This window comes from Rhizobium herbae (assembly GCF_017873135.1).
Classification (GTDB): domain Bacteria; phylum Pseudomonadota; class Alphaproteobacteria; order Rhizobiales; family Rhizobiaceae; genus Pararhizobium; species Pararhizobium herbae.
The window spans coordinates 223520-278646 of the sequence record NZ_JAGGJV010000001.1 but is presented as its reverse complement, the minus strand read 5'-3'; the positions used below and the strand labels follow the sequence as shown (position 1 = coordinate 278646).

Below are 55127 nucleotides of genomic sequence, written 5' to 3'. Positions count from 1 at the left end.
ACCTTGCCCATGATGCGCGGCATTTCGGCAAGGCTGCGAACGAGGACCTTTTCCTCGGCTTGCGAAACGGTCCCGCGTGCCCGACCAGCGCCGATTGCAAGCGCTGCCAGCACAGAAAGCTGGCAGGTGAAGGCCTTGGTCGAGGCAACGCCGATTTCAGGACCTGCCATGATCGGGAAGATCGCATCGGATTCCCGCGCGATCGTCGATTCCTTGACGTTGACGACGGCGCCGATCTTCAGGCCGTGTTCCTTGCAATAACGCAGGGATGCCAAGGTGTCGGCGGTCTCGCCGGACTGCGAGATGAACAGGGCTGCCGACTGCGGCGACAGCGGAATGTCGCGGTAGCGGAATTCCGAGGCAACGTCGATCTCGACAGGCAGGCGGGCGTAGCGCTCGAACCAGTACTTGCCGACAAGGCCGGCGAGATAGGCCGTGCCGCAGGCGGAGATCGCAAGGCTCGGAACCTTGGCGAAATCGATCGCGGCGGCGATCGGATTGACTTTGTTTTCGATGAAATCGACGTAGTGGCCAAGCGCGTGCGAAATCACCTCCGGCTGTTCGTAGATTTCCTTTTCCATGAAATGGCGGTGATTGCCCTTGTCGACCATATAGGCCGCAGCCACCGACACCTGGCGCGGGCGTGAGACCGGCTTGCCATCGTGATCGAGGATTTCGATACTGTCGGCGGTCAGCACCGCCCAGTCGCCATCGATCAGATAGGTGATTTCATTGGTGAAGGGCGACAGCGCGATGGCGTCGGAACCGAGGAACATTTCGCCCTTGCCGAAACCGACGGCAAGCGGCGGACCGCTACGGGCAGCCATGATCGTGCCCGGCGCATCCTGGAAGATGACGGCAAGGGCATAGGCACCGGTCACACGCCGCAGCATCGCCTGCATGGCATCCCTCTGGCTCATGCCATCGCGGATCAGCTTGGCAAGCAGTTGAGCCACGACCTCGGTGTCGGTCTGGGTCGCGAAGGTCGCGCCGGCAGCGGCAAGCTCATCCTTCAGCTCGGAAAAATTCTCGATGATGCCATTGTGAACGACAGCAACGCCGTCGGTGAAATGCGGATGAGCATTGTTTTCGGTCGGTGCACCGTGCGTCGCCCAGCGGGTGTGGGCGATGCCGGTCAAGCCTGCCAGCGGCTCGCCGCGCAGCTTGGTTTCGAGGTTGACCAGCTTGCCTTCGGCGCGGCGGCGCTCAAGAATGCCGTCATGGATCGTTGCGACGCCAGCGGAATCATAACCGCGATATTCGAGCCGCTTCAGGGCATCGACAAGGCGCTCGGAGACAGGCTGATTTCCAACGATACCGACGATGCCGCACATGTCTCTCTTCTCCGCAATTTTTTCGTGAGACCAGCGCCGACATGACGCCGATCGATATTCATTCTTCAGATGCCGCTTTGGTATCGAATTTCCAAAAATGCGCAATTAGTCCGAACGTCACTTTCGGTTTCAGGCTTTAACCGTGACACAGCAAGCGGCTATTTTTTTTTGGCTGCCTTTTCGGCCTGATAGCGCTCGCGCAGGATTTTCGCCCTGCCCGGCTTGATCTCCTGGCGTGCACGGCCGAAAGCGACCGCATCCGACGGCACATCTTCGGTAATTACGCTGCCGGAAGCAACCAGCGCGCCATCGCCCACCGATACCGGGGCAACCAGAGAAGAATTCGAACCGATGAAGGCATTCGCGCCGATGCGGGTGATGTGCTTGTTGACGCCATCATAGTTGCAGGTGATCGTCCCTGCGCCGATATTGGTTTTCTCGCCGACGAAGGCATCGCCGATATAGGTGAGGTGATTGACCTTGGCGCCGGCGCCGATTTCCGCCTTCTTTACTTCGCAGAAATTGCCGACCTTCGAATCCGGTCCGAGATTGGCGCCCGGACGCAGGCGCGCATAGGGGCCGACGGTTGCGCCATTGCTCACATGGGCGCCTTCGAGATGCGAGAAGGCGTGGATGATGGCGCCGCTTTCAACGGTAACTCCCGGGCCGAAGACCACGTTCGGCTCGATCAGAACGTCCTGCGCAATCTGCGTATCAAACGACAGGAATACGGTTTCGGGCGCGATCATCGACACACCGGATACCATCATCTCGTGACGGCGGCGTTTCTGCCAGATGGCCTCGATCGCAGCCAGTTCGGCGCGGTTGTTGCAACCGGTCAGTTCCGTTTCCGGCGCCTCGACGGCGATTGCCTTGCCACCTTCGGCGCGGACGATCTCGACGATATCCGTCAGGTAATATTCGCCCTTGGCGTTGGCGTTACCGATCTTGCCGAGCAGTTCCAGCGCCCTGGCACCGTTGATCGCCATCAGGCCGCCGTTGCAATAGGTGATCTTCTTTTCGTCTTCGGTGGCATCCTTTTGCTCACGGATTGCCAGAAGAGCACCGTTCTCGACGATCAGCCTGCCATACCCGGTCGGATCGGCCGTCTGGAAGCCGATGACGACCACATCATTGCCGTCCGCCAAGCCCTGCCGGGCTGCTAGAAGCGGCGCCGCGGTGAGCAGCGGCGTATCACCGAATACGACGAGAATGTCGTCGTAGCCCTTGGCAATCGCGTCCTTCGCCGCAAGAACCGCATGGCCGGTGCCGAGGCGTTCTTTCTGAAGACATGCGGATAGCTCGATGTCGTTGCGGGCGGCGGCGGACTTGACCGCATCGGCGTCGCGCCCAAGGACAAGTGCGGCAGACGAAATCGAAGCGTTGACGAGCGATTCGACCACATGCGCAATCATCGGCCGGCCGGCGACCGGATGCAGCACCTTGGACATGGACGACTTCATCCGGGTGCTTTCCCCCGCTGCCAAAATGATCGCCAGGCATGTGCGCTTCATTCATGTTCTCCCGTCTTTATGGCGTCACGGCGTCGAAGCCGGTTCGATTCTGCCCGTTACATAGCAGGAAGATATTACAAGGAACATAATCCGTGCGAGCAAGGCCATGTTAACCCGGATAAAACCCGATCCTGTCATAAGCGGAGGATGACCGTGTTTGACGGCTTCGATGGCCGGGAATGATACCGACGATGCAGGCTTCATCAACCGACACAGTGCTTTCCAGCAGGCGCGACGGCCTTCGCGCGACGCTCGCCCGCCAGCCGCTGATCGTGCTGGCGCTGGCCATGGCGTGCCTGCCGCTGGCACTGATCGCGACGCTGACGATGCCGATCGGTCCGATGTATTGGGACCACTATATCTATCTCGACGCGGCAAACCGGATTGCCGACGGCCAGATACCGTCGGTCGACTTTTTTGCGCCGGTCGGCGGCCTCGGCTATTATCTTTTTGCCGGATGGCTTTATCTTTTCCCGAACGGCCATCCGCTTCTTCTGTCCAGCTGGTCTCTATTGACCGTTACCGCGCCGCTGATGGCACTGGTCACCCGGGACGTGCAGAAACGCTCGGCCGCCATCGCCTACGGCCTGCTGCTGCCGTTCCTGTTCTTTTCGCTCCTGCCGTTCAACACGGCGGAGTTTTATCCGTACCCCGGCTCGGACGGCTTCGGAATCTACAATCGCCAGATCTGCCAGCTGCTCTATGTACTCGCCGCAGGTCTGGTTTTCGTGCGCGGATGGAAAACGCTGGCAACGGTGACGGCGCTTGCCATGCTTGCCCTGCTGTTCATAAAGGTCACCGGCGTCGCCGCGGGCCTCATCCTCTGCCTGATGGCTTTTATGGCCGGACGATTGCCGCTGCGCGCGGCGCTTGCCGCCGGTGCATTTTTCTTTGCCGCCATCGGTCTTCTGGAAATCATCTCCGGCATGGTTTCAGCCTATGCAAACGACATCCTGGCGCTGCTGTTGATCAACGATACCAGCCTGCTGCCTCGCTTGCTGCAGGCGGCGTCGATCAATTTCGGAGTGATCCTGGCGTGTAGCCTTCTCGGCCTCGTGCTGTTTTTCAACGCGTTTCCCGCGTTTTACCAGGATATCCGGGCCTTCGCCGCAAGACCCGGTTTTTCCGCCCTTGGTAAAATCGCCGACCAGTCGTTTTTCTGGCTGGCGAGTTTTGTCGCCGCAGGTCTCCTGTTCGAAAGCCAGAATACCGGCAGCCAGGCGTTCATCTTCCTGTGGCCGCTGTTGCTGGGCATCATGATCGAAAGCTACCGGCAAAAAGGCCCCTCCTTCGCTTTCGCAACCATTGCTGTCCTGGCACTGTGTGCCACATTGCCACCGGTGGTGGCCGTCGCCCAAAAAACGGCGCGCGCCTGGATCGGCGGCATAAACAATACGCCGCTCGAAAACCGTAATTTGAAGAGCATGGGCGCCGTTGGCGTCCGCGACCTCCTCAGCCTGCGCGCAACCCGTCTGCATGCGAACTACATCGATTACCGCCCAACCTACGAGGCACTGGCTTCGTCCGGCGAGCTGCCGTCATTCCTGCTCTATAGCGATTTCGATTTCCAGGCTCTGTGGCTTGAAAGTGCCGATGATGCCGTCTCAGCGATCCGCGACTACGAGGCGGCGAACAATGTCAGGTTCGAGACGATCATGGCGATCGACTTCACCAATCCCTTTCCCTGGCTGCTGGACCGGCATGCCCCGAAATACATAGCCATCGGCGCCGATCCCTACCGCGCGGTGCCGCCGCCGGATCAGCGCGTCAAGGCGGCCGTCGCCGCCGTCGATCTCGCGCTCTACCCGACATGCCCGCCGACCACGGCCCGTCTGAAGCTCCTGAAAATCTACGAGCCGATCCTTGCTGCCGGTCACCACCGCATGACGCTGACGCCGTGCTTCGACGCCTTCGTGCGCAACGGAATTGCTGCAAAGCCCTGACCTTAGCCGGGCAGCCGCAGACGGCTCTCGGTCAACAGCCCGCTTTCGTCCAGAATCGGATGCGCGACGGAGACGATATGCGCATTGATGCGCTTGAGGTCGCGCAGGATATCGAGGTGCAGAGAACTGGTCTGCAGGCTGTCGGCGCGCCCGTCACGCAGGCGCTCCAGATGACGCTCGGACGAGCGTTTCTCCATGTGGCGGACATCGACCTTCACCTCCATCAGGTGGCGGGCAAGATCGGCATCCCGCGTGACGAAAATGGTCTGGGCTATGCGCAGATTGTCGATTGTGAGGTTGAACAGCGTTTTGAGCTCCTGATAACCGTCCTCGGAAAATTTGAGGCCGTTGTCGATCTTCTTCTTGACCTGTTCCGTCAGGCCCTTCTCGATGATGTCGCCGATGTGCTCAAGGTTGATGGCATAGTCGATAATGACGATGGAGCGCCGGCCATTCTCGTCGCTCAGCCCGGCGCGTCCGAGGCGCGACAGGTAGATTTTGACCTCCTGTTGCAGCAGGTCCACCTGTTTTTCAAGCTTGGCGATATCCTTCAGCTCGGCAAGATTATTGCGATTGAACGCATTCATCGTCCCGATCAGCATCGCTTCGATCAGGTCGCCGACGCGCAAGACCTCCCGGGTCGCGCCAGAAAGGGCGATGACCGGCGTCGTCAGCGCCCTGTCGTCGAGATAGAGCGGGCCTGTCTCCGCCTTCGGCTCATCCGGAATGAGCCGCAGCATGGCGGCCGACAGCAGCGACGAGAACGGCCAGGCAAGAACCGCGAGCGCCACGTTGAACAGCAAGTGGATATCGACCGGCAGTTTTGCCGATGATAATGGCAGCGTCTGAAGAAAGCCCGCCACGGGCACCGCCGCCGACAGTGCGATCAGGCAGCCGATGGCGCGAACGACAAGATTGCCCGCCGTCACCCGCCGGGCGGAGGCCGAGGCGGACAATGTCGCAATGACCGGCGGTACTGCGCCTCCAAGATTGGCACCGAGGACGAGGGCGATCGTCAGCCCTGAAGACAGGATACCGGCCGACGAGAGCGACAGGATGAGGACGACGACGGCAAGGCTGGACGACGAGACGAAGGCGAGCACGGCCGCGAAAATCAGCGCGACAGGCCAGGCGCTGTCGAGCATGGTCAAAAAGGCGCCCAGCGCCGGCGATTGCCGCATCGGCTCCGTTGCAAGCCCAAGCAGATGCAGAGACAGCAGCATCAAGCCGATGCCGACCAGAGCCATGCCCGCACCCTGTTTCGCACTTGACCGCCCCGCCCGGTACAGCATGACCCCGGCAAGGATGAGCAGCGGCGACAGCCAGTCAATGCCGGTCGCGACGATCCAGGCGGTCACCGCCGTTCCGACGTTGGCGCCGAGCAGCACGATCTGCGCCATGCGCGCGCGCACCAGCCCCTTCTCGACGAAAGACGCGATCATCAGCGCGGTCGCGGTGGAGCTCTGGAGCGCTACCGTTGCGACGAAGCCGCCGAGAAACGAGCGCACCGGTCCGCTTGTGCCCTGCGCCAATCCGGTCCGCAGCTTGATGCCGAAGGCACGTGTCGCGCCCTCCTTCACCTGAGACAGGCCGAAAAGCAGCAGCGCGACCGCTCCAAAGAGATTGACCATGACGATGATGGATTCCATGTCGGCACTCCGGCTTTCCCGCCAAGATCGTTCCTCGACAACGCGAGTCGGCATTGGTCTGGCGGGTCAACATTAGCAGTTTCAGAGACGCGATCACGCGCGCGATGGTCACTAGTGACAGATATTTTTTGATTGCCGGCTAACAATTCCGACATGTTTCAGTCTTCAAACGGCAAGCCGTGGAAGAGATGTTGCCCCGCCTTCAAAAGCATTTGAGGCAATATCGGCGGCATATGTTTCCAAGGCGGTTCGTCTTGGCCGGCTGCGCAGCCGGTTTCCCCGATTTTTTGCACGCTTGAACCCTTCAATTCCGCCTCGGATTGCTCTAAGGAACGAAACCGGTTGCCGTCCGGCGGCCATGAAATTGCGACGAGGTATGCAGTCCCATGCTTGAATTCCTGAGAAGAGGCGCCCAGACTTGGGTTGTCAAAGGGCTGATGGCCCTTCTTGTTCTTTCCTTTGGTGTCTGGGGTGTGTCCACGTCGCTTGTACCGGGGTCGGCGGATGCCGTCGTGACGGTCGGCGACGTGAAGGTCTCGCCGAGCGATTTCCGGCTCGCCTATGAGCGGCAGGTGGCCCAGCTTTCCAGGCAGTTCGGTACGCGGCTGAGCCGCGAGCAGGCCAAGGCCTTCGGCGTCGAAGCCCAGGTTTATTCGCAGCTCGTCGCTGGCGCTACGCTCGACCAGCTGTCCGAAGACATGAACCTTGGCCTGTCACAGGACAGGCTTGCCACGCTGATCAGCGAAGATCCGGCTTTCAAGGGTGTCAACGGCCAGTTCGATCGCGCGACATTTTCGAGTGTCTTGCGCAATGCGGGATTGCGCGAGCAGGATTACATCAACAATCGCAGCCAGGTCGCCGTGCGCTCGCAGATCGTCGAGGCGTTGTCGGACGGATATACGCCGCCGAAGGTTCTGGGCGATGCTTTGCGCCAATATCGCAACCAGACGCGCACCGTCGACTATCTGCTGCTTTCCAACGCCAACGTCGACCCGGTCAAGGCGCCATCCGACGAAGTGCTCAAGCCCTGGTTCGAAAGCCACAAGGCTGACTACCGTGCGCCGGAATTCCGCAAGGTCAGCTATGTGAAGCTGGAACCGGCCGATATCGCCGACCCGGCGTCGGTTACCGAAGACGAAGTGCGCGCCGATTACGAAAAGCGCAAGGACAGCTTCCGCACTCCGGAAACGCGCACCGTCGAACAGCTTTCCTTCCCTTCGCGTGCGGAAGCTGACGCTGCGGCAGTCAAGCTTTCCACCGGTACGAGCTTTGACGATCTGGTTGCCGCCGCAGGCAAGACCGCCAGCGACGTACTGCTCGGCGATTTCACCCGCGACCGCATGCCCGACCCCAAGCTTGGCGATGCAGCTTTCGCCGTTGTCGCGGATGGTCAGACGACACCGGTGATCGACGGCGCCTTCGGTGCCGTCATCCTGCGCATCACCAATATCAAACCGGAAACCGTTCGCGCCTACGACGAGGTCAAGGACGAGTTGCGCAAGGAACTGGCGCTGAGCAACGCCGGCAACGAGATCATGGGCATCCATGACAAGTTCGAGGATGCCCGCGTTTCCGGCGCATCGATGCAGGACGCAGCCGGCCAGACGAACCTCAAACTTGTTGTTCTCAATGCCGTCGACGCACGCGGCAACGATGCGAACGGCGAGAAAATTGCCGGCATCCCGGAGGAAAAGACGTTGCTCGAAGAAGCCTTCAAGGCCGAAGTCGGCGGGGAAACCCTGCCGGTCAACCTCGGCCGCGACGGTTACGTCTGGTTCGACGTCGATGAAGTGACGCCGTCGCGTGACCGCACGCTGGATGAAGCCCGCGAAAAGGTCGTCGCCGACTGGACGGCGGAACAGCAGCGTAACGAACTCACAGCAAAGGCCGTCGAGCTGAAGACCCGCGTCGAGAAGGGTGAAACGCTGGCCGCGATTGCCACCGAACTCGGCATCGCCGTCGAAACCAAATCGGGACTTCGCCGCTCGACGGAAGATGCGGCTCTGAGCCCTGCGGCGGTTACCGCAGCGTTCGGCGGCGCGAACGGCCTGGTCGCCAATGCCGCAGGCATTGGCGGCGAAGGCCAGATCCTTTTGAAGGTCACTGAAGTCGACGACGACAACCCAGGCGACGCGCTCGACAACGACGACCGGCAGATCAACGCCATCGCCCAGGCGAGCGGCGACGACATTCTCGACCAGATGGTCAGCGAGTTGCAGAAGGGCTACGGTGTTACGATCAATCAGCAGCTCGCCGAGCTCGCCCTGTCGCAACAGCGGTAACGCAGAGGGATAAGCATGCCGGACTTGAAGCCTTTCGTCGCCAAGGCCGCAGCGGGCGAAGCGCTCAACCGCGAGGATGCACGCGCCGCCTTCGAAATCATCATGTCCGGCGAAGCGACGCCCTCGCAGATCGGCGGCTTCCTGATGGCACTGCGCGTGCGCGGCGAGACGGTCGATGAAATCGTCGGCGCGGTCGGCGCCATGCGGGCGCGCATGCTGACGGTCGAGGCTCCGGCCGATGCCATCGATATCGTAGGCACGGGCGGCGACGGTACCGGAACCTACAATATCTCGACACTCGCGGCGCTGATCGTTGCCGGCGCCGGTGTTCCCGTGGCTAAACACGGCAATCGCGCCCTGAGCTCCAAATCGGGAGCGGCGGATGCCCTCTCCTGCCTCGGTATAAAGCTCGATATCGGACCGGACGCCATTTCGCGCTGCATTTCGGAGGCTGGTCTCGGCTTCATGTTCGCCCAGCAGCATCATTCGGCGATGCGCCATGTCGGCCCGACGCGGGTAGAACTTGGAACGCGGACGATCTTCAATCTACTTGGCCCCCTTTCGAACCCGGCAGGTGTCAAGCAGCAACTCGTCGGCGTCTTTGCCCCACAATGGCTCATGCCGATCGCCGAAGTGCTGCGCGATCTCGGCTCGAAAAGCATCTGGGTCGTCCATGGCGCAGGACTGGACGAAATCACCACCACCGGCGTGACGCAGGTCGCTGCGCTTGAGAACGGCACGATCCGCACGTTTGAGCTGACGCCTGCCGATTTCGGGCTGGAAACGGTTCAGCTTGCAGACCTGAAGGGTGGCGACGGTGCATACAATGCCGCCGCGCTCAAGGGCGTTCTCGAAGGCGACGCGACCCCATATCGCGATATCTCGCTTGCCAATGCCGCCGCATCGCTGGTGATCGCCGGACGTGCCGCGAATCTGGGTGAAGGCATGACGCTCGCCCGCCAGTCGCTGAGCAGTGGTGCTGCCAATGCCACGCTCGAGCGCCTCATTCGCGTCTCGAACGCAGCATAAGGAGACGATCGATGGCCGATATTCTGCAGAAGATCGAGATCTACAAGCGCGAGGAGATCGCTGCCGCAAAGGCAAGCGTCAGCCTTGCAGACCTGAAGGCCAGGAGCACCGATCAGGAAGCGCCGCGCGGCTTTCTCAATGCCCTGAAGGCTAAGCAGACGGCAGGCGGCTTCGGCCTGATCGCCGAAATCAAGAAGGCCAGCCCGTCCAAGGGCCTCATCCGCCCGGATTTCGATCCGCCGCTTCTGGCAAAGGCCTATCAGGCCGGTGGCGCCGCCTGTCTTTCCGTCCTCACGGACAAACCGAGCTTCCAGGGCGCTCCGGAATTCCTGACGGCGGCGCGGGATGCCTGCTCGCTCCCCGCTCTGCGAAAGGACTTCATGTTCGACACCTACCAGGTCCATGAGGCGCGCGCCTGGGGGGCCGACTGCATCCTTTTGATCATGGCATCGCTCAACGACGGCGATGCGCAGCGGCTTGAGGACGAGGCGTTCTTACTCGGCATGGACGTGCTTGTCGAAGTCCACGACGAAGAGGAACTGGAGCGCGCGCTGAAACTCAGCTCGCCGCTCCTCGGCATCAACAATCGCAACCTGAAGACCTTCGAGGTCGATATCGCCCTGTCGGAGAAACTGGCGCCACTGGTGCCTGCCGATCGGCTGCTTGTCGGCGAAAGCGGCATATTCGGCCACGAGGATTGCGTCCGGTTGGCAAAGAGCGGCATTTCCACCTTCCTCGTCGGCGAAAGCCTGATGCGCAAGGACGATGTCACGGCTGCGACGCGCGCCCTTCTCACCGGCTCCGCCGGCATCCTGGCCGCCGAATAATGACCGCGCCCTCACTCACCCATATCGGCGCCGATGGCAAAGCCGATATGGTCGATGTCGGAGACAAGGCCGAAACCGTGCGCGTTGCCGTTGCCGAAGGCTATGTCCGGATGCGGCCGGAAACGCTCGGCCTCATCCTCACGGGCAATGCCAAGAAGGGCGATGTCATCGCCACGGCACGTCTCGCCGGCATCATGGCGGCCAAGCAGACGGCCAATCTCATTCCGTTGTGTCATCCGCTGATGCTCTCCAAAGTGTCCGTTGAAATTACCGCGGACGACGCCCTGCCCGGCCTTCGGGTTAAAACCATGGCCAAGCTTACCGGCCGTACCGGCGTCGAAATGGAAGCCTTGACCGCAGCAAGCGTTGCCTGCCTAACGATCTACGACATGGCCAAGGCGGCCGACCGGGAAATGGAGATCGGCGGCATCCGGCTCGTTCAAAAATCGGGTGGCCGTTCGGGTGACTATGTCCGTGATGAGAGGCAGGGCTGATGGCTTTGCTTCCGGTTTCGGATGCGCTTGGCAGATTGCTCGGCGGCGCAGCGCCCATCACGCGGATTGAAACGATCGGGTTGCACGAAGCAATGGGCCGCATCCTGGCGGAGGATATCAAGGCGAAACTCACACATCCCGCCTTCGACAATTCGGCCATGGATGGTTATGCCGGACGCCACCAGGATTTTGAGACTATCGGGACGGAGCTTGCCGTTATCGGCGAATCGGCGGCGGGACGCGGCTTTCCTGGCCATGTTGGTGCCGGTCAGGTCGTGCGGATCTTCACCGGCGCACCGGTTCCTTCCGGCGCGGATACGGTGCTGATTCAGGAAGACGCGGAAACACTTGCCGACAGCCGCATCCGGACCACCTTTGCCCCCGGAAAAGGCAGGCATATCCGGCCCAAGGGACAGGATTTTACTTTCGGCGACGTCGTGCTGCGCGCGGGAGATCTCCTCGATGCCGGACGACTGACGGTCGCGGCAGGGATGAATTACCCCGAACTGCCTGTTTTCATCCGTCCCAAGGTAGCGATCCTTGCCACCGGCGACGAACTGCTCCCCCCGGGCAGTGTGCCTGGTCCGGATCAGATCATCGCATCGAACACCTATGGTGTCGCGGCGATCGCCCGCGACAACGGCGCCGAGGTCATCGATCTGGGGATCGTGCGCGACGACAAGGCCGCCATTGCCGCGGCCGTGGCCCAGGCGCAAGCCGCAGGCGCGGATGTGCTGGTGACGCTTGGCGGCGCCTCCGTCGGCGATCATGACCTCGTTCAATCGACGCTGGTTGAAAGCGGCATGAAGCTCGACTTCTGGCAGATTGCCATGCGGCCGGGAAAGCCGCTGATGGTCGGCACGCTTGACGGCATGATCGTGCTCGGCCTGCCGGGAAACCCGGTATCGAGCCTCGTCTGCGCCCTGCTCTTCCTCGAACCCCTGCTGCGCCATATCGGCTCGCTGCCCGCGCGCGACCGCAATGCCAAGGCGAAAACAACAACTGCCCTTCCGGCCAACGACAAGCGTCAGGACTATGTCCGCGCCCGGCTGACGCGGGACAGCGACGGAATGCTGCGCGCAGAGACATTCTTGCGCCAGGATTCCTCGATGATGCAGGTCTTTGCCCAGTCCGATTGCCTGATCATCCGGCCACCTCATGCCCCTGCCGCGGATGTGGGCGCAACATGTGATGTCATGATCCTGCGGCAGCCCGCTGCCTGACCACTTCGGTCAGTTTCAGCCCTTCCCAAATATCCGCCTGCGCCTATTTATCATCAGGCATATGACAGCCCTTGATGGAAGGAAACGAAGTGAATCGCAATGCGCTCTATATGGTTATCGGAGGTCTCGTCGTTCTGGTCGTCGTCTTGGGGATTTACGTCTACGACAAGGAATCCAAGCCCGACGGCGTCGAGCTGAAGATCGGTGAGGGCGGCATCTCAATTCAGGAAAAGTAAAGAAATCCGCCGGTTTTCCGTCACAAGACCGACACGGTAACCATTTATTAAGCAGAGCAGCCGAATAATTCGTTCAGTTGATCTGACTACGGATGTACTAGCAGGTCAAACATCAGGCGAATTGAGGAAAGGTCGGGTTTGTCCCGGCCTTTTTGCTTTTTTGGACAATGCCATCGGTTCAGTGAGCGGCGCGAGAAACAAGGATCTTGTCGATGCGGCGGCCATCCATGTCGATGACCTCGAAACGATATCCATAGGCTTCCGTCACGTCGCCCTCCTCCGGGTTCTTGCGCAACTGCTGCACCAGGAAGCCCGAGATGGTTTCGTAATTGCCGTCAGAATCGATTTCGTCGATGCCGATCGTCAGATGGATTTCGTCGATCGGCGTGCGCCCGTCGACCAAATAGGAACCGTCCTCGCGCTGACGAATCAATGCGTGCTCGATGTCGTCATAGTTCGACGGCAGCACACCGACGATCGCTTCGAGAATATCGGCGATGGTGATGATGCCTTCGATGCTGCCGTACTCATCGACGATCATCGCCATGTTGATGCGCGACGACTTGAAGGCTTCGAGCGCCTTCAGGCAGGATGCCGTTTCCGGCAGCGTGTGGATATCCTTGACGAAGTTGCGGACGTGAAAGCCGGACCGGCCCGGTGCGTTCAGTATTTCCTTGACCAGAACAGCGCCCAACACCTCACCCGTGGCATCCATCACCGGATAGCGGGAATGCGCGGATTGCTCGACCTTGGCGCGGATCGCTTCGAGCGTATCATTGACATCGATGAAGCTGACTTCCGTGCGGTGCGTCATGATCGATTTGACGTTGCGGTCGCCCAGCCGGATGATCCGTCGCAGCATCTCATGTTCCGACTTCTCGATCGCGCCGCTTTCGACGCCTTCGGCCATGATCGCCTGCACTTCCTCTTCAGTTACATGATCGCTGTCGCTGGAGACCCCGAAAATGCGCATGAAAAGCGACGCCGACATCTCGAAAAGATAGACGACGGGGGCGGCCAGGCGCGAGAGGAACGACATCGGACCAGCAACGAACATTGCCACGCCTTCGGAATTCTTCAAAGCCAACTGCTTGGGGATGAGTTCGCCGATCACAACCGAAAGGTAGGTGATGAGAGTGACGACCAATGCGACGGCGACGGTGCTGCCGTAGGGATGGATCCAGCTGATGGTATCCAGCGTCGGCGCGAGCTTGTCGGCGATCGTGGCGCCGCCATAGGCGCCGGCCAGCGTGCCGACGAGCGTGATGCCAACCTGGACGGTGGAGAGAAATTTACCGGGATCCTCGGCGAGCCGCAGCGCCAGTTCGGCGCGGCTGTTGCCCTGTTTTGCCATCTGCCGCAGCAGGGGGCGACTTGCCGATACAATTGCCATTTCCGAAAGCGCGAAAAACGCATTGATCAATAAAAGCACGAAAATAACAATCAGTTCGGACATAACCCTCGGACACCGTTGATAGAGATACGCGCATCGGAGGCGACGCACGTCAGTTGTAGTCCTATCAAATAGGCGGAAGATGCAATGGCAGCAAGGCGGCAACTGCCGAATTGCGGCTCTTTTGCCGCAAGACGTGTATTATCAAACCCAAAGCCTTGCCGATTTCAGCCGGGAAGAAGCGACCGGCGCCGATCACTGGCCGAGGTTTTTCGCCTCGGCGAGTTCGCTCAGAGCCACGCGAACGCGCTCGCGCCCGACACGGATGACATTCTCCATAGCCGCCCTGGCGCCGGCTTCGTCCCGCCGGCTGATCTGCTCGACGATGCGGATATGCGAGCGGGCAACGTCGTCGATGCGATCGCGGCCGGAGGTCGGCGAACTCAGCTTGAAGATGCCGACAAGCGCCGCCTCGATCAGGCTGCCGACGGTGCGCATGAACGGATTTCCAGACGCTTCGACAACGGCGAGATGAAATTTCAAGTCGGCTATGGCCAATGTTTCCGCGGTGTGTTCGGGATCGCCCATGGCGACGGCCAGTCGCATCATGCCGCTGATTTCCGCTTCCGTTGCGTTGACCGCCGCAAGAGCCGCACCGTGTGGCTCGAACGCCAGCCGAATTTCGCTCAGATGGTGGAGAAACTCTTCGTCGACACCACCGTGAAAATGCCAGGTCAGCACATCGCTATCGAACAAATTCCAGTTGTTTTTCGGCGTTACCCGCGTGCCGATGCGGGCGCGCGGCACGATCAGTCCCTTTGCCGCAAGCGTCTTCATCGCTTCGCGCAACACAGTGCGGGATACCTTGAACCGCATGGCAAGCTCAGGATCCCCCGGCAGGATGGAGCCTACGGGGAATTCTCCGGCAACAATGGCCTTGCCCAACACATCGACCACCTGCGCATGACTAGTGCGCGTATTCACACCGGTAATGACCGTCTCGAGCATACCCTTACGCAAGCATTTCCCCCCTCAGGAATACTTTCTGTTCTGGCGCGACAAAAACAGGATGGCCTTTTGCATCAGAATGAATGCAAACAGCAAAGCACCGATCAGAATTTTCGTCCACCAACTCGACAACGAACCGTCAAAGGTGATGTACGTCTGGATCAGTCCCTGGATCAAAACGCCGACGAGTGTTCCACCAACAAACCCGGCGCCTCCTGTCAGAAGCGTTCCCCCGATCACCACGGCGGCAATCGCATCCAGCTCGACCCCAACGGTTGCGAGCGAATAACCCGCCGATGTGTAGAGGGAATAAACGATTCCCGAAAGCCCGGCGAGAAAGCCCGAAAGGCCGTAGATCATGATCGTCGTGCGACCGACGGGAACGCCCATCAGGGCTGATGTCTGGGGGCCGCCGCCCAGCGCATAAACATTGGTGCCGAAACGCGTCCGCTGGGCAATCAGGATGCCGGCGGCAAAGACCAGCAGCATCAGTCCGCCGATCAGCGTGATCCTGCCACCACCAGGCAACTTGTAATAAAACGTCTTCATCGTCGCGTAAAACGGATGCTTGATCGGGATGGAATCGATCGACAGCACGAAGGCCATGCCGCGCGCCAGGAACATGCCGGCAAGGGTAACGATGAAGGCCGGCATTTCGAGATAGTGGATGATGGCGCCCATGATGGCGCCGAAAAGCGTGGTGATGATCAACACCAGAACGAAGGCCGCGAGCGGATGAATGCCGGTATTCTGGAGGATGACCGCCAGAAATATGCCGGTGAAGGCGATGACGGAGCCGATTGACAGGTCGATGCCGCCCGACAGGATGACGAATGTCATGCCGACCGCGGCGATGCCGAGAAAGGCATTGTCTGTCAGAAGGTTGCCGATCACCCGCGTCGACAGGATGTTCGGGTACTGCGCGGCGCAGGCCGCATAGGAGACGACGAAGATTATGATGGTGGCGATTAGCGGAAGATATTTCTGGTTCATTGGACGGACTGCTCCGCGGTGTCTCTGCGGACGGATTTTCGGCTGAGGAACGTCATGCCGGCCTGTACGCGCGGTGACTGGATGACAAGGATGATGACGATGATCGCGGCCTTGATGATCAGGTTGAATTCCGGCGGGAACCCGGATGAAAGGATACCGGTGTTGACCGCCTGAATGATCATGGCGCCGATCAGCGAGGCGACGATGCTGAACCGGCCGCCGAGCAGCGACGTGCCGCCGACGACGACGGCCAGAATGGCATCGAGTTCGAGCCAGAGCCCGGCATTGTTGGCGTCCGCACCGCGAATGTCGGCGGTCACGATCAAGCCGGCGATGGCAGCGCACAGCCCCGACAGCATATAGGCGGCCATCAGCAGCAACGGTGTCTGGATGCCCGACAGCGTGCTGGCGCGGCGGTTGATGCCAACGGCCTCGATCAGCATGCCGAGCGCCGTTCGCCGCACCAAAAGCGCGACCGCAATACCGAATACCAGCCATATGACAACCGGCATGGGCAGGCCGAGGAACGAGCCGCTGCCGACGAAGATCAGGCCCGGATCGTTGAAGGTCAGGATCGCGCCTTCGGTCACCAGTTGGGCGATACCGCGTCCAGCAACCATCAGCACGAGCGTGGCAATGATCGGCTGAATATTGAGGACAGAGACGAGGAATCCGTTCCAGACCCCGCAGATGAGGCCGGTACCGACGGCCAGCACCAGCGTCAGGAGTAGCGGATCGCCCCTCACGCTGGATGCCGCGGCAACGGCGCCGCAGATCGCCATGACGGCCCCGACGGAGAGGTCGATACCCTTGGTGGCGATTACCACCGTCATGCCGACGGCAAGGAGGGCGACCGGTGCGCCGCGGTTGAGAATATCAATCAAACTGCCGTACAGTCGCCCGTTCTGGATCTCGATGGAGAAAAAGTCAGGGAAAACGATTCGGATGAGCACCAGGATCATGGCCAATGCCACGAACTGGGGAAGCAGACGGCGGCCGAGGCGTTTTGCGTTGTCGATCATTGGACGCCTCCCAGAGAAGTTGCCCCGGCAATGGCATTGACGATGTGTTCTGTGGTGATTTCGCTGCCCGTCAATTCCGCGACATGCGCACGGTCGCGCAAGACGATGATCCTTGAACTGTAAGCCACAAGTTCCTCAAGCTCGGATGAGATGACAATCAGCGACATGCCCTGCGCGCAGAGTTCGCCGATGAGCCGGATGATCTCCGCGTGGGCACCGACATCGATGCCACGGGTCGGCTCGTCGAGAATGAGAAACTGCGGATTGGTGGCGAGCCAGCGCGCCAGAATGGCTTTCTGCTGGTTGCCGCCCGACAGGAGTCGGATCGGTTTCTCGCGGTCGCTGGTGCGGATATCCAGAGCCTTGATATAGCGATCGGCCAAGGCATTCTGTTCGAAATCAGAAAGCGGCCGGGCCCAGCCGCGTCGGGCCTGCAACGCCAGAACGATATTTTCGCGCACCGACAGTTCGCCGATGATGCCGTCCAGCTTTCGATCCTCGGGGCAGAAACCGAAGCCTTCGGCGATGGCCGCGCGGGGCGATGACAGATTGGCGGGCTTGCCGGCGATGTCAGCACTGCCGCTATCCGCCTTGTGCACGCCAAACATCAATTCCGCGGTTTCCGTACGGCCGGAGCCGAGAAGGCCGGCAATTCCGACCACCTCACCCTTGCGGACGTCCAGATCGAACGGCTTGATCTTGCCCGATTTGCCATAGTTGGAAAAGCGGAAGTGAACCGGCCCGCTTGCGGTCTCTGCTGCCGCGACAGCTTTTTCGACAGACTGAAGTTCGTGGCCAAGCATCATCGTGACAAGTTCCCGGCGCGGCAACGATGCGGTATCGCGTGTGCCGACCAGCTGGCCGTTGCGCAAGACGGTGATACGATCGGAGAGGTCATAGACCTGCTCAAGAAAATGGGTGATGAAGACGATGCCGAGCCCTTTCGCCTTGAGGTCGCGGACGATGCCGAACAGCATCTCGACTTCCTGCGCGTCAAGGCTGGCGGTGGGTTCGTCGAGGATCAGCACCTTGCCGGAAAGATCGACGGCCCGGGCGATCGCCACCACCTGCTGGATCGCCACCGAATAGCTTTCGAGTGCCGACGAAACGTTGATGTCGATCCCGTACTGGGCAAGCAGCGCCGTGGCACGCTTCTTCATTTCGCCAGTCTGAATGAGACCGAACCGGCGCGGCTGGCGGCCCAGAAAAAGGTTTTCGGCGACGCTCAGATTTCCAAGCAGGTTGACCTCCTGGTAAACTGTACCGATCCCAAGCTTCTGGGCGTCGAGCGTGTCGCGCGGATCGATTTCATCGCCATCGAGCGTCAACGTGCCAGCGTCACGGCGATAGGCGCCTGTCATGCATTTGATCAATGTGGATTTGCCGGCGCCGTTTTCGCCCAGAAGGGCATGCACTTCGCCGCGCCGCAGCGAAAAGTCGACCCTGTTAAGGGCGATGGCACCTGGAAAAGTCTTCACAATCCCGGCGGCGACAAGAATATCGTTTGAGGTGTTTTGCATGAAACCGGCTTCTTGAGGAAATAGGTCGCCCGCAGCTTACGGATTCCCACGGATCATGCCAGCGTCGATCGTAACGCGAGCCGATGCCGGGGCGTTGGACACTTGAGGCAATCCGGTGACGCAGGACGATATGCCGGCATCGTGGTCCGATCGCACCTGCAATCCGAAGACCAAGGGTGCGATCATGCAGCGATGCCGGCAATCGATCAGTAGCCGAGGCCCTTCTTTTCTTCGTAGACCTTCTGCGGATCGTCAGCCTGGGTGTAGAGCTTCGATTCGGTCTGGATCCACTTGGCAGGCTTGGTGCCGTCCTTCAGGAAGGCTTCGAGGGCGTCGAGCGCCGGGCCAGCCATGTTCGGTGTCAGCTCGACGGTGGCATTCGCCTCGCCGGCTGCCATCGCCTGGAAGATATCCGGAACCGCGTCGATCGAGACAACCAGAATGTCCTTGCCCGGCTTCAGACCGGCTTCCTTGATCGCCTGGATGGCGCCGACGGCCATGTCATCGTTATGAGCGTAAAGCGCGCAGATATTCTTGCCGCCGTCTTCCGCCTTCAGGAAGCTTTCCATGACTTCCTTGCCCTTGGTGCGGGTAAAGTCGCCGGTCTGGCTGCGAACGATCTTCAGGTTGTCGTGCCCCTTCAGCGCTTCTTCAAAGCCCTTCTTGCGGTCGATGGCCGGCGAAGAGCCCGTCGTACCCTGGAGCTCGACAACATTGCAGGGCTTGCCCGCCGTTGCATCGACCAGCCACTTGCCGGCAACATTGCCTTCGTGGACGAGGTCGGAGGTGACGGCCGTCAGGTAGAGATCGTCCTTCGAATCAACCGTGCGGTCGAGCAGGATCACCGGAATTTCCGCATCCTTGGCTTCCGTCAGAACTTCGTCCCAGCCAGTTGCCACAACCGGGGCGATCAGGATGGCGTCAACGCCCTGGGCGATGAAGGAGCGGAGCGCCTTGATCTGGTTTTCCTGCTTCTGCTGAGCATCGGCGAATTTCAGGTCGATACCGCGCTTTTCGGCCTGCTGCTTGGTCAGTGTGGTTTCAGCGGCGCGCCAGCCGGATTCTGAACCGATCTGCGAAAAGCCAATCGTCAGATCAGCTGCAGAGGCCGAACCGAACATGCAGGCAGCCAGAATCGTGGCACTCGCGAGTGCTGTCTTCAATTTCATGATTTCCTCCCAAAGAAAGCTGCTCCTCGCAGCCACAGTAAAAAATCATACTATATGACTTATGTAAACTCAATTTCGCGCAGTTTGCGCAAATTTTCCCAGCCGGAATCAAAAGAGGGCGACCTCGCAGCCACCCTCCCTGATTGCAGAAAAATCGATGTCGAGATTATTGCGGCAGCTTGTCGTCTACGCCTTCGACATAGAAATTCATGCCGAGCAGCGTGCCGTCATCCGACGACGCACCGGCTGCCAGCCATTCCGATCCGTCCTGCTTCTTCAGCGGGCCGGTGAAGGGCTTGAGTTCGCCGGACTTGATCTTGGCTTCCGTGGCTTCCGCCAGTGCCTTCACATCATCAGGCATGTTGGTGTAGGGCGCCATCGTCAGGATGCCGTCCTTCAGGCCGTCCCAGCTCGATGTCGTTTCCCATTTGCCGTCAAGAAGCGCCTGTGTGCGCTTGATGTAGTAAGGACCCCAGGTATCGACGATCGCCGTCAGCTGGGTTTCCGGGCCGGCCTTGATCATGTCAGAGGCCTGACCGAAAGCCTTTATGCCGCGCTCGGCCGCAACCTGCATCGGCGCGGTGGTGTCGGTGTGCTGCGTCAGCACGTCGACGCCCTGGTCGATCAGCGCCTTGGCGGCATCGGCTTCCTTGCCGGGGTCAAACCAGGTGTTTGCCCATACGACCTTCAGCTTGAATTCCGGGTTGACGGAACGCGCGCCGATCAGGAACGAGTTGATGCCCATCACCACTTCCGGGATGGGGAAGGAAGCGATGTAGCCGGCAACGCCGTTCTTCGAGATCTTGGCAGCGATCTGACCCTGGATATAGCGGCCTTCGTAGAAGCGGCTGTTATAGGTAGCGAGATTGGGACCGGTCTTGTAGCCGGTGGCATGCTCGAACTTCACGTCCGGAAACTTCGCAGCGATCTTGACCGTCGCGTCCATGAAGCCGAACGAGGTGGTGAAGATCAGACCGCAGCCCGAGCGGGCCAGACGCTCGATGGCACGCTCGGCGTCCGGGCCTTCCGGAACGTTTTCGAGGAACTGCGTCTCGATCTTGTCGCCAAGGGCTTTTTCGAGTTCCTGGCGACCGAGGTCATGCGCCTGCGTCCAGCCGCCGTCAGTCTTCGAGCCGACATAGACAAAGCAGATCTTTGCCTTGTCGGCGGCGCTGGCAGCAGCGGAAAAACCGATGACGGCCGCCGTCGTGGCGAGTGCGAGGAGAAGTTTTTTCATTTTGACCCCTGTTGGTTTGAGTATTCTTACGTTGTTTTTGATCACCGGTCGGGCACGAAGGACTTGCCCAGTGCAGCCGGTGTGTTGATCAGCGTCGTGCGCCGATTGTGCGAGATGAGGATTAGTACGACGATTGTCGCCAGATAGGGAAGAGCGGAAAGAAACTGCGAGGGAATTCCGATGCCGAACGCCTGGGCATACAGCTGGCTGATCGACACCGCGCCGAAAAGGTAGCCGCCGGCAACGATCCGCCATGGCCGCCAGGAAGCAAAGACCACCAGCGCCAGCGCAATCCAGCCGCGCCCGGCCGACATGTTTTCCGCCCATTGCGGCGTATAGACCAGCGACAGCTGCGCCCCCGCCAGCCCGGCGCAGGCGCCGCCGAACATGACAGCCAGATAGCGCGTGCGGATGACATTGACGCCGAGCGCATGGGCCGAGGAGTGGCTGTCCCCGACGGCGCGCAGCTTCAATCCGGCGCGGCTTCTGAACAGGAACCAGTGCACACCGGCCACCAGCGCAATCGACAGATAGAAGATCAGGTCCTGCCTGAAGAGAATCGCGCCCAGAAAGGGGATATCCGACAAAACCGGAAAGACGATCTGCGGCAGTTTTATGCCGGATTGCCCGACATAGGCTTCACCGATCATGCCGGAAACGCCGAGCCCGAGGATGGTCAAGGCCAGCCCCGTCGCGACCTGGTTCGTCACCAGCGTCAAGGTCAGGAAACCGAACAGCAGCGAAAATAGCGCGCCCGACGCGATGCCGGCGAGAATGCCGACATAGGGAGAGCCCGTCTGTTGCGTGGCGATGAAGGCGCATGCGGCGCCCATGACCATCATGCCTTCCACACCGAGATTGAGAACGCCGGAGCGTTCTGTGACGAGTTCTCCGATCGCTGCAAGGACCAACGGCGTGGCTGCTGTGATGACTGTCAGCAGGATGGCTTCGAAAATACCCATCAGCGCGCGCCCTCGCCGGTCGTCTTGGTCAAATCGTACCACATCATCCTGATTTTATAGTGGATGAGCGTGTCGCAGGAGAGGACGAAGAACAGCAGAAGCCCTTGGAAAACCCGGATCGGCTTGTCGGAAATTTGCAAAGAAACCTGCACCGCTTCGCCTCCCAGATAGGTCAGCGCCAGGACAAGACCCGCGACGACGATGCCGAGCGGATTGAGCCGTCCGAGAAAGGCGACGATGATCGCGGTGAAGCCGTAGCCCGGCGAGATGACCGGCCGCAGTTGCTGGATGGCTCCGCTGACCTCGGCAATGCCGGCAAGGCCGGCCAGTGCGCCGGAGAGAAGCATCGAAAACCAGATCATCTTGCGCGACGAAAAACCGGCAAACCGCCCTGCCCGCTCGGACTGGCCAAGAACGGTGATTTCGAAACCCTTCAGCGTATAGCGCATCATGAACCAGACCAGGATGGCAGCCAGGATCGCAAAGCCGAAGCCCCAATGCGCGCGGCCGGATGCGATCATTTCCGGCAGGATGGCCGACGCGTCGAAAGTCCGCGTCTCGGGGAAATTCATGCCGCCGGGATTACGCCAGGGGCCGCGAACCAACCAGTCAAGGAACAGTTGCGCGACATAGACGAGCATCAGGCTGGTGAGGATTTCATTGGTGTTGAGATGGGCCTTGAGGAAGGCGGGAATACCGGCAAACAGCGCGCCACCGAGCATGCCGAGCACCATCATCAGCGGCAGCACGAGCGGTGAATGCCACTCATGGAACACGACGGGCAGGATCGAGCCGGCGATCGCCCCCATGATGAACTGGCCCTCGGCGCCAATATTCCAGTTGTTCGAGCGATAGCAGACCGAAAGTCCGACAGCGATGAGGATCAGCGGCGCTGCCTTGATCGCCAGTTCATGCAGCGACCAGACTTCCGTGAGCGGTTCGATGAAGAAGCTGTAGAGCGCCGACACCGGATCCTTGCCGAGCAGCACGAACATGATGCCGCCGAAGAAGATCGTCAGCCCGAGCGCAATGAAGGGCGACAGGATCGAAAACAGCTTGGAAACATCAGGCCGTCTTTCCAGTTCAATGCGCATGCGTGGTCTCCGCAGTCTCGGTCTTGCCGTACATGCCGCCCATCAGCAGGCCGATCTTTTCCCGCGACAGTTCGGAGGCAGGGTAAATGTCGGAAAGCTTGCCTTCGCTGATCACCGCAATCTCGGTCGCCACTTCGAAAATCTCGTCCAGGTCCTGGCTGATGACGAGCACGGCGGAGCCGGACTTGGCGAGATCGACGAGCGCCTGCCGGATCCGGCTGGCCGCGCCGGCATCCACGCCCCATGTCGGCTGATTGACGACCAGAACAGTCGGCTGCCGGTCGAGTTCGCGTCCGACGATGAATTTTTGCAGGTTACCGCCCGACAGCGAGCCGGCGGGCGGGTTTTCGCCGCTCTTGCGGACGTCCATCGCCGCGGAAATGCGCTTTGCCGCCATTTTCACGGCATCCTGACGGATCAATCCCAGAAACCCACCGCCGAGAAAAGCCCGGCGGTCTGACTGGCTGCGCGCGAGAATGAGATTGTCGGAGAGCGACAGAGCCGACACCGCCGCATGTCCGTGACGCTCTTCCGGCACGAACCCCGCCCCCATCAGGCGGCGGGCATTGATGCCGCGCGTGCCCACAGGCTTGTCGGATATGCGAATGACATCGTCGCTTGCGACCGGATATTCGCCGGACAGGGCATCGAAAAGTTCACCCTGCCCGTTTCCGGCAACACCGGCGATCGCCAGCACCTCGCCGGCATGCACCTTGAGACAGATATTTTTCAGCGAGACGGCAAAGGGAGTTCTCGCCGAAGCGGATAGATGGTTTGCCTCGAGCTTGACCGCGCCCTTGGCGCTCGTTCCCTCCGCGCTCACGTGCGCGACATCGCTGCCGACCATCATCCGCGCCAGCGAGGATGGCGTCTCCTTGCGGGGGTCGCAGGCACCGGTGACCTTGCCGTGACGCAGCACCGTGGCGCGATCGCAGATACGCTGCACCTCTTCCAGACGATGGCTGATATAGAGAACCGAGCGCCCCTCTGCCTTCAGTTTGTTCAGTGTTTCGAACAGCCGGTCGGCCTCCTGCGGGGTCAGCACCGAGGTCGGTTCGTCCAGAATGATCAGTTTCGGGTTCTGCAGCAGCGCCCGCACGATCTCGATACGCTGGCGTTCGCCAACCGAGAGGTCGGCCACGTGCGCATGCGGATCGAGCGGAAGCCCATAGGCATGCGACAGATCCGAGGCTTCCTTTGCAATTTTCGACAGGGAGACGCCCGGGTCCATCGACAGGGCGATATTTTCGGCGACCGTCAGCGCCTCGAACAGCGAAAAATGCTGGAAGACCATGCCGATGCCGAGTTTACGTGCCGCGCTCGGGCTCGCTATCCGGACCGGCTGTCCCTGCCAGACGATCTCGCCGCTGCTGGGCGCAAGTACGCCGAAGAGCATCTTGACGAGCGTCGATTTTCCCGCGCCGTTCTCGCCGAGAAGCGCATGGATTTCACCGGGCCTGATATCGAGATTTATGCCGTCACAGGCCGCGAATGTGCCGAACAGTTTTGTCAGTTGGCCAACAGTCAGCAATGAACTGTTGGCGGGTTCTCCCTCAACCGGCACGCCGCCCCTCTTTTCTCAATGCTTCGCTGCCCTGGCTGCCTCTCCGGCTTGTCTCAAGGAATCAGCAATGTTGTTCCGCTCGTTTTTCTTGCTTCCAGATCCGCATGCGCCTGGCTTGCATCGGCCAATGCATATGTCTGGTTGATATTGATACGCACTTTGTTGCTTTGCACAACCTCAAACAGGGAGTTTGCACACGCCTCCAGAGCCGGCCGCGTCGAGACGTAGCTGAACAAAGTCGGGCGCGTTGCAAACAGCGACCCCTTCTGGGCAAGGATGCCGATGTTGACGCCCTCTACGGGGCCGGACGAGTTACCGAAGCTAACCCAGAGGCCGCGCGGCTTGATGCAGTCCAGAGAAGCGGGATAGGTGTCCTTGCCGACCGAGTCATAGACCACATCGACGCCCTTGCCGTTGGTGATCTCCTTCACCTGGGCGACGAAATTGTCGGTTCTGTAATTGATGACGTGGTCGTAACCATGCGCCAACGCAAGATCGATCTTGTCCTGCGAACCTGCAGTACCGATGACAGTTGCGCCAAGAGCCTTCGCCCACTGACCCGCTATGAGGCCGACACCGCCGGCTGCGGCATGGAACAGCAATGTGGTTTCAGGACCAACCTTGAAGGTCTGGTTGAGCAGGTACTGCGCCGTCATGCCCTTCAGCATCATCGCCGCCGCGGTTTCCAGCGTGATGTCGTCAGGCACTTTCACCAACTGAGAAATCTCGACGTTCCGCTCGCTCGCATAGGCGCCGTCGGACGATGCATAGGCGACGCGGTCGCCGACCGAGAACGTGCTGACATTGTCGCCCACCGCCGTGACGATGCCGGCACCTTCCTTGCCTGGAATGAAGGGCAGTCCCTCGGCGGATTTGTAAAGGCCCGTGCGGAAGTAGACGTCGATGAAATTGACGCCGACGGCGCTCTGGCGAATCTGCACTTCGCCCGGCCCAGGGGCAGAAAGCGTGATGCCTTCGATCTTGAGAACTTCAGGCCCGCCCAGCGAGCGCACCATGATGGCCTGTGCCATGAAACCTCCTCAACCCCGCCCAAGGCGGGGAAATATCTGCAAGACGAAACCGATGACGTAGAGATAGATGCCGGTACCGACAACGCCAGCGACGACCCAGGCAGGCGTGTCGAAATGCAGCAGCAGCGCATAGCCGCTCAGCACCGACCAGACGGTAAAGACCGCGAGATTGAGCGGCCTCAGGCGCTGGACGCGCACCGGATGCAGGAAGTTGATCGGCATGAAGGTGAGGACCACCGAGACGAAGACGACGATAGAGGCTGCGAGTTCGCTGGCCTTGATGACGAACAGCGTGAACACAACCATGTTCCAGACGACAGGAAAGCCGGAGAAGAAATATTCGTCGGTCTTCATGCCCATGTCCGCATAGTAGATGGCGCTCGACATGACGATCGCGCCAGCGGCGACGAAGGACCAGGGCTCGCCGATCATGCCGCTCTGATACAGAGCGAAGGCAGGAAGCAGCACGTAAGTGACGTAGTCGATGACATTGTCGAGCGTATCGCCGGACCAGTTGGGCAACACTTCCTTGACGCGCACCTTGCGGGCAATCGGACCGTCAATGCCATCGACCGCAAGCGCAAGACCCAGCCACCAGAACATGTCGACGAACCGGTGTTCGGCAGCGGCAACGACGCCGAGAAAAGCCAGGAACGAGCCGGATGCGGTGAGGATATGGACGGAAAACGCGCGGATTTCCGCGTAGGGCACGCGCTTGTAATTGAAAAACTTCATCGGCAGACGCACCCTGTCCTTACTCTGCGCTTCCCCCGAAGCATGCTGAACCGGCCACCGTAACAGCCCACGCTCCCGTACCCGCCTTGTCGCGCGGTGTTGGCGGTAATATGCACCGTTTCGGATTGGCTTCCAGTAAAAATCACAACTCTCTGGAAAAGCCCGGCAATCACCTGTGGATGCGGACAGGTTGTCTGCGCCATTTCACCCCATTTCCTTCGCTGCCGGTGGCAGCTAAGAATGATACCGTCAACGCAAAACATGCACAGGGACCGAACGCCATGGAGCACTTCGAAATCGCCGTTGTCGGTGCCGGGCTTGCCGGATCGCTGGCAGCGCTTGCCTTTGCCGACAAGGGCCGAAGTGTTGCGCTGATCGCACCGCCGGCCGGCCGGCCTGACGGACGTACGACGGCGCTGATGGATCAATCGCTGGCACTTGTCCGCGACCTTGGCCTCTGGCAGGCGGTCGCCCCCCTGGCGGCGCCGCTTTCCAGCATGCGGATCATCGACGGCACGAACCGGCTGCTGCGCGCACCGACGGTGACTTTCCGCGCCGCCGAGGTCGGGCTCGATGCGTTCGGATACAATATCCCCAACGCACCTTTTCTTGCGCTGCTGGAGAAGGAAGCGGAAAACCGCGCGTCGCTCAGCCGCATCGTCGCCACCTTGTCGCAAGTTGAATTCGAAGCTGCCCGGGCGATCCTGACGCTCGACGACGGCCGTACCGTGACCGCCGACCTTGTTGTCGGCGCCGATGGCAGACAGTCCGGCGTGCGCGCGGCGGCCGGGATCGAGGTGCGCAGCTGGTCCTATCCGCAAAGTGCAATGGTGCTTAATTTCTCCCACCGGGTGGCGCACCAGAACGTCTCGACGGAATTCCACACGCCGCACGGCCCTTTCACGCAGGTTCCCCTTCCCGGAGGCCTGCGATCGAGCCTTGTCTGGGTGCAAAAGCCGGAGGATACGGAAACGACGCTGGCGCTTTTGCCCGATGCCCTGTCTTTGGCAGTGGAACGGCAGATGCAGTCGATACTCGGAAAAGTGACCGTCGAGGGCATACCCCAGTCCTTTCCGCTCTCCGGAATGGCCGCCAAATCCTTTGGCAAGGGCCGCGCGATCCTGATCGGTGAAGCCGCGCACGCCTTCCCGCCGATCGGCGCGCAGGGCCTCAACCTCAGCCTGCGTGACATCACGGCCGCTGTCTTGCTGCTTGAATCTTCGCCTATTCCCGATGATTTCGGCGTACGCTACGACCGCAAACGGCGGACGGATATTCTCAGCCGCACCGTCAGCGTCGATCTGCTCAATCGCTCGCTGCTGTCGGATTTCCTGCCGGTGCAGATGCTGCGCGCGGCCGGATTGCAGGCTCTCGCCAGCGTTGCGCCGCTGCGCAACCTGATGATGCGCGAGGGACTCAATCCCGGTAGCGCCCTGCAGTCGTTGCGTGGAGCCTTACGGGAAAAGATCGGCCGGAAGAGCGCCTGAACCGATCAGATAGAGCAGCGCGGTCACGGTCGCCACCGACAGAACGGTGGTGATCAGGATCGTTGCCGACGCCCGCTCCTGCCAGACGCCGTATTGCTGGCCGATGACGAAGACATTGGTCGCCGTCGGCAGCGAGGCCAAAAGCACAGCCGTCTGCACCCAGACCGGCTCGAAATTGCCGACAAAACTCAAGACCAGATACATCAGCACCGGATGCAGGATCAGTTTTGCCGGGACGATATAGCCGATCTCGGCCGGAATGCGCTTGAGTGGCCGCAGCGCCAGCGTCACGCCCATGGCAAACAGGGCGCAGGGAGCGGCGGCTTGGGCCAGATAGTCGATCAATCTCTGGACAGGAAGCGGCGGCTGGAACGAAATGGATGCCGCGATCACGCCGGCGATCGTCGACAGGATGAACGGGTGCAGCAGGATCTTCCTGGCAATAGTGACGACCAGCCTGCCGGGCGACGTCTTTTCGTCTCCGGCCAGCGCCATCATCGCCGGCGCCACCATGAAATGCAGCACGTTCTCGAAGCAGAAGATCAGCGCCACAGGCACCGCCGCCGGCTCGCCCAGCGCCAGCAACGCCAGCCCCGGCCCCATATAGCCGATATTGCCGTAGGCTCCGGCCAATCCCTGCACCGTTGATTCGGCGAGCGAATTGCGGCGGATCAGATAGCCTGCCGCAAAGACGAGCGCGAAGACGGTGTAGGTCGCTGCGATGGAGGAAAAGACGAAGTCGAAGCGGGTCAGCTGCTCGATCGGCGTCTTCGACACCAGTTTGAAGAACAAGGCGGGCAGTGCCAGGTAGATGATGAAGGTGTTAAGCCAGCCCATGGCATCGCCGGCAGCCTCGCCGGCCGGATTGCGGGCCAACCGGGCCGTCAGATAGCCAAGGAAAATCAGGCCGAAGAACGGCAGTACCAAACCGGATATCTCGGCCATTGCGTGCGGAACCCCTTTTGAAGTCCGTGCTTAGCCGATTTGCATGAGGACGGGAAAGGTTTCCTGGAACCAGATCGCCATCGAACTGATGAAACCGAAGACGAAGGCGAGGCCGGCAAGAATCAGGAACACGCCCATCAGCTTTTCCACCAGGCCGAGATGGCGCCGGAAGCGCGACAGGAATTTCATGAAGGCGCCCGAGAAGCCGGCGGCAATCCAGAACGGAATGGCCAGTCCCAGGGAATAGACGGCCAGCAGCATCGCCCCGTCGGTGACGGTGTCACGGGCGGCGGCAACGCCGAGGATCGTGCCCAGCACCGGCCCGATGCACGGCGTCCAGCCGAAGGCGAAGGCAAGGCCCATGATATAGGCGCCGGATAGCGTCGCCGGCTTTCCGCCGCCCTGGAAGCGGGCTTCGCGCCCGAGAATGCCAATGCGGAAGACGCCGAGGAAATGCAGGCCCATGACGATGATGACGATGCCTCCGATGCGCGAGAGGATGTCGATATGCTGACGAAGCACGAGGCCGATGCTGGACGCCCCTGCCCCAAGCGCCACGAACACGGTGGCAAAGCCGAGGGTGAACAGGAAAGCAGCACCAAAGACCGCGCGACGGGTGCCGGCGGCAGCCACCTGTGTTTCGCCACCGCGAAACTGATCGACCGATATCCCCGCCATGTAGCAGAGATAGGGCGGGACGAGCGGCAGAACGCAAGGCGACAGGAAGGACAGCGCGCCCGCCAGAACCGCGGTCCAGATGGAAATATCAGCGATCGACACCAGGTAAAAACTCCAGCCTGCACCAAGCTCGCGCCGTCTTAGCGCCGAAGCCATCGCCAAACCAATCACCTTTTGGCGATCTTCTTGTAAATCATCGAATTTGCAGTTTCGCCTGTTTTTTGGGTTGACCAAAACAAGCCCGCTGTGCATATGTCCGCCCACTTCCGCCCGGCACGACAGACCGGTCCTGGGAGAGCGTAGCTCAGCCGGTAGAGCAACTGACTTTTAATCAGTAGGTCCAGGGTTCGAATCCCTGCGCTCTCACCAAAAAATCAAACACTTAGCAGACATACCGACCGCGTTTTATGCGCCATGCCATTACCGAGATTTACCAGCATTTCCGGGCTTTTCCGGGGGTTAGCGGCGACTCCTTGGCGCACAAATGGCGCATAAAAAACTACTGCAATGAGAACTGTGGAAGTGGGGTGACTAGCTCGCAGGCTCTTTAGGGCTCGTGCTATCCTCATCGAATCAACGAGGAGCCCGACCAATGAGCAAGCGCTACATTATCACCGCAGAAATCGCTGACCGTGAGGAAGATGGTACAAGCCCTGAAGACGGTTCAAGGGTTTATAAAGTGCTTCCATCGCGAAAGACATGGAGTGTTGACCCCTCGATGACCATTGGCGAAATCATGGAAAAGGTAGACAAAACGTTCAACGTTTACCGAGTGATCATCACCGATGACGCATCAAATTATAACAACTAGTCGGCAATCGCAGCAAACGGCCAAAACGCAAAAAACCGCCCCCGATGAAGGGACGGGCAGCACACGGCGAAGCCGGGCAGACACATCAGGGCGCAATTGGACAATCTTGCGGGCGGTGCCCGCTACTGCCCGCCTTCCCGGCGTGAGGGTTTCAAGGATCATCACCAGCCGCCGAATGGATTGCCGGATGCATCGCAGCCTTTGATGACGCGCTTCAGGGTCTTGCCAGCGCCGGGCTTATCCACAAGGTTGGTCTTTCTGGAATGGCAACCAGCACACAGCGATGCCAGCCCATCGAGCGGCGGGAATGCCGCGCCGCCCTTCTCAATCGCATCCACATGGTCAACCTGCGTTGCTGGCTCACAGATGTCCGCAACACGGCAATGCTCGCACAACGGATCATCCATGAGCTTTGCCATGCGCAGCCGCTTCCATGCTGCGGTATTATATGGCCAAGCTGCCATCAGATCGAATGCAACAAACGATGGCTGCGGCTCTCTCTGTCTTCGGTCGCATCGACAGCGGGAAGCCTGCCGAATTTCGCTTCATAGCTGGCAACAAGCGCCTGCCGGATCGTATGTTCAAACGCCCCGCCCCGCTTCCACTGAACCCGGTGCATGCTCTCCTTGCCGCCTTTCGATACCGGATGAAGCGCCCGGATACCCTCGCCAAAGACGAACGCAAGGCGCACGTCGCGCAAGGTCAGACCGGCGTCAGGCATAACGACATCAGCAAGGGCCTGAATTTTGGCGGTGCTATCAACCGGGGAATAGTCGTTTTTGAAAAGCCGTAGATTATGTACTCGGATCATGTGTTCTCTCCTTATGGGTGTTGACCCGCCGAACCTCTCGCGACGGGCCAGTTTGTGTTGCTAAGTGGATACCTGGGCTAGTTGCTCGCCAGCGCTGCCCGAAGGTGCGCCGGGAATGACTGCCGGACGAGGTTGTCCGACAATTCCCATGTTAAGCGGTTCAAGGTATGCGTCACCGCCCTTGATTTTGGGCCTGTTGTCGTCGCGCCGGATATCGTTGACAGACAGCCAGCCACCGTTTCGGCCGATGTTGTAAGCCTCGTATCGGTCCTTCTGCGATGCTTCCATGAGGCGGGACAGATCGTGTTCGATGTAAAGCGTCTTGCGAGCGTCCGGTGAAAGCAGCGACACCATGAGCGAGCCTTCGAACCGTGCCGCCCACAAGCGCAGGCAGCGGGTCACCAGAGCCCGGCTTTCTTCGGCCGCACTGGAATAGCTGGCCCCGTCAGTGATGCCCGCCACAGAAGGCGGAACGCCCCACACCCGGCAGATATCCAGATTGGACAGCTTCCGGCTTTCGAGGAATTCGCTATCCCGTGCTGAAAACTGGAACGTCTCAAACTTAGCGCCGCCGTCCAGCACCATGAAATCACCGGCCTTTGTCGAGCCGATAAATCTTTCCTTCATGCGAGCGAGCGCCGCCGTCTTGCCATCGCCGCCGATCTTCTCAGGCAGTACCAATGCGCCGGAAGGACGGAAGGAATTGACTGCCTGCGCCCCTGCCTGTTCGCTCTGTGCCGTGGCTAGGCCGAACGCTGCCGCTGCAATCTGCACCGGGCTCTGCCCCATGATGCCGTCACGGCTGGCGAATTTCAGGTGCAAGATATCGTCCTGCGAAATGATCTCTACGCCGCCGTGCCGTGGCTGATAGCGATACCGGACGCGACCCGTGGTCAGTTCCTCGACAGTCACCAAGCCTTTCCAGAGCGGCTCAAGGCCAGTGATTTGGCTCCTGCCGTTCCGGTGGATGCGAGCATAGGCGTTGCCGTGGATAAGCACCGATCGATAGAGCCATTCCTTGAACTCGAAAGCCGAAACGCCCGGCCACGGCTCGCCAGTCAGCAGAGCATACAGCGGGTGCTTCATATCTTCGGTTCGGTCGCCCGCCTCGTCCTCGCGATATGTCGAAAGCGGGCTCATGGCGAGCGAGGAAGCCACGACATCAATGCAGCGATGCGCCACACTCAAGCCGGTCGCCTTTTCGATATCCGCAACGGCCTGCCAGCGAGTGCCAAGGAATTCACCAAGGAACGGGTCAGACGATGCAATCCGGGTCTCGCGCTTAAACGGCCACATGAGCGGACTCCAGTTCAAGCAAGGCAATCCGGCGCTCATTTGCCGTCCGGGTCAGGGATGCGCGCGAGCGGGCTTGCACGGTCGTTCCTGCATATGCCGGGACCGAGTTGATAACGCTCACCTCATGCAAGGCGACGTTCCGAAGCTCGCGACGGTCGCCTGTCCAGACATCACCGCCATCGGGGACGTGAAAGCCGAAGCTCATGCCGCCAAGATCAGACCGCTTTGCCATTTCGAGCAAGTCGCGGCCAAGCGTGGTTTCAGGCACCGACAGTTCAAAGCGCAAGCCGCGCTCATCTTCGGACAGGGAAAGCGTCCCGGATTTCGTTCTGGCTAGAACTTTTGTCGGGTCATGATCGACCAGCGCCAGAATATCGCCGTTAGAAGCAAGGCTATTCTTGAAAGCGCCGGGCGCAATCCGTTCGTGGAAATCCGCAATGCGGGTCTCCTGATTGAATACGGCAGCATAGCCAACCAGCTTGCGGCCCTCGATCTTCATTTCTACTGCATGGCGTTTCTCCATCAAAAAATGATCTCCCTGAAAGGCGCGGTCAGGGCGGACACAGCAAGGGGGACCTCGCGAAGTGCCACGCTATCGACGGCGCTACGATTTTCGTAAAAATGTGAGATCAGCAAAAGGACCGCTTGCCGGATAGCCGGTTGGATGGGCGTGGCAAAAACCACACCCACCGACTTCAAATGATCCTCTGCCGCCTCGACGAATTCCAAGATGCTCGTATCCTCGAACTCATGTAGAATTCTCAGATGCGCCTTGGCCTGATCCAATGAGACAGCCGTTGCCATCTTAGGCGAAGCTCTTCCAAGCGAACGCTTCCGGGTGACGGACGGCAATGTCAGCGTCAAGGAAAGCATGCAGGCGCAGACCGCCCTTATTTGCATCGCTGTACGGGTTGGCAAGGATGTCCACGCCCGACCAGTATCCAACCATCAGGTTCGACCATGCGCCGAAGATGAGCGGGTTTTCCGCACCGTCTGCCGGAACCTGATTACTCGATACAATCTTCTCGCCGTGGAAGATTTCCGAGGCCGGAATAGTGCGGCCCGTGGAGTCTTTCACCTTGCGAGCGACTGCCAGCAGTGCCGGGTTAGTGAGGAATGCCGTGGTGCCGGTCACGTCATCAATAGTGAGAGCCGCGATAAGATTGGCGGCAGCATCGGAAAGTTCTGCCTCAGCCGTCGCATGCTCTGCAATCGCCGTGAGGATACCGGTCGGCTGATTTGCCAAGCCAGTGCCAGCGATAGCCGCCTTGTCGAGTGCCTGTGCAAGAACAAAGGCAAGGTCCGAACGCAGCAGGTTTTCCAGCGCAACGCCGTTCTGAAGCTGAAGGCGACGGGACAAATACATTTCCCCGGTCACCGTCTTCGGCTTCAGGCTCACCTTATCAAAGGTCGCATCCGAAGCGGTGGACGGGCCATCTTCGGCAACCCAAGTTGCGGTAGGACCAGAAGTCAGGCGGGGCAGATCAAGATTGCCAGTGAGGCCGGAAATGATCGTTGCGCCGAGGCCCTGCACAGCCATGACGGGACGAAGGCGATCAATGAGACCACCGAGATTTGTGGCCACCGTGTTGCCAGCCGAGCCGCCAACCGTCATTGCACGCTGTTCACCGCCGAAAATGAGGTCAGTGGGCACCATGATACCGCGCGTCTCGCGTCCCTTGGAAAGCTCCTGATGAGCTTCGCGCTCAATGCCGGACAGCTTGTCAGCGCCTTCGGAAATGGCCTTGCCAATCGAATAGCCGCGCAGTTCGTTGCTGGCGAAAACCGGCTTGGTTTCGGCGGAAGCTTCGAAGGCTTCAACGGTCGCAAGGCGCTTCAGGTTGCCGTCGATGGCGCGCACTTCGGTTTCCAGAGCGTCGAAGCGTTCCGGCGAAATGCCAGCGGCCTTCATTTCTGCGATCTTGGAATTGCGGGTCTCAACGAGGTGATGTTTGTTCATTTGGCTCTCCTTATGCTTGTTAAAAGACACAAAAAAACACGGCAAGCCGAAGCCTCCGCGCGTGGAAAGGCCCGTTGCGGGCTATCGACGGCTGGAAGCCAAGGTTTTGCTGAATGATTTTTGGTGTAGTGAGGAGGTAATCAGAGACGCTTAGGTCTCGCTAAATGGCCGCTTGGGCCAAGTGTCTATGAATTGGGAAAAAGTAGCCGGGTTGCGTTTCGGCGCAGAGCCCGGCCAAGTTTGGATATCATTGCACAGATCAAGATGCTTCTGATATTCCCGATATAACCTCCAGATTGAGGCCATCAACTCGATTGTCAAAAATAGTTTTAGACCTTGGGGGCGATGACCTTAATGAGTTCGCCGTCACTCTGCATGTCCACGTTCAGGGAGCAGCGCCCGCCGTTCTCGCCCTCAACCGTGAGCGATGCAATGTGCATGTGCCCGGTCCAAGTCACCGTCTCCGTCGAAAGGGTCAGCACGATCTTGACCGGAACAGGCTCGATGCTGTCATAGGCGGCAAGCCACGTCTTGACGCTTTCCTCCGCAAGCACGCCCTCGCCAGTAACAGCGGCCGACATGCTGGCAACGTCACGGCCGACCCACGATGCAGTATCCGGGGAGTCGCAGTCGGGCAGAACGATTTCTGTCAAATCCTTGGTGAGCGCGAGGCTCTTGGAAGTGAAGCCGCACGGGGCGGAATAAACGGGCGACGCAACGAGCGTGCCGAGCATGATTGCGAACATACCGAAACGGACAGTCTTTGGCTTAGCCATTTAGTCTCCTTTCATAGAAAAAGGGCGCTGCCGAGCTAACGACAACGCCCCAAATTGAGGGGATATTTTGAAAGCACGCTGCAACAGTGCGCAGTGCCTCTCAGACCGATATAGCCCTCAGAATGGCATGCTCCAATGCAGACGCGCGCAACTGGACAAGCTGGCACCTGCGGTGCACTTCCCGCCCCTACGGGATGCGGGGGTTAGGGCAGTTCGCAGGGATACCCGCTAGGCGTCTTCAGACAACCACGCTGGAAGTTCGTATTCCTCTTCCGCGTCACTCTCTGCCGTCCGCAATGCCATGGCCAAAGCTACCGCCCCATCAATTCGGCCAGACGCCTTACTCTTATCGAGCTTGCGTGCGCCTGCCGGGTCCATGGTCACAATCGCGTTGCTGATACACATGGTGAGAACCGGATTTCGACCATGCAGCAATTCCACTTCCGCAATCTGCCGCTCAAGAGCCGAAACACATGGCGACATATCCTTGTAGCCTTGTCCAAGCTCGACAAGCGGAAGCTCGCACCCGATCTCCGCAAGTTCGCGCCGCAAATCTTCGATCCGCCAACGGTCGAAACCAACGGCCTGAATATCGAACTGCATGGCATCGCGGGCCATGACCTGCGCAATCATGGCAGGATCGATTGTCTTGCCCGGCAGCGCGATCAGATGGCCCTCTTTGACCCAAAGCGGGTACGGCACCCGGTCAGCATGCGATTTCTCTTCCAGCCCGCTCTCAGGCAGGAAGAACCGTGGCAGGACAACCGTGCGTCCATCAATCTCGGGAAAAACCAAAATCCATGCGGTCAAATCCCGCGCTTGCGAAAGGTCAAGTCCGCCATAGCATTTGCGGCCGACAAGCTCACTCTCATCAACGTCCCCGCCGCAGGCATCCCATTCGGCCTTAGCTACAAATCTGACGTGCGCCGCGATACGCTGATTTAGGATTTTGTTGCGGAAATCCTGCTCCTTCGACGGCATGAGCTTCGCCTGCACCGCCTGCCGCTCTACGTCCTTCAGAGACCGGAAGTCACCGAGCGCAGGATTTGCGAGCAGCCAGGTATCATATGCCCACGGGTCCGCATCCTCCGGCGCTGTAAACAAGGTCAGATGGAACGTGGGGTCCGGGTCCACCTCGCCGCGCTGAAGCTTCAAACCATAGTCGATAAGCTGCGAGAACGGGTGAATGTCATCCGCCGCCTGCGTAGAAATCACGCACATAAGCGGCTCATCACGTGCGCCCATGGCCGTATTCAGGGCGTCATAGAGTTCCGAATTCGGGGCATAGCCGTATTCATCGACCACGACAAAGGAAGGGGAAAGGCCAAGCTTTGTGGATGCTTCCGACGACAGCGCCGCGAAAACCGTTCCCGCGCCCTCGCCCTCAAGAACCTCGATTTCCTTATTGAAACGCTTGATATTCACGCGCTCGCCAAGCTCAAGATGTTGGCCGAGGATGGCCGCGACTTCGCTGAAAATCTTGCCAGCCTGAAACCTGTCGTTCGCGGCGGCATAGACTTCGCCGCGCGGAATAGCTTCAGGGCCCATCATATGGCACAGCACCAAACCGGCTACGAGGCCAGTTTTGCCGTTCTTGCGGGCCAATGACAGGATGGCCGTGACAACTTCTCTGTGGCCGGTTTCGTCGGTCGCATAGATGGCTTCGATATAGCTTCGCTGCCAATCTCTGATCTTCATTTTCGAGCCCGCAAGCGTGCCTGCGGTTATGGGTAGGTCTTCAAGGAAGGCAATGACGCGCTCGACCCGTGAAAGGTTCTCAGCCTGCCATGGCAGCACCTTGCGGGGCTTTTCCTTGCTCATGATGTCAGATTGGCGCTTCTTCGCACCGGGTCCACGAAGGCCCATTTTGATCTCCTTTCAATTTTTTTGATCTATCGAGGCCCTCCTATCAGGGACATTGATGAAACTAAGTATCTTCGAATGGACCCCGCCGGTACTCAGCCCGACGCCGCCCATGTTCCGACCCTCCCCCGGCCCAGAGCGGGCCAAGGGAAAGCTTTCACGATGGATGCGGGAAGCAGACGCCCTTGGGCGTCCAGAGCCTTCACTGCGCTTATTTGAGTACGGAGAGGAAGGGTTCCTTCGGGTCAATGAAATGGCTTTTGCCATCACGAAGCGGCAGTCCGTAAAACATCGCGGTCCAATAGTCCCGCTGCGCTTCATTGTACTTAGCAACACCATCCAGCAAAGCGAGAACCTCCTCGCTTGTCACGGACTCCGCGACGATCTTTGCGAATGCACGAGCCTTAAAGACAGCCTCGCTGCTAGTGCTTTCGTGGTGGTTCCATTTGCGAATGATATCTTCGTAGACCTTCATTGCGCGTTCCAACATTTCTGTATTAGCCATAATGCATATTCTCCTTCGGTTGTGCAGGCCAAGCAGCTGCGGATGCCTCAAGCATCTGCAAGCATGCGCAGGCATGCGGGGGGGTTATAGGGGGGACAGTGACAGGGTAGTTGCAGGGTAGTTGCGGCATAGTTGCAGGGTAGCTTGCCAAGGTCCATGCAGCTATGTGCGAGCATAGCTTGCATATGCCTGCATGTCTCAATTCATTCTCGCGGCTGCATCCACAATGCCCATCGTTGGGCGTGGCAACGTGCCGTGATTGATTTCCGTGATCCGGCCAGACCGGCGCAAGCTGTCCATTGCCTTTTCAAACTGCCGAACATTAACGCCATCCGCCTCCGGCATTTGCGCGAATACCTTGGGGGCGTAATACTGCGCCGACGTTTTCGCAAAGGTCACTCGACCTATGTTGCGATCTACAGTAGCCAAGCAATCCATGAATACTCGCTCGGCCTTCGCTTCCACCATCAGTCCAGAGCGCGAACCCGAGTTCAGCACGAACGCGCCCTTTTCCCATCGCAGTTTGATCTCGCCGCCGACCGTGCCGTAATTCGCCTTCATGGTTTTCAAGATGCGCACGTCCGGGTCATCGTCGTATTTTGGGTCCGGCCGGGTCAGGTACAGACGCGAGCGGGCCGAATTGCTCCATCCGGTTGAACCGGAAGTGCCCGTTCCTGACATCATGCCAGCAACGGAAGGGTGAGCCAGGAGGATGACCGCGCATCGCAGCTTGATAGCCAGCCCGCGCAGCATCCCGACGAATTGACGAACCTGACCGCGATCTATCTCGTTGCCGCCGAAAAGGTCAGCCGCCGTATCAAGAATGATGCACCGGGGCCGCATGACGTTCACGAACGCTTCGACGCGCCGGAATACCTCAGTGGGCACCATGCGCTTGCTTGCGTCCTGCACTGCCATGACAGCGTCTTCACCGGCCATAGGCATAAGACGGAAGTCGTGGAGGTCTCGCAGGTACAAGCCGAGAGATTTGCAGATATCCACCTGCCGCCGCTTAAACTCGATTTCTTCGTCCTCGGCACCAAGATAGAAGACACCGCCGCGCTCTGGCGAAATACCAAGGGTGTCAACATCGGCAGCACCGGCCAGACCCCATTGGAGCGCTAGCAGCGACTTACCCACACCGCCATCACCGTACAAGAGCGTCACCTGACCGATGGGCACAAGGCCTTCAATCCACCATTCGCGTTCTGGCACCGTTTCATCGTCGTATTCGGCAGGGCAGACGATACCGTATTCTGCCGCCAGATCGTCCAGCGTCTTGCCGTCCGTCGAAATGGCCGGGGCAGGCTCTGTTGCGACGTGCCGCCGCGCTTCCCGCTCATCATCCTCGCTGTAGGAAGGGCCGTATTCATAAAAGAGGCGTTCTGCCTCTGCTTCCATCTCTGCCAGTTCGTCCGGCATGTATTGCTCGCTCATGGCGTCAAGCCGCTTCCAGCGATGCGACCCAGCTTGCAAGCGAGGAACGGCGAATTGCGACCGTCCCGCCCAGTTTGACCGTTTTTAAAACACCTGCGTAAATTAGCCCGTAAACCTGACGGCGGGTCATGCCTAGCTCGTTGGCAATTTTGTCCGCGCCCATGATCATAGTAAGATCGTTTTCCATCTGTGCTTGCTTCCTTTCGTCGTTTCACCAGCCTTTCCCGCTGTTCCTAAGCCCCATCTAGCTCCTGCGCCAAGCGATATCAAGCATTTGTTTTTGCTCCACTTTTTCCGATCCCCTTGTCTCCAAAATACCAACTTTTAGAGTCACCCGATTGAATTCGTAAGCAGATTTTAAATTCTCCGGCTTGTCCGTTAGCGAAAATTGACATTCCAACACGCTGAAAACGTTGGCGAATAAAAAAGAGCTTTTCCATCACCCGCACCGAAGGGGACGCGGGCAGTGCACCGCAGGTGCCAGATTGATCCCGGTTGACTTCCGGCGTGCGCCACGATATTCCATGCGCCATAATATCAGTATATCTGAGGTGAACATGGCAACGATCACGAAACGACATTGGACCACAAGCAAAGGTGAAGAGCGCGAGGCGTGGGTGCTTGCCTACACCGACAAGCAGGGGAAGCGTCACAAAGAGAACCACCCCAAAAAGAAGGAAGCGGAAGCGCGCCGGATCGAGGTGGAAGGTCAAATAAGCAAGGGGGCCTTCCGTGTTGAAGCTGCAAAAAAGACTGTTGGTGATGCAATCGACGCCTACGCCAAGGCTCTCGACAAGCGTCTGAAGGAAGGCAGCGCAACACGGATGTATACTGAGAACACGAAAGGCCAGTTGAATACACATGTTCGGCCGACGATGGGGAATTTGAAGCTTGCAGAAACCACCGCTCGGAATGTCACAGCCCTGATTGACACTCTCAAGGATAATTCTGTTGGCCTGCCGACTATTCGTCGCGTCATCGGGGCCCTGTCCCGCACACTTCAATATGCGGTGCAACAGGACATGGTAGCCGGGAATGTCGCAAAGGGCGTTCGCGTACTGGCTGCGCGTGGGGAGACCAACAAGAGGATTGTGCCACCGAGCAAGGATGAGTTCGCCGCGATCCTGAAGGCAGCCGATGAAATGCCCCCCATTCGTAGCAAGCAGCCGCCTGCCCTCGCCTTGCGTATCCGCTTCGCCGCAAGAACGGGCCTCAGAGCGTCGGAACAATGGGCGCTGCGATGGATGGACGTTGACCTGCAAAATGGGCTGGTGACGGTCTCTCGCCGTCTGGATGCCTTTGGACAGATCGACGTGACAAAGACTGAAGCAGGCAGGCGCACTGTCAATCTTAGTAAGACGCTGATCGCGGGCTTGAGCGCATGGCGTGAAGAAACGCGCTACAAAGGCGACGATGATTTTATTTTCCCGGATGCTCGCGGAGGTTTCACTAGGCACACGAATTTCGTGAAGCGGTTTTGGATACCACTTCTGAAAGTTGCCAGCGTTGACGTGGGCTGGCACTCTCTCAGGCACTTCGCAGTGACAACGTGGATCGAGTCTGGACTTGGAAATCAGCCAAAGGCAATTCAAACGCTTGCCGGACACGCCACATTCCACATCACGATGAGCCGTTACGGTCACCTGTTCCCAAGCGCAGATCACGCAAAAATCTTCGACATGATTGACGAATAATTCCGCTGTTACCAACCCTTCTTGGCGCACAAATGGCGCACGGCACCCGAAACTCCTTATTCTGCAGGCTTTATCTAAAGCCTTTTAATCAGTAGGTCCAGGGTTCGAATCCCTGCGCTCTCACCAAAAAATCAATAATTTCAGCGCACTAACGACCGTATCCTTCGGAAAACCTTGCGTGGTTTTATCGAGATTTAAGGGAAATTGCCGCCTTTTTGCCGCGCGTGCCACACGCCGCCTGCCTCAAAAGATGCTGCCGCGGCCCTCTCGGGTGACGGCAGGGCCTTGTGCCATGCCAAAGTTTTCAGGATCGAAAGAACGACTGGAAGACATCGGGGCGATACCGGGCCGGTTTGACGTCAGATGTAACCTGCCCCCGGCCCGGGACAATCGGCGCGGCCATCGCCGGTGTAAACGTTCTCAAGCCAACAACGGCCGCGATGACCGCCGCGCCGAATGCTCAAATCATCTTATTCAGGGTCCATCCTTTCGACGTGATGATGGACCCTGCACCTTTCGGGGTGAACGCGATGTGAGCCAATTCCTGGATCGACAGGAGTAAAGGCCACCACCCGTTAAGCGTGACGGCCTGCCATGTCAGTAGCCTTGCGCCTGACCGTCACGCCGGTAGTAACCCGGCCGTTCGGCGTTGTACTCCGGAACTTCGCAGCGCGGGTCGCCGACACAGCGACGGTCGCCCCTTCGGTAGTCGCGCTCTCGCCGCTCGGCGCGGCCGTCGTTGCGGCGGACGACGTAGTCATTTCTTTCACGCAAGCGATCATTCGGCCGGTCATATCGATCGGAATAGTCGCGGGGGCGTCCGTTGTAGCCGCCATCGTAGGAACTGCTCTCGCTGACGCAGCCTGCGATCGTCAGGCATGAAAGGCCGATAGCCGTGGCCAGAATCAAAGATTTCATTGTCATCACTCTCTCCATTCAACCGAGGAATATGCGCGTCATGGCGATGTCGGCAAGGGAGAGCGACGAGAATTGTTTGATTCGTCCGCTTTACCGGGTTTGACCGACCCTGCGGAATCACATGGCCATCATCGACGTCCCTGGCGCATTTTTAGCGGGCTTTCACCGTATTGATGCTTGAAGGCGCGGGAGAAGGACGACAGGCTGTCGAAGCCGGAGCGAAGGGCGATCTCCCGCATGCTCAACTGCGTATCGCTGACCAGCCGGTGCGCGGCCTGGAGGCGGAGCCGCAGGTAGTAGGTGCCGGGGCTGATGCCGAGCGCCTTGGCGAAGCGCATTTCGAGCTTGCGCCGCGACTGCCCGGCGCGAAGAGCCAGCACCGCGATAGACAGCGGCCGGTCGAGCGTGCGTTCCATCAGGCGGATCGCCCGCGCAAGCTCCGGATCGAGCGCCTCCATGCGGCCGAGCGACACCAACGGCTGCGCATCCGTCGCCGCATGGGTCTCGTCGTAAACGAAGATGCTCGCCACATCGAGCGCGATAGCCGAGCCGAATTTCTGGCGGATCATGTGCAGCATCATGTCGAAAGTCGGCGAGGCGCCGCCGGAGGTCCAGAACTTGCCGTCCGTGACGAACCGGTCGGCCCGGGCGGAAACGTCGGGAAAGGCAAGCGCGAAATCCTCCAGCTCTTCCCAGTGCGCCGTCGCCGCGCGGCCGTTGACGAGGCCGGAGCGCGCCAGCAGCCAGCAGCCGGATTCGATGCCAGCCACGACGGAAAAATGCCGGGCGCAGGCCTGCAGGCTGGCGATGAACGGTTTTCCCGCATGGCGCTCCAGATTGAAGCCGCCGATGACCAGCAGGCAGTCGCCCTCCGCCCGCGCCGAAAACGCACCGTCCACGGCGATCAAGACACCGCAGGTCAAAAGGACCGGCTGGCCGTCGGGAGACAGGATTTTCCATTCAAACAGCGCCCGGCCGGCCACCCGGTTTGCGGCGCGCATCGGATCCAGCACGGAGGCGAGCGACATGATCGACGATTCAGGCAGGGCGACGATCACGACCTTTACGCCGCGAGCGGAATTCTCTTTGGACGACATTCGGGAAATGTCAAATTTTCTGCGCTTTGTGTCAAATGGATTATCGCCGCTCAGGCATGATGGGGGCGTTAAGAGACCTCCCGTTTGCAGTGCTTTTCAGCCTGCGGATGTCAGGAAATTCCCCCTTTCCGACCTTTACCGGACGGGTCGAACGGCAGAGATGCCTTCGGCCCGTTTTTTTCGGGCGGCCCAGTTTTCAGGGCTTCGGCTTTTTCAAGCCCCGCGCTTTTTCAGGACTTGGTTTGCTGTTCTGGTCTTTGCCCTCCACTATCCTCGGTTCCGGCAACGGACGGCGTGATTTATAGAGGCTTTGAAGCCTGCCGACCGCATAGAGTACCGTCAGTCCCGCCGTCAGCGCGAACGCGGCGATCAGCCAGTGCCCGAAACCGAGCGCAAGGCCGATCGCACCCGCAAGCCACATGCCCGCGCCGGTCGTCAGGCCACGCACCTCTCCCTTGGATAGAACGATCGTTCCCGCCGCCAGAAATGCCACGCCGGCCGTGACCGCCTCGACGACCCGCAGCGGATCGATTTGCACCTGCTCGTCGGAGAGCCCCGGCATATGCACGCTCTCGATCGAGATGATGGCGAAGACGGCGGACGCCAGGCTGATCAGGATATGGGTCCTCAATCCGGCCGCCTTGTCCTGCGCCTCGCGCTCGAAACCGATCAAGCCGCCGAAGAAAATCGCTCCGCAGAAGCGGGCGACAATCACCGGATAGGGAATTTGCGTTGTGGGAAACATGTCGGCGAAAATCTGGTCCATGCGGCGTGAACGCAGAGATAAAAACATGGTTCCAGAGACTGCGCGGCGCTGTCTTGAAGAGAGATCCCGCCGCCTTGGCATCGGCAATACCAGATGAACGGAACGAAAGCCGGCAGATGCGCGTTAGAGCCGCAGTTCAACGGAGGAAATTCATCATGCTACGCGCTGGTCTTCTTTGGTTCATGGGCGTGCCCCTTGTCGTCGTCATCCTGATCTGGATGCTGTATTTCTAGCCCCGGAGGGCGATCATGACTGTTCCACCTATCCAAGCCGCCGCGCCTTTGAGGCCCGAAGCCATGCAATCGGATTACCGGCACTTCATGATGCGAGAATTGCTGATCTGGCTGGTCGGCGTTCCCGTGCCGATCGCCGCGATCATCGGTTTCTTCGTGCTTTAGGCATCGCGGCCAGACGATTGACCGGCGGCCGACCTTCGGTCATCCTTGCCGCGATCGGAGGGCGATGATGATCACAGGTTCACAATGCCGCGCCGCGCGTGCGCTCACCGATGTGTCCCGCCAGCTCCTGGCCACGCTTTCGGGTATCGACGAGGAGACGATCGCTGGCTTCGAGCGAAAGCTCGATACACCCGCGGTAGACATCATCCTCGCCCTTCAATCCACTTTGGAGAACGCTGGCGACATTTTCATTCCCGAGGGCGAAAGAGGATTGGGCGTCCAGCTCAAATTCACCCGCTCGGAAGCACGCCGCCTGTCGAACCTCGAAAACGAGGGAGGCCTGGCGGCGGATGATGAAGTCCCAGGAGTGTAGGCGATTTGGCGACCCCTGCAGGGCTCGAACCTGCGACAACCTGCTTAGAAGGCAGGTGCTCTATCCAGCTGAGCTAAGGGGCCGCTTGGAGGAGGCGGTGGCCTCCGGAAACTGGCAGGCTCCGGATCAATGCGTCCAGGGCTGCGTGCGGCTGAACCGGAAATTGTCGCTGTAGGAGACGCTCTTGCGGGTGGCTTCCTTCGGCGCGATGACGCGGTATTCGATGCCGTTGCGCTCGGCATAGGCCACTGCCTGTTCGGCGGTCTCGAATGTCAGCTTGACCTGCTGGCGGGTATCGGCCGAACTCGTATATCCCATGATCGGGTCGATCGTGCGCGGCGTTTCCTGATCAAACTCGAGAACCCACAAATGCGTCTTGGCCTTGCCAGACTGCATGGCGGTTTTTGCGGGTCGATAGATTTTCGCGGACATATCTTGAGCGGGCTCCACCATGGTTCGATCGCGCCGGCGCACTGTCGCCGATCACTGCGCATTGCCATAGCGCAGAATGGATTAAAACGGAATGACCTTGCCGCGTTATATCCGCCGATTTTGCAGGCATCTGTCGTTTCGCCGCAAAAAGCATTGCCGGCTCCCGGCCTGGAATCCGAGCGAGCGCGACTTCGCCGCAGGCTGCAAGACCACAACCATTCGCGCTATGCGCCTAACCGTCAAACGAAAGCCGCCGATCTTTAGCGGCTGCGAAGTTCGAGATTGCCGAGGTGGCGCGCTTGCATGTTTAACTGCATGCAACTGCGGTTTGCGCATCGGTAACCCGCCACATGAAGAATCCCATGATCAGAAAAGCATTGATTGCAGCCGCTGGACTGGCGCTGTCCGGCTGCGTATCTCAAGAACAACTGCGGCAGGAGAGGCTGATCGGTCAGGTTGACGGCAAAGACAGCTATCGGTTCTGGGTGTATAAGGACTATCAGGTTAAGGGTTGGGGCGAAACGCTCTGCCAGGGTACCGGGTGGAGCGAAGTTTCTCGCGAAGAGGGAGAGCGTGACATGTTCTTCGCGCAAGGCGTTCCGATCACCAACACGCGAACATATGTAACAATAGTCTGCAGATAGGTGAATAAGGAAGCCCGCCGCTCTTCACCGGTGGACTGTTCGCGTTACTTCGTGTTGAAACTTGCCAACGCCGACCGCAACTGCCACGCTGGCGTGATTAACATCTCAGGAGGGGAGTACATGGCTCACAAGTTCGAAATTTATAAAGACAAGGCTGGCGAATTTCGCGTTCGCTTCAAATACAACAGCGAAGTAATGTTCTCCACGGAAGGTTATTCCACCAAGGCGAGCGCTCAAAACGCCATCGATTCGATCAAGAAAAACGGTCCGGATGCGTCCGTCGAGGACAATAGCTGAACTATATCAACACCAGAGCCCGCCGATCTTTACCGGCGGGCCTGATTGTCGATTGATGTGACGTCAGGATTTACGTCGGTGTAGCTGGACTTCTCGAAACGCTGCACCGCTCGATACCTGTTACAACCTCGCTTCCGTCCAATCGCCATCCGTAAACTCTTACGGTGACTCGAACGCTTGCGATCGGCCCCTCCACCGTGGCTGGTGACAGGCCGCTATGAGCGAACATATTTGTTACATTGTCTGTAACGGATGACTGGAAAAAGGCCATTGAAAATCAATATGCTTATTGTTTTCAAAGGTGATCGATGGTCGGAGTGGAGAGATTCGAACTCCCGACCCTCTGGTCCCAAACCAGATGCGCTACCAGGCTGCGCTACACTCCGTGACCCGTCGATGCCGGGGAGATACACGCTTCCCCCTGCCCCTGCAACACCTAAATTGCACAATCCCACAAGTGCGGGCCAACAGGCGCCGCACTGCTCATTCAGGGCTTGGAAGCGGAGATGCGCGGGCTGTCGATGATATCTCCAGGCGCGATGCCAAGGCGGCTGACGGTGCCGCCATTCAGCTCGAGAACGAAAGCGACCGGCACGCGGGAATCGATAATCGCTTCCGACAGGGGAACGGCGTTCTCGCGAATCGTCTCGACCTTGCCATCCCTGGCGATGAACAGCATGTCGAGCGGAAGATAGGTGTTCTTCATCCACATCATCACCTGCCGCGTCTGGCCGAAATCGAACAGCATGCCGCGGTCGCGCGGCATATGACGGCGATCCATCAGGCCATGCGCGCGCTGATCGCTATCAACAGCCAGTTCCGCGGTAAACCTGTGAACCTTGCCGCCGGCGGAGATGATCTGCAAAGGCGCCGTATCGAAGGTGATATCCGCAGCCGTGGCGCAAAACGGGACGAGCCACAAAAAAAGCGCCACGAGGGCGCTTCCGGAAAGGCGCAGGACATGTGCGTTCATCAGTGGGCTCGACCGGACGGAGCCGGCACGTCGGGATGGATTTCAGCCGCCATCAGCCCCTTGTCGCCATCGCCGAAGCGAACCAGAACGGTCTGACCGGGGCGCAACTCCGTAAGGCCAAAGCGACGCAACGTTTCCATGTGGATGAAAATATCCTCGGTACCGTCGCCGCGCGTCAGGAAGCCGAAACCCTTGGTGCGGTTGAACCACTTGACCAGACACCGTTCCAGTCCGCTGGTGGGCGTCACCTGAACATGGGTCTTGACCGGCGGCAGCTGCGACGGATGGATGGCGGTCGACTGGTCCATGGAAAGGACACGAAACGCCTGGTAGCCACGGTCGCGCTTCTGGATGAGGGCCACCACGCGCGCGCCTTCCAGCACCGTCTGGTAGCCGTCGCGGCGCAGGCAGGTAACGTGAACGAGCACGTCCTGCATGCCGTTGTCAGGCACGATGAAACCGAAGCCCTTGGCAACGTCGAACCATTTGATCACGCCGGTGATTTCAATCAGATCGAGCGCGTCATTGCCGAAGTCGTCATCCGGCACGATGCCTTTCGCTGAAATCCTGTCCGCCATTGCCTGTCCAGCCCCTCGATTACGCGTCACATCATTACGGTTAACTGATTCTTGACAGTCAGAATAACATCGTCCAGCCGCACATGTGCAAGCCCTTGGATGAAATTTGCCGTTGATCAACACTATCCTGCGAGCCTTGCCTCTGGCTGGTTGTCAGCTAGATATACTTCATATTCAGCAAAACAGGGACATTCCAATGCGTTATCTGCACACGATGGTTCGCGTCAAAGATCTGGACGCCGCACTTCACTTCTGGGGCAAGCTTTTCGGGCTTGTGGAAATCCGCCGCTACGAGAACGAAAAGGGCCGTTTCACCCTGGTTTTCCTCGCGGCGCCCGGCGATCAGGACCATGCAAGGACAGAATTGTCGCCCTGCCTCGAGCTCACCTACAACTGGGATACAGAGGATTACACCGGCGGGCGCAACTTCGGCCACCTCGCCTATGAGGTCGATGACATCTATGCGACCTGCCAGCATCTGATGGACAATGGCGTCACCATCAACCGACCGCCGCGCGACGGTCACATGGCCTTCGTCCGTTCGCCGGACGGCATTTCGGTCGAAATCCTGCAGAAGGGCGAGAACCTGCCGTCGCAGGAACCCTGGGCCTCGATGGGCAATACCGGCGCCTGGTAAGCCCCACGCAATGCGGCCGCGCGATATCTGTCTTCTTTCCGGCTCTCTCCAGGGCCGAATTCTGGATATCGCCTGGTTCATTCCGGATCGACTTGACCGCCAGACGGTGGAAAATTCGGAAAACCAGGCGGAGAAATGCCGCCTGCGTCAGCGCAGGTTTACAAATAACGGCGCGTTCACTAATGTTTGAACGAAACGTTAAGGGGATCTGGATGCGCACCGCCGCTTGAGGCAGGCGTGCATCCTGCTTCCGGTTGAACCGGCAGACGACAGCAGCGGCACGGACACCCCCAACGGGCATCGTGCCGGTGATGTGTGTTTGCGACTTCGAAATGATCGGCCATGACGGCAGCAGATGTCGCCCGGCCCGCATTGAGTGGGGATCCAACGTTGCGTCATATTCTGCAAAAAGCAGCGATGATTCGCGGTTTCGGCTGCGCTCTCGCCCTGACCGTCTCCATGATGGGACTGTCCGGTTGCGTCACGGCGGCGAAAGAGACGGCGGAAGCGGCATCGGAGCAAACTGTTCCGGAAGTCGCATCCGCCGACACAGCGGAACAGGCACAGCCCGGCACATACGAAGATCAGCAAGTGGTCGCCAACGGCGCAAATGCCCAGCAGCAAGCCGGATATCCGGCGCAGGCAAATGCGATGATGCCCGCTGAAGCCAATGGCCAGCCGGCCTCGCTGACCATGCAGAACACCGGCGTCAAGGCTACATCGAGCAGCATCTTTGCCGTCCAGACGCCGAATGCGGTTCAGGCGCAGGGCGCAGATACCGCTGGAGGCAATGCGCCGCTGCCGGTGGGGCAAGCCACCGGCGTCAATCCCGCCACAAACAGCCTTTTCAACAGTGGTCAGCCGGCGGCAGGCCCGGTCGTCCTGCCGCTCGAAGGGGCGAGCAATGCCGAGGGCTCCGTTGCAGCCGCTCAGCAGGTGGCAAGCGCCGAGCTTGGCGCTGACGGCACCCTTATTCCCGCAGCCGTGCCTGTACCCTTGAGTGCCGACACTATGCGCGATGGCAGCGTACAGCAGGCCTTGGCACCACAAACTGCGTCCACGGACACGGTGAACGGCGCGGCGGCGATCATTCCTGATTCCGGAAATTCGCAAAACGACGGGGACAAATCGGATCAGGCGGAGAAAACCCTGACACTGGCCGGACTGTTCGCGGCGAAGCGCAAGAACCGGAATCAGTTCAACGGCGATCGATTTGCCAAGACGTCGGCAAAAAAGACGCTTGTCGCCACTAATCTGAAACCGCAGCAGATCGCCGCGCTCGGCTTCACCGACCTGCCCGGCGTCCGGACCACGTCGATGTTTGCGACCGTGGACGATTCCCAACCGGGCCATGATGATGAGAGCGCCGCGGTCGAAATGGCCTCCCTGCCCGGTCTCGCCCGCCTCGCACCGAACGGCCTCTGGCTACAGACCGAAAAGGTAGAAACGGGCTGTTTCCAGCCGGAACTGCTGCGGGTGCTGAAAGTCGTGGAAACCCACTACGGCCGCAAGATCATGGTGACATCCGGCCTGCGGGACCTCAAGCACAATGCACGCGCCGGCGGAAGCCGGCATTCGCTTCACACCACCTGTCAGGCTGCCGATATCCAGGTACCCGGCGTCGGCAAATGGGAACTTGCCGACTATCTGCGCACCATTCCAGGCCGCGGAGGTGTGGGAACCTATTGCCACACGGAATCGGTCCATATCGACACCGGTGAGGCGCGCGACTGGAATTGGCGCTGCCGCCGCCGCAGAACTTGATAGCAACCCTCTGTTATCATTCGATATTCCCAAGAATATCGACACGCTGCGCTTTATCAGGACTTTTTTACAGGAAAATGAAATTTGCCGCTTGCGGTATTCAAAAGCCCTGACTATAAGACGCCCACACAACGGCTGCGCCCTTCGTCTATCGGTTAGGACACCAGATTTTCATTCTGGGAAGAGGGGTTCGACTCCCCTAGGGCGTACCATTGTGAACCTCCCCTTCAGCATTGGAATTCCTGTTGCCTGTGGCGAAGATGCCTTGCTCGCGGGCGATTCCGCATGGCGTCGAATCCCTCTCGGTGAACACTGTTTTTACTGCGAAAAATCATCAAAAAAATGCGGATTAGCGCTTGCAGCATTCAAACGTGCTGACTATAAGACAGCCACCTGATGCGCCCTTCGTCTATCGGTTAGGACACCAGATTTTCATTCTGGGAAGAGGGGTTCGACTCCCCTAGGGCGTACCATGGTCTCTCGATTTTCCACAAACTGAAGCACGTTTTTCGCCGCGAGAAATCGCCTGGTTTAGAGAGCCTTTGCGGCGTCGATCACCCGCAACTGCACGCGCCGCGTTCCCTGCCATAGATCGGCCGATATCGATGCGGCGACGTGGATCGTCGTGCCGCGCTCCGACAGCAGCAAATCGCCAAGCGGTGTCTCAAGCGCCCGGAACGCGATGCCTTCGACCCGCGAACCATCCTGACCTTCCAGCGTCACCTTCACATGGTTGACGCCGACCTGACGCGAATCGCGAAGCCGATGGGCCGGCAACGCGAAGATCGGTTGCGGATGCCCTGCCCCGTATGGGCCAGCCTGTTCGAGCTGGTCGATCAGCGCCAGATTGGCACCGGCGGCCCCCAATGCGCCATCGATCTTCAGCGTCTCGGACGAGACCAGGTCCTTGATCACATTTTCGGCTTTCTCCTCGAAGAAGTGCCGAAGCTTGCCGAGATTGCCGCGCTCGACCGTCAGCCCCGCGGCCATCGCATGACCGCCCCCCTTGACGAGCAATCCGCCATCGACCGCCGCGCGAACAATCTTTCCAATATCGAAACCGCTGATCGAGCGGCCGGACCCCGTCCCCTTGCCGTTCGGATCGAACGAGATCGCAAAGGCCGGACGGCGGAATTTCTCCTTCAGGCGTGCCGCCAGCAGGCCGACGATACCGGGATGCCAGTTTTCACGCGCCGTGACGATGATGGACGCCTTTTCGCCGGTACCGTATTCCGCCAGCGCCTCGGCCTCCGCTTCGGCCAGCATGGCGATCTCCATCACCTGGCGCTCGCGGTTCAGTTCGTCGAGCTTGGCAGCGATCGTCTCGGCGGCGTTTTCGTCGTCCAGCGTCAATAGCCGGCTGCCGAGCGCCGCATCACCGATCCGCCCGCCGGCGTTGATTCGCGGGCCGATCAGAAAGCCGAAATGATAGGGCGTCACCGGACCGCCAAGCCCGGCCTTGCGGAACAGTGCGGACAGTCCCGGGTTCTGCATATGCCGGGCGGCGACCAGTCCCTTGACGACATAGGCCCGGTTCAAGCCCTTCAAGGGCACGACGTCGCAAACGGTTGCCAAGGCAACGAGATCAAGCAGGGCAAGCAGATCGAAGGATGCGACCCGTCTGTCGCCGCTTTCGCGCAACTGGCGCACGGCGTTGACGAGAACGAGAAAGACCACGCCGGCAGCGCAAAGGTGCCCCTGCCCCGACAGATCGTCCTCCCTGTTCGGGTTGACCAGGGCGACGCAGGGCGGCAGTTGCGCGCTGACCTGATGATGATCGATGACCACGACATCAATCCCGCGCTCTTCGGCGGCGGCGAGCGATTCGTGGCTGGTCGAGCCGCAATCGACGGTGACGATCAATTGCGCGCCATTGTCGATCAATTGATTGATCGCGGCAGGGTTCGGGCCGTAGCCCTCGAAAATGCGATCGGGGATATAGATTTCGGCTTCGATACCGAAATGGCGCAGGAAGCGGAACATCAGCGCCGAGGATGCGGCACCATCGACGTCATAGTCGCCGAAGATGGCAATCTTTTCACGCGCCTTGATCGCGGCAACGATGCGGGCGGCGGCCTTGCTGCAATCCGTCAGCGTGTCCGGATCGGGCATCAGCGAGCGGATGGTCGGATCGAGGAACGCCACGGCATCGTCCATCGTCACGCCCCGTCCCGCCAGTACACGGGCAATCAGGTCGGAGAAGCCATGGACCTGGCTGATGGCGAGCGCACGGTTCTGCCCGGCCTGATCGAGCCGCGATACCCAGCGCTGCCCGGTCACCGACCGCTCGACATTGAGAAACGCCCGCTGGACGGGATCTGGCATTTCGCTCATCGTACACCTATGACTTTCGGTTCGTTCGTACGCGGGTTTTGCCATATTCGCAAACCGGAACGAAAGCGGCCCCACCCGGAGACGAAACCGGATGGGGCCGCGAAAAATGCATCGGCGATGGAATCAGGCCGTCTTCGGCCGCTCGATGCGGATCACCTGCGGATCGCCGACGAGGTAGCCTTCGCTCTTGATCGAGGCGACGGCCTTGCGCACCGATTCTTCGGTCGTCGCATGGGTGACGAGGATGATCGTCTGCGGCTCGCCGGTTTCGACGGGATGTTTCGAATGCTGCACGATCGATTCGAGCGAGATGCGGTTATCCGCCATGCGCGTCGCGATGCTGGCAAAGACGCCGGTCTTGTCGAGCACCTTGAGGCGGATGAAGTATCCACCTTCATGACTCTGGATCTGCGCCTGCCTGTAGGGCAGCAGGGCCGTAACCGGACGGCCGAAGGCCGGAACATGCTGGGCACCGGGGCGGCTCTTGGCGATGTCGGCGATATCGCCGAGCACGGCAGACGCCGTCGCATTGCCGCCGGCACCGGGGCCGACCATCAGCAGTTCGCCGAGAATATCCGATTCGATCGCCACAGCATTGGTGACGCCGTCGACCTGGGCGATCACCGAATCGAGCGGCACCATGGTCGGATGCACCCGCTGCTCGATGCCGCTGTCGGTGCGCTGGGCGACGCCGAGCAGCTTGATGCGATAGCCGAGGTCGGCTGCCGCATGGATGTCGTCGATCGAAATATTGGTGATGCCTTCGAGATAGATGTCATCGGCGGCAATCGCCGTTCCGAAGGCAAGGCTCGTCAGGATGGACAGCTTGTGGGCTGTATCGTTGCCCTCGATATCGAAGGCGGGATCAGCTTCGGCGTAACCCAGACGCTGCGCTTCCTTGAGGCAGGCCTCGAAGGACAGGCCTTCCTTCTCCATCTTGGTGAGGATGTAGTTGCAGGTGCCGTTCATGATGCCGTAGACACGCGAAATCGTGTTGCCCGTCAGCGATTCCCTGAGCGCCTTGATGACCGGAATGCCACCGGCAACGGCGGCTTCGTAGTTCAAAAGCGCGCCATGCTCTTCGGCAAGACCGGCAAGCGCGATGCCGTGGGCGGCAAGCAGCGCCTTGTTGGCGGTGACGACATGCACACCGCGCGACAGTGCTGCCTTGACGGCCGACAAAGCCGGCTCGCCAGCGCCACCCATCAGTTCGACGAAAACGTCGATATCGGCGGTCTCAGCCAGAGAGAGGGCGTCGTCATGCCAATGCATGGTGGAAAGATCGACGCCGCGGTCGCGGTTGCGGTCGCGTGCCGTGACGGCGGTAATCTCGATGGCCCGGCCGCATGTCGTTGCCAGCGCCTCGTGGCGCTCCTGGAGAATACGCACGAGCGAGGCACCAACGGTTCCCAGGCCCGCAATGCCGATTTTAAGGGCATCTGACATTCATTATTCCTAACATATCGAGAGCGCTCCGCCTGATGCGGCGGAGCGGATTTTAAAGGTGTGCCGGGGCGCCTCAGCGATGGGCGTTCAGCGAGATGACGTTGTGCAACGTATCGTCCGCCGTCGAGAGGAACTTCTTCAGGCTGCGGGCCGCCTGGCGGATGCGGTGTTCGTTTTCGACCAGCGCAATCCGGATATAGTCGTCACCCTGTTCGCCGAAACCGATGCCGGGAGCGACCGCGATATCGGCTTTTTCGACCAGCAGCTTGGAAAACTCCAGCGAACCGAGATGCCGGAATTTTTCTGGGATCTTTGCCCAGGCGAACATGGTCGCGGCCGGCGGCGGCACATCCCATCCGGCCTTGCCGAAGCTTTCGACCAACACATCGCGGCGGCGCTTGTAGATATTGCGCACCTCGGCAATATCAGAGCCGTCGCCGTTCAGCGCATGCGTCGCGGCAACCTGGATCGGCGTGAAGGCACCATAGTCGAGGTAGGACTTGACCCGCGTCAAGGCGGCGATTAGGCGCTCGTTGCCGACGGCAAAGCCCATGCGCCAGCCTGGCATGGAAAATGTCTTCGACATCGAGGTGAACTCGACCGTGTTGTCCATGGCTCCCGGCACTTCCAGCACCGACGGCGGCTGCACGCCGTCGAAGTAGATTTCGGAATAGGCCAGATCAGAGAGAATGACGATGTCATGCTTCTTCGCAAACGCCACGACTTCCTTGTAGAAATCTAGCGTCGCCACATGCGCCGTCGGGTTGGACGGATAGTTGATCACCAGCGCGATCGGCTTCGGGATCGAATGGCGGATCGCCCGTTCCAGCGGGGGGAAGAACGTGTCGTCCGGCTCCACAGAGATCGAACGGATCACGCCGCCGGTCATCAGGAAGCCGAAAGCATGGATCGGATAGGTCGGGTTCGGGCACAGGATCACGTCGCCGGGGGCGGTGATCGCCTGGGCCATGTTGGCGAAGCCTTCCTTGGAGCCGAGGGTCGCCACAACCTGCGTGTCCGGGTTCAGCTTGACGCCGAAACGGCGGGCGTAATAGGCGGCCTGCGCACGGCGAAGGCCGGGAATACCCTTGGAGGACGAATAGCGGTGCGTGCGCGGATCCTGGACGGCTTCGCACAGCTTGTCGACGATCGCCTGCGGCGTCGGAAGGTCCGGATTGCCCATGCCGAGGTCGATGATGTCAGCTCCACCCGCTCGCGCGCTGGCTTTCAAACGGTTAACCTGTTCGAAAACGTAAGGCGGCAGACGCCGGACTTTGTGAAACTCTTCCATCTCTAAACCTCGTCTTGCGCGGTCTCCATGCCTTGAGAATCATGCGTGCAAGGAGAAACGCGCGGTGCAAACAGGCCCACGCGGCCATGAAACGCTTTGCGTCCAAATCAGTCGAAACGCAAGTGCTAATTCTGTATCTGCTTCAGCGTATCTGCGCCGTGATTGGCGGCAAGCAGCTGCAACTCCTTCAGGCGGCGCTGATATTCCGCTTCCGAGATTTGGCCGGACGAGCGGGCGTTGCCGAGTGCCGTCAGCCGCGCCGACTGGCTTGCCGCCTCTTCATTGCTCATCTGTGTGCTTGCCGCCGGCAATTTGCCTTCGATGACCGGATAGACATCGGTCGGAACGGGCTTGGCCATCGTGGCGGAATAGATGGACGGCGGCTCATCGACCGCTGTGGAACTGCAACCGGCAAGCGCAAGCGTCAAACCTGCCAGTCCAAAGGCCGTCACCATCCGCACCATCGCTGCTTTCCCCGACTTCATCATCTCGCCATACCCGACGCATACCTTTGAATCTCTGTCCGAAGTTGGCCGGCTGCCAAATTGCCGAGTCCAACACGCGCTGGCACTTGTAATCATTTTAAGGCAGAATGTAAAAAGACAAAACAAACAAACGTCTGTGGAGGAAACCGGGTGGCAGAAGACAGGAAGACCG

General features: G+C 59.7%; 56 protein-coding genes and 5 tRNA genes (2 of these 61 running past the window's edge). 20 read left to right on the top strand and 41 right to left on the bottom strand.

The features are described from left to right. On the bottom strand, nt 1-1334 hold the 5' portion of the coding sequence (gene glmS, locus J2Z75_RS01435; RefSeq protein WP_209846617.1) for a glutamine--fructose-6-phosphate transaminase (isomerizing). The gene continues 493 nt to the left of window position 1, outside the view; only the first 1334 of its 1827 coding nucleotides appear in the window; its start codon is at nt 1332-1334; its stop codon lies beyond the left edge, outside the window. 158 nt (nt 1335-1492) lie between these two features. Beyond that, nucleotides 1493-2848, bottom strand: coding sequence for a bifunctional UDP-N-acetylglucosamine diphosphorylase/glucosamine-1-phosphate N-acetyltransferase GlmU (gene glmU / locus J2Z75_RS01430; protein WP_209846614.1), 1356 nt, complete (start codon nt 2846-2848; stop codon nt 1493-1495). Nucleotides 2849-3039: 191 nt separating this feature from the next. Between glmU and J2Z75_RS01425 the strand changes: the two genes are divergently transcribed. Then, on the top strand, nt 3040-4791 hold the full coding sequence (locus tag J2Z75_RS01425; RefSeq protein WP_209846611.1) for a hypothetical protein: 1752 nt from the start codon (nt 3040-3042) through the stop codon (nt 4789-4791). Between the two features lie 2 nt (nt 4792-4793). Here J2Z75_RS01425 and J2Z75_RS01420 read toward each other — a convergent pair whose 3' ends face one another. Continuing rightward, nucleotides 4794-6440 (bottom strand): Na/Pi cotransporter family protein, encoded by a 1647-nt coding sequence (locus J2Z75_RS01420; RefSeq protein ID WP_209846609.1) that lies wholly within the window; start codon nt 6438-6440, stop codon nt 4794-4796. Between the two features lie 386 nt (nt 6441-6826). On the opposite strand from J2Z75_RS01420, the gene J2Z75_RS01415 reads away from it, so the two are divergent. The 6 genes from J2Z75_RS01415 to J2Z75_RS01390 all read left to right on the top strand — a co-directional run bounded on the left by J2Z75_RS01415 (nt 6827) and on the right by J2Z75_RS01390 (nt 12531). Beyond that, the gene (locus J2Z75_RS01415; protein ID WP_209846606.1) at nt 6827-8722 is read left to right on the top strand and encodes a peptidylprolyl isomerase; all 1896 of its coding nucleotides are present in this window, start codon (nt 6827-6829) and stop codon (nt 8720-8722) included. A 15-nt stretch (nt 8723-8737) separates the two neighbouring features. After that, complete coding sequence (gene trpD / locus J2Z75_RS01410; protein WP_209846603.1) at nt 8738-9751, top strand: anthranilate phosphoribosyltransferase; 1014 nt, start codon at nt 8738-8740, stop codon at nt 9749-9751. A gap of 11 nt (nt 9752-9762) precedes the next feature. After that, nucleotides 9763-10578, top strand: a complete 816-nt coding sequence (gene trpC, locus J2Z75_RS01405; RefSeq protein WP_209846601.1) for an indole-3-glycerol phosphate synthase TrpC — start codon at nt 9763-9765, stop codon at nt 10576-10578. Further along, nucleotides 10578-11072, top strand: a complete 495-nt coding sequence (moaC, locus tag J2Z75_RS01400; RefSeq protein ID WP_209846598.1) for a cyclic pyranopterin monophosphate synthase MoaC — start codon at nt 10578-10580, stop codon at nt 11070-11072. Before trpC ends, moaC begins: the two co-directional genes overlap by 1 nt. Next, a complete protein-coding gene (locus J2Z75_RS01395) occupies nt 11072-12295 on the top strand; it encodes a molybdopterin molybdotransferase MoeA (protein ID WP_209846595.1) in 1224 nt (407 codons plus the stop codon). The genes moaC and J2Z75_RS01395 overlap by 1 nt, the downstream gene beginning before the upstream one ends. Before the next feature lie 89 nt (nt 12296-12384). Further along, nucleotides 12385-12531 (top strand): hypothetical protein, encoded by a 147-nt coding sequence (locus J2Z75_RS01390; protein WP_209846592.1) that lies wholly within the window; start codon nt 12385-12387, stop codon nt 12529-12531. A 178-nt stretch (nt 12532-12709) separates the two neighbouring features. Here the strand turns inward: J2Z75_RS01390 and J2Z75_RS01385 are convergent, their stop codons facing one another. The 12 genes from J2Z75_RS01385 to pcsA form a co-directional block, all read right to left on the bottom strand. Continuing rightward, on the bottom strand, nt 12710-13987 hold the full coding sequence (locus tag J2Z75_RS01385; protein WP_209846589.1) for a hemolysin family protein: 1278 nt from the start codon (nt 13985-13987) through the stop codon (nt 12710-12712). 192 nt (nt 13988-14179) lie between these two features. Next, nucleotides 14180-14932 (bottom strand): FadR/GntR family transcriptional regulator, encoded by a 753-nt coding sequence (locus tag J2Z75_RS01380; RefSeq protein ID WP_209848678.1) that lies wholly within the window; start codon nt 14930-14932, stop codon nt 14180-14182. 24 nt (nt 14933-14956) lie between these two features. Continuing rightward, the gene (gene yjfF / locus J2Z75_RS01375) at nt 14957-15925 is read right to left on the bottom strand and encodes a galactofuranose ABC transporter, permease protein YjfF (protein WP_209846586.1); all 969 of its coding nucleotides are present in this window, start codon (nt 15923-15925) and stop codon (nt 14957-14959) included. Then, nucleotides 15922-16947 (bottom strand): ABC transporter permease, encoded by a 1026-nt coding sequence (locus J2Z75_RS01370; protein WP_209846583.1) that lies wholly within the window; start codon nt 16945-16947, stop codon nt 15922-15924. Before J2Z75_RS01370 ends, yjfF begins: the two co-directional genes overlap by 4 nt. Then, nucleotides 16944-18467, bottom strand: a complete 1524-nt coding sequence (gene ytfR / locus J2Z75_RS01365; protein WP_209846580.1) for a galactofuranose ABC transporter, ATP-binding protein YtfR — start codon at nt 18465-18467, stop codon at nt 16944-16946. The genes J2Z75_RS01370 and ytfR overlap by 4 nt, the downstream gene beginning before the upstream one ends. A 206-nt stretch (nt 18468-18673) precedes the next feature. Continuing rightward, complete coding sequence (ytfQ, locus tag J2Z75_RS01360; protein WP_209846578.1) at nt 18674-19636, bottom strand: galactofuranose ABC transporter, galactofuranose-binding protein YtfQ; 963 nt, start codon at nt 19634-19636, stop codon at nt 18674-18676. 166 nt (nt 19637-19802) lie between these two features. Continuing rightward, nucleotides 19803-20873 carry a BMP family ABC transporter substrate-binding protein gene (locus tag J2Z75_RS01355; RefSeq protein ID WP_209846573.1) on the bottom strand — a complete coding sequence of 357 codons (1071 nt, stop codon included), beginning with the start codon at nt 20871-20873 and terminating at the stop codon, nt 19803-19805. A gap of 41 nt (nt 20874-20914) precedes the next feature. Then, nucleotides 20915-21835 (bottom strand): ABC transporter permease, encoded by a 921-nt coding sequence (locus tag J2Z75_RS01350; RefSeq protein WP_209846570.1) that lies wholly within the window; start codon nt 21833-21835, stop codon nt 20915-20917. Next, a complete protein-coding gene (locus J2Z75_RS01345) occupies nt 21835-22929 on the bottom strand; it encodes an ABC transporter permease (RefSeq protein ID WP_209846568.1) in 1095 nt (364 codons plus the stop codon). Before J2Z75_RS01345 ends, J2Z75_RS01350 begins: the two co-directional genes overlap by 1 nt. Beyond that, nucleotides 22919-24493, bottom strand: a complete 1575-nt coding sequence (locus J2Z75_RS01340) for an ABC transporter ATP-binding protein (RefSeq protein ID WP_209846565.1) — start codon at nt 24491-24493, stop codon at nt 22919-22921. The genes J2Z75_RS01345 and J2Z75_RS01340 overlap by 11 nt, the downstream gene beginning before the upstream one ends. A gap of 53 nt (nt 24494-24546) precedes the next feature. Continuing rightward, nucleotides 24547-25524, bottom strand: a complete 978-nt coding sequence (locus J2Z75_RS01335; protein ID WP_209846562.1) for a quinone oxidoreductase family protein — start codon at nt 25522-25524, stop codon at nt 24547-24549. Between the two features lie 9 nt (nt 25525-25533). Next, nucleotides 25534-26259 carry a phosphatidylcholine synthase gene (pcsA, locus tag J2Z75_RS01330; RefSeq protein WP_209846559.1) on the bottom strand — a complete coding sequence of 242 codons (726 nt, stop codon included), beginning with the start codon at nt 26257-26259 and terminating at the stop codon, nt 25534-25536. A 281-nt stretch (nt 26260-26540) separates the two neighbouring features. Between pcsA and J2Z75_RS01325 the strand changes: the two genes are divergently transcribed. Further along, a complete protein-coding gene (locus J2Z75_RS01325) occupies nt 26541-27746 on the top strand; it encodes a UbiH/UbiF family hydroxylase (RefSeq protein WP_209846556.1) in 1206 nt (401 codons plus the stop codon). On the opposite strand, the gene J2Z75_RS01320 is transcribed toward J2Z75_RS01325, so the two are convergent. Continuing rightward, nucleotides 27714-28691: an AEC family transporter gene (locus J2Z75_RS01320; RefSeq protein WP_209846555.1), complete on the bottom strand. Its 978-nt coding sequence runs from the start codon at nt 28689-28691 to the stop codon at nt 27714-27716. The two genes, J2Z75_RS01325 and J2Z75_RS01320, sit on opposite strands and share 33 nt — an antisense overlap. A gap of 30 nt (nt 28692-28721) precedes the next feature. Then, a complete protein-coding gene (locus tag J2Z75_RS01315) occupies nt 28722-29471 on the bottom strand; it encodes a cytochrome c biogenesis CcdA family protein (RefSeq protein ID WP_209846553.1) in 750 nt (249 codons plus the stop codon). Nucleotides 29472-29662: 191 nt separating this feature from the next. Between J2Z75_RS01315 and J2Z75_RS01310 the strand changes: the two genes are divergently transcribed. Next, a tRNA-Lys gene (locus J2Z75_RS01310) sits at nt 29663-29738 on the top strand. A gap of 223 nt (nt 29739-29961) precedes the next feature. Continuing rightward, nucleotides 29962-30180 carry a hypothetical protein gene (locus tag J2Z75_RS01305; protein WP_209846551.1) on the top strand — a complete coding sequence of 73 codons (219 nt, stop codon included), beginning with the start codon at nt 29962-29964 and terminating at the stop codon, nt 30178-30180. A 161-nt stretch (nt 30181-30341) separates the two neighbouring features. Here the strand turns inward: J2Z75_RS01305 and J2Z75_RS01300 are convergent, their stop codons facing one another. The 12 genes from J2Z75_RS01300 to J2Z75_RS01245 form a co-directional block, all read right to left on the bottom strand. Further along, nucleotides 30342-30599 (bottom strand): HNH endonuclease, encoded by a 258-nt coding sequence (locus tag J2Z75_RS01300; RefSeq protein ID WP_209846549.1) that lies wholly within the window; start codon nt 30597-30599, stop codon nt 30342-30344. A gap of 44 nt (nt 30600-30643) precedes the next feature. Next, nucleotides 30644-30991 (bottom strand): hypothetical protein, encoded by a 348-nt coding sequence (locus J2Z75_RS01295; RefSeq protein WP_209846547.1) that lies wholly within the window; start codon nt 30989-30991, stop codon nt 30644-30646. Nucleotides 30992-31051: 60 nt separating this feature from the next. After that, nucleotides 31052-32326, bottom strand: a complete 1275-nt coding sequence (locus tag J2Z75_RS01290) for a phage portal protein (RefSeq protein WP_209846545.1) — start codon at nt 32324-32326, stop codon at nt 31052-31054. Further along, entirely contained in the window at nt 32274-32810 is a 537-nt protein-coding gene (locus J2Z75_RS01285) for an HK97 family phage prohead protease (protein WP_209848667.1), read from the bottom strand. The genes J2Z75_RS01290 and J2Z75_RS01285 overlap by 53 nt, the downstream gene beginning before the upstream one ends. Continuing rightward, the gene (locus J2Z75_RS01280) at nt 32810-33091 is read right to left on the bottom strand and encodes a head-tail connector protein (protein ID WP_209846543.1); all 282 of its coding nucleotides are present in this window, start codon (nt 33089-33091) and stop codon (nt 32810-32812) included. Before J2Z75_RS01280 ends, J2Z75_RS01285 begins: the two co-directional genes overlap by 1 nt. A 1-nt stretch (nt 33092) precedes the next feature. Beyond that, entirely contained in the window at nt 33093-34247 is a 1155-nt protein-coding gene (locus J2Z75_RS01275) for a phage major capsid protein (RefSeq protein WP_209846540.1), read from the bottom strand. A gap of 329 nt (nt 34248-34576) precedes the next feature. Next, on the bottom strand, nt 34577-35023 hold the full coding sequence (locus J2Z75_RS01270; protein ID WP_209846538.1) for a phage tail tube protein: 447 nt from the start codon (nt 35021-35023) through the stop codon (nt 34577-34579). 228 nt (nt 35024-35251) lie between these two features. After that, nucleotides 35252-36889 carry a terminase large subunit gene (locus J2Z75_RS01265; RefSeq protein WP_209846536.1) on the bottom strand — a complete coding sequence of 546 codons (1638 nt, stop codon included), beginning with the start codon at nt 36887-36889 and terminating at the stop codon, nt 35252-35254. A gap of 208 nt (nt 36890-37097) precedes the next feature. Continuing rightward, nucleotides 37098-37391 (bottom strand): hypothetical protein, encoded by a 294-nt coding sequence (locus J2Z75_RS01260; RefSeq protein WP_209846535.1) that lies wholly within the window; start codon nt 37389-37391, stop codon nt 37098-37100. A 198-nt stretch (nt 37392-37589) separates the two neighbouring features. Beyond that, nucleotides 37590-38828 (bottom strand): AAA family ATPase, encoded by a 1239-nt coding sequence (locus J2Z75_RS01255; RefSeq protein ID WP_209846533.1) that lies wholly within the window; start codon nt 38826-38828, stop codon nt 37590-37592. A 4-nt stretch (nt 38829-38832) separates the two neighbouring features. Then, nucleotides 38833-39015 (bottom strand): helix-turn-helix transcriptional regulator, encoded by a 183-nt coding sequence (locus tag J2Z75_RS01250; protein ID WP_209846531.1) that lies wholly within the window; start codon nt 39013-39015, stop codon nt 38833-38835. A gap of 79 nt (nt 39016-39094) precedes the next feature. After that, on the bottom strand, nt 39095-39268 hold the full coding sequence (locus tag J2Z75_RS01245; protein ID WP_209846529.1) for a hypothetical protein: 174 nt from the start codon (nt 39266-39268) through the stop codon (nt 39095-39097). A 117-nt stretch (nt 39269-39385) separates the two neighbouring features. Here J2Z75_RS01245 and J2Z75_RS01240 point away from each other — a divergent pair, with 117 nt between their 5' ends. Then, a complete protein-coding gene (locus J2Z75_RS01240; protein WP_209846527.1) occupies nt 39386-40522 on the top strand; it encodes a tyrosine-type recombinase/integrase in 1137 nt (378 codons plus the stop codon). A 597-nt stretch (nt 40523-41119) separates the two neighbouring features. On the opposite strand, the gene J2Z75_RS01235 is transcribed toward J2Z75_RS01240, so the two are convergent. The 3 genes from J2Z75_RS01235 to J2Z75_RS01225 all read right to left on the bottom strand — a co-directional run bounded on the left by J2Z75_RS01235 (nt 41120) and on the right by J2Z75_RS01225 (nt 43303). Then, entirely contained in the window at nt 41120-41440 is a 321-nt protein-coding gene (locus J2Z75_RS01235) for a hypothetical protein (protein ID WP_209846524.1), read from the bottom strand. A 128-nt stretch (nt 41441-41568) separates the two neighbouring features. Then, nucleotides 41569-42537, bottom strand: a complete 969-nt coding sequence (locus J2Z75_RS01230) for a GlxA family transcriptional regulator (RefSeq protein WP_209846521.1) — start codon at nt 42535-42537, stop codon at nt 41569-41571. A 196-nt stretch (nt 42538-42733) separates the two neighbouring features. Continuing rightward, on the bottom strand, nt 42734-43303 hold the full coding sequence (locus J2Z75_RS01225) for an MgtC/SapB family protein (protein WP_209846519.1): 570 nt from the start codon (nt 43301-43303) through the stop codon (nt 42734-42736). Nucleotides 43304-43551: 248 nt separating this feature from the next. On the opposite strand from J2Z75_RS01225, the gene J2Z75_RS01220 reads away from it, so the two are divergent. Together J2Z75_RS01220 and J2Z75_RS01215 are read left to right on the top strand one after the other, a co-directional pair. Then, nucleotides 43552-43701 carry a hypothetical protein gene (locus J2Z75_RS01220; protein ID WP_209846515.1) on the top strand — a complete coding sequence of 50 codons (150 nt, stop codon included), beginning with the start codon at nt 43552-43554 and terminating at the stop codon, nt 43699-43701. Between the two features lie 67 nt (nt 43702-43768). Beyond that, the gene (locus J2Z75_RS01215) at nt 43769-44074 is read left to right on the top strand and encodes an XRE family transcriptional regulator (protein WP_327791201.1); all 306 of its coding nucleotides are present in this window, start codon (nt 43769-43771) and stop codon (nt 44072-44074) included. Nucleotides 44075-44080: 6 nt separating this feature from the next. On the opposite strand, the gene J2Z75_RS01210 is transcribed toward J2Z75_RS01215, so the two are convergent. Then, a tRNA-Arg gene (locus tag J2Z75_RS01210) sits at nt 44081-44157 on the bottom strand. Nucleotides 44158-44200: 43 nt separating this feature from the next. Continuing rightward, entirely contained in the window at nt 44201-44506 is a 306-nt protein-coding gene (locus J2Z75_RS01205; RefSeq protein WP_037211987.1) for an ETC complex I subunit, read from the bottom strand. A gap of 362 nt (nt 44507-44868) precedes the next feature. Here J2Z75_RS01205 and J2Z75_RS01200 point away from each other — a divergent pair, with 362 nt between their 5' ends. Further along, nucleotides 44869-45150 carry a hypothetical protein gene (locus tag J2Z75_RS01200; protein ID WP_209846509.1) on the top strand — a complete coding sequence of 94 codons (282 nt, stop codon included), beginning with the start codon at nt 44869-44871 and terminating at the stop codon, nt 45148-45150. A gap of 120 nt (nt 45151-45270) precedes the next feature. Next, nucleotides 45271-45447 carry a YegP family protein gene (locus tag J2Z75_RS01195; protein ID WP_209848664.1) on the top strand — a complete coding sequence of 59 codons (177 nt, stop codon included), beginning with the start codon at nt 45271-45273 and terminating at the stop codon, nt 45445-45447. A 309-nt stretch (nt 45448-45756) separates the two neighbouring features. On the opposite strand, the gene J2Z75_RS01190 is transcribed toward J2Z75_RS01195, so the two are convergent. The 3 genes from J2Z75_RS01190 to J2Z75_RS01180 all read right to left on the bottom strand — a co-directional run bounded on the left by J2Z75_RS01190 (nt 45757) and on the right by J2Z75_RS01180 (nt 46998). After that, nucleotides 45757-45833 (bottom strand) — tRNA-Pro (locus J2Z75_RS01190). A gap of 101 nt (nt 45834-45934) precedes the next feature. Beyond that, nucleotides 45935-46420 (bottom strand): DUF192 domain-containing protein, encoded by a 486-nt coding sequence (locus J2Z75_RS01185; protein WP_209846496.1) that lies wholly within the window; start codon nt 46418-46420, stop codon nt 45935-45937. Next, nucleotides 46420-46998: a cold-shock protein gene (locus J2Z75_RS01180; protein ID WP_209846494.1), complete on the bottom strand. Its 579-nt coding sequence runs from the start codon at nt 46996-46998 to the stop codon at nt 46420-46422. The genes J2Z75_RS01185 and J2Z75_RS01180 overlap by 1 nt, the downstream gene beginning before the upstream one ends. Nucleotides 46999-47194: 196 nt before the next feature. Here J2Z75_RS01180 and J2Z75_RS01175 point away from each other — a divergent pair, with 196 nt between their 5' ends. From J2Z75_RS01175 to J2Z75_RS01160, 4 genes are all read left to right on the top strand, one after another. After that, entirely contained in the window at nt 47195-47635 is a 441-nt protein-coding gene (locus tag J2Z75_RS01175; RefSeq protein WP_209846492.1) for a VOC family protein, read from the top strand. 417 nt (nt 47636-48052) lie between these two features. Next, a complete protein-coding gene (locus tag J2Z75_RS01170; RefSeq protein ID WP_209846490.1) occupies nt 48053-49399 on the top strand; it encodes a D-Ala-D-Ala carboxypeptidase family metallohydrolase in 1347 nt (448 codons plus the stop codon). Between the two features lie 137 nt (nt 49400-49536). Continuing rightward, nucleotides 49537-49611: transfer RNA gene (locus tag J2Z75_RS01165), tRNA-Glu, on the top strand. A gap of 186 nt (nt 49612-49797) precedes the next feature. Continuing rightward, a tRNA-Glu gene (locus tag J2Z75_RS01160) sits at nt 49798-49872 on the top strand. A 58-nt stretch (nt 49873-49930) separates the two neighbouring features. Here the strand turns inward: J2Z75_RS01160 and recJ are convergent. From recJ to J2Z75_RS01140, 4 genes are all read right to left on the bottom strand, one after another. After that, the gene (gene recJ / locus J2Z75_RS01155; protein WP_209846487.1) at nt 49931-51733 is read right to left on the bottom strand and encodes a single-stranded-DNA-specific exonuclease RecJ; all 1803 of its coding nucleotides are present in this window, start codon (nt 51731-51733) and stop codon (nt 49931-49933) included. A gap of 123 nt (nt 51734-51856) precedes the next feature. Beyond that, entirely contained in the window at nt 51857-53179 is a 1323-nt protein-coding gene (locus J2Z75_RS01150) for a homoserine dehydrogenase (RefSeq protein ID WP_209846485.1), read from the bottom strand. Nucleotides 53180-53252: 73 nt separating this feature from the next. After that, nucleotides 53253-54470 (bottom strand): LL-diaminopimelate aminotransferase, encoded by a 1218-nt coding sequence (locus tag J2Z75_RS01145; protein WP_209846482.1) that lies wholly within the window; start codon nt 54468-54470, stop codon nt 53253-53255. Between the two features lie 125 nt (nt 54471-54595). Next, nucleotides 54596-54958: an SHOCT domain-containing protein gene (locus J2Z75_RS01140; protein ID WP_209846479.1), complete on the bottom strand. Its 363-nt coding sequence runs from the start codon at nt 54956-54958 to the stop codon at nt 54596-54598. Between the two features lie 147 nt (nt 54959-55105). Between J2Z75_RS01140 and phaC the strand changes: the two genes are divergently transcribed. Then, nucleotides 55106-55127: the beginning of a poly(3-hydroxyalkanoate) polymerase subunit PhaC gene (gene phaC, locus J2Z75_RS01135; protein ID WP_209846477.1), read on the top strand. The gene runs 1832 nt beyond the window's last position; only the first 22 of its 1854 coding nucleotides appear in the window; it begins with the start codon at nt 55106-55108; its stop codon lies beyond the right edge, outside the window.

Bases quoted from the DNA above. Each gene is read 5' to 3' on its own strand.
- glmU (WP_209846614.1), bottom strand. From the start codon at position 2,848: ATGAAGCGCACATGCCTGGCGATCATTTTGGCAGCGGGGGAAAGCACC.
- J2Z75_RS01425 (WP_209846611.1), top strand. From the start codon at position 3,040: ATGCAGGCTTCATCAACCGACACAGTGCTTTCCAGCAGGCGCGACGGC.
- J2Z75_RS01420 (WP_209846609.1), bottom strand. From the start codon at position 6,440: ATGGAATCCATCATCGTCATGGTCAATCTCTTTGGAGCGGTCGCGCTG.
- J2Z75_RS01415 (WP_209846606.1), top strand. From the start codon at position 6,827: ATGCTTGAATTCCTGAGAAGAGGCGCCCAGACTTGGGTTGTCAAAGGG.
- trpD (WP_209846603.1), top strand. From the start codon at position 8,738: ATGCCGGACTTGAAGCCTTTCGTCGCCAAGGCCGCAGCGGGCGAAGCG.
- trpC (WP_209846601.1), top strand. From the start codon at position 9,763: ATGGCCGATATTCTGCAGAAGATCGAGATCTACAAGCGCGAGGAGATC.
- moaC (WP_209846598.1), top strand. From the start codon at position 10,578: ATGACCGCGCCCTCACTCACCCATATCGGCGCCGATGGCAAAGCCGAT.
- J2Z75_RS01395 (WP_209846595.1), top strand. From the start codon at position 11,072: ATGGCTTTGCTTCCGGTTTCGGATGCGCTTGGCAGATTGCTCGGCGGC.
- J2Z75_RS01385 (WP_209846589.1), bottom strand. From the start codon at position 13,987: ATGTCCGAACTGATTGTTATTTTCGTGCTTTTATTGATCAATGCGTTT.
- J2Z75_RS01380 (WP_209848678.1), bottom strand. From the start codon at position 14,932: ATGCTCGAGACGGTCATTACCGGTGTGAATACGCGCACTAGTCATGCG.
- yjfF (WP_209846586.1), bottom strand. From the start codon at position 15,925: ATGAACCAGAAATATCTTCCGCTAATCGCCACCATCATAATCTTCGTC.
- J2Z75_RS01370 (WP_209846583.1), bottom strand. From the start codon at position 16,947: ATGATCGACAACGCAAAACGCCTCGGCCGCCGTCTGCTTCCCCAGTTC.
- ytfR (WP_209846580.1), bottom strand. From the start codon at position 18,467: ATGCAAAACACCTCAAACGATATTCTTGTCGCCGCCGGGATTGTGAAG.
- ytfQ (WP_209846578.1), bottom strand. From the start codon at position 19,636: ATGAAATTGAAGACAGCACTCGCGAGTGCCACGATTCTGGCTGCCTGC.
- J2Z75_RS01355 (WP_209846573.1), bottom strand. From the start codon at position 20,873: ATGAAAAAACTTCTCCTCGCACTCGCCACGACGGCGGCCGTCATCGGT.
- J2Z75_RS01350 (WP_209846570.1), bottom strand. From the start codon at position 21,835: ATGGGTATTTTCGAAGCCATCCTGCTGACAGTCATCACAGCAGCCACG.
- J2Z75_RS01345 (WP_209846568.1), bottom strand. From the start codon at position 22,929: ATGCGCATTGAACTGGAAAGACGGCCTGATGTTTCCAAGCTGTTTTCG.
- J2Z75_RS01335 (WP_209846562.1), bottom strand. From the start codon at position 25,524: ATGGCACAGGCCATCATGGTGCGCTCGCTGGGCGGGCCTGAAGTTCTC.
- pcsA (WP_209846559.1), bottom strand. From the start codon at position 26,259: ATGAAGTTTTTCAATTACAAGCGCGTGCCCTACGCGGAAATCCGCGCG.
- J2Z75_RS01325 (WP_209846556.1), top strand. From the start codon at position 26,541: ATGGAGCACTTCGAAATCGCCGTTGTCGGTGCCGGGCTTGCCGGATCG.
- J2Z75_RS01320 (WP_209846555.1), bottom strand. From the start codon at position 28,691: ATGGCCGAGATATCCGGTTTGGTACTGCCGTTCTTCGGCCTGATTTTC.
- J2Z75_RS01305 (WP_209846551.1), top strand. From the start codon at position 29,962: ATGAGCAAGCGCTACATTATCACCGCAGAAATCGCTGACCGTGAGGAA.
- J2Z75_RS01300 (WP_209846549.1), bottom strand. From the start codon at position 30,599: ATGGCAAAGCTCATGGATGATCCGTTGTGCGAGCATTGCCGTGTTGCG.
- J2Z75_RS01295 (WP_209846547.1), bottom strand. From the start codon at position 30,991: ATGATCCGAGTACATAATCTACGGCTTTTCAAAAACGACTATTCCCCG.
- J2Z75_RS01290 (WP_209846545.1), bottom strand. From the start codon at position 32,326: ATGAGCGCCGGATTGCCTTGCTTGAACTGGAGTCCGCTCATGTGGCCG.
- J2Z75_RS01285 (WP_209848667.1), bottom strand. From the start codon at position 32,810: ATGGAGAAACGCCATGCAGTAGAAATGAAGATCGAGGGCCGCAAGCTG.
- J2Z75_RS01280 (WP_209846543.1), bottom strand. From the start codon at position 33,091: ATGGCAACGGCTGTCTCATTGGATCAGGCCAAGGCGCATCTGAGAATT.
- J2Z75_RS01275 (WP_209846540.1), bottom strand. From the start codon at position 34,247: ATGAACAAACATCACCTCGTTGAGACCCGCAATTCCAAGATCGCAGAA.
- J2Z75_RS01270 (WP_209846538.1), bottom strand. From the start codon at position 35,023: ATGGCTAAGCCAAAGACTGTCCGTTTCGGTATGTTCGCAATCATGCTC.
- J2Z75_RS01265 (WP_209846536.1), bottom strand. From the start codon at position 36,889: ATGGGCCTTCGTGGACCCGGTGCGAAGAAGCGCCAATCTGACATCATG.
- J2Z75_RS01260 (WP_209846535.1), bottom strand. From the start codon at position 37,391: ATGGCTAATACAGAAATGTTGGAACGCGCAATGAAGGTCTACGAAGAT.
- J2Z75_RS01255 (WP_209846533.1), bottom strand. From the start codon at position 38,828: ATGAGCGAGCAATACATGCCGGACGAACTGGCAGAGATGGAAGCAGAG.
- J2Z75_RS01250 (WP_209846531.1), bottom strand. From the start codon at position 39,015: ATGGAAAACGATCTTACTATGATCATGGGCGCGGACAAAATTGCCAAC.
- J2Z75_RS01245 (WP_209846529.1), bottom strand. From the start codon at position 39,268: ATGGAAAAGCTCTTTTTTATTCGCCAACGTTTTCAGCGTGTTGGAATG.
- J2Z75_RS01240 (WP_209846527.1), top strand. From the start codon at position 39,386: ATGGCAACGATCACGAAACGACATTGGACCACAAGCAAAGGTGAAGAG.
- J2Z75_RS01235 (WP_209846524.1), bottom strand. From the start codon at position 41,440: ATGAAATCTTTGATTCTGGCCACGGCTATCGGCCTTTCATGCCTGACG.
- J2Z75_RS01230 (WP_209846521.1), bottom strand. From the start codon at position 42,537: ATGTCGTCCAAAGAGAATTCCGCTCGCGGCGTAAAGGTCGTGATCGTC.
- J2Z75_RS01225 (WP_209846519.1), bottom strand. From the start codon at position 43,303: ATGGACCAGATTTTCGCCGACATGTTTCCCACAACGCAAATTCCCTAT.
- J2Z75_RS01220 (WP_209846515.1), top strand. From the start codon at position 43,552: ATGACTGTTCCACCTATCCAAGCCGCCGCGCCTTTGAGGCCCGAAGCC.
- J2Z75_RS01215 (WP_327791201.1), top strand. From the start codon at position 43,769: ATGATCACAGGTTCACAATGCCGCGCCGCGCGTGCGCTCACCGATGTG.
- J2Z75_RS01205 (WP_037211987.1), bottom strand. From the start codon at position 44,506: ATGTCCGCGAAAATCTATCGACCCGCAAAAACCGCCATGCAGTCTGGC.
- J2Z75_RS01200 (WP_209846509.1), top strand. From the start codon at position 44,869: ATGATCAGAAAAGCATTGATTGCAGCCGCTGGACTGGCGCTGTCCGGC.
- J2Z75_RS01195 (WP_209848664.1), top strand. From the start codon at position 45,271: ATGGCTCACAAGTTCGAAATTTATAAAGACAAGGCTGGCGAATTTCGC.
- J2Z75_RS01185 (WP_209846496.1), bottom strand. From the start codon at position 46,420: ATGAACGCACATGTCCTGCGCCTTTCCGGAAGCGCCCTCGTGGCGCTT.
- J2Z75_RS01180 (WP_209846494.1), bottom strand. From the start codon at position 46,998: ATGGCGGACAGGATTTCAGCGAAAGGCATCGTGCCGGATGACGACTTC.
- J2Z75_RS01175 (WP_209846492.1), top strand. From the start codon at position 47,195: ATGCGTTATCTGCACACGATGGTTCGCGTCAAAGATCTGGACGCCGCA.
- J2Z75_RS01170 (WP_209846490.1), top strand. From the start codon at position 48,053: ATGATTCGCGGTTTCGGCTGCGCTCTCGCCCTGACCGTCTCCATGATG.
- recJ (WP_209846487.1), bottom strand. From the start codon at position 51,733: ATGAGCGAAATGCCAGATCCCGTCCAGCGGGCGTTTCTCAATGTCGAG.
- J2Z75_RS01150 (WP_209846485.1), bottom strand. From the start codon at position 53,179: ATGTCAGATGCCCTTAAAATCGGCATTGCGGGCCTGGGAACCGTTGGT.
- J2Z75_RS01145 (WP_209846482.1), bottom strand. From the start codon at position 54,470: ATGGAAGAGTTTCACAAAGTCCGGCGTCTGCCGCCTTACGTTTTCGAA.
- J2Z75_RS01140 (WP_209846479.1), bottom strand. From the start codon at position 54,958: ATGATGAAGTCGGGGAAAGCAGCGATGGTGCGGATGGTGACGGCCTTT.